The organism is Pseudooceanicola sp. NS-SX9, from assembly GCF_057380705.1.
Window position 1 is genome coordinate 173015 of sequence record NZ_JBXXRN010000004.1, and the last position, 57172, is coordinate 230186.

The following is a 57172-nucleotide window of genomic DNA, read 5'->3' on the forward strand; positions in this document are numbered from 1 at the left end:
CTACCGCACCGCCGGACCCCTGAACGACCGCCTGCCGCTGGTGCTGGTGCATGGCACCGCCGGATCCATCGACGGCCACTATGGCTACATCTTCCCGATGATGGCCTACCGGCAGCGTGTGATCGCGCTCGACTGGTCCGACACCGATGGCCCCACGCTGGAGCTGTCGGATCTGGTGGCCCAGGTCCGCGCCGTGATCGAGGCCGAGGTCCCCGAAGGCCCCGTCACCCTGATGGGCTATTCGCTGGGCGCGGTCGTCGCCGCCCAGACCGCGGCCGAGATGGGCGACAAGATCGCCAACCTGATCCTGGCCGCCGGCTGGCTGAAGACCGACAGCCACCAGAAGGTCCGCAACCATGTCTGGAAGGGCCTGCGCGATCAGGGGTCGGCCTCGATCACCGAATACATGACCTTCTGCGCCTTCTCGCCCGCCTTCATGAACTTCCGCACCCCCGAGGACATGATCGCCGCCGCGAAGATGCTGAAGATGAGCCCCTTCGTCGACCGCCAGATGGAGCTGAACACCCGTATCGACATTGCCGCGGCCTGCGCCACGATCACCGCCAAGACGCTGGTGATCGGCTGCACCCATGACGTGATGGTGCCGAAACACCATTCCAAGCTGCTGTTCGGCACCATCGACGATGCCCGCTATGCCGAGATCCCGACCGGCCATGCCGTCGTCCATGAACGCCCGGCCGAGCTGTTCCACTATGTCGACCGCTTCACCCGCAACCCCGGCGAATTCCCCGCCGGTGCCCTGATCCCCGCCCAGAAACCCTGAGGAGCCCAGAATGACGACCGAAACCCCCATCCTCATCATCGGCGCGGGCTTTGCCGGGCTTGGCATGGCGATCCGCCTGAAACGCCAGGGCCGCGACGATTTCCTGATCATCGAACGGGCCGGTGACGTCGGCGGCACCTGGCGCGACAACCACTATCCGGGCGTCGCCTGCGATGTCCCCAGCCACCTTTATTCCTACAGCTTCCTGCCAAATCCCGACTGGAGCCGCGTGTTCTCTCCCGGCCCCGAGATCCAGGGCTATATCCGCAAATGTGCCGAGGATGAGGGGATCTTGCCGCATATCCACTTCGGCACCGACATGCTGGAAAGCCGCTGGGACGCGGACCAGGGCCGCTGGATCGTCGAGACCGACAAGGGCACCTACAGCGCCAAGATCCTGATCACCGGCACGGGCCATCTGGCCGACAGCCGGATGCCCGAGGTCGAGGGGCTGGAAACCTTCACCGGCCAGGCCTTCCATTCCGCCGACTGGGACCATTCCGCCGATCTGGCGGGCAAGCGCATCGGCGTGGTGGGATCGGGCGCCTCGGCGATCCAGATCATCCCCGAGATGCAGAAGGTCGCGGGCGAACTGGTGGTCTTCCAGCGCTCGGCCCCCTACATGGTCCCCCGCTGGGACCGTGCCTTTACCGACGGCGAACGCCGGATGATGCGCCGCGATCCCTCGATCCTCGAGGAGATGCGCTCAGATATCTTCTGGTCGGGCGAGAACAACTTTGCGCAGCGCCGCAACATCCCCCGTTTCCTGAACGAGGCCAAGGCGATGGCCCTTGGCAACCTGGAAAGCAACATCACCGATCCCGAACTGCGCGCCAAGCTGACGCCTGATTACGAGATCGGCTGCAAGCGGCTGCTGATCTCGAACAGCTACTATCCGGCGATGTCGGCCAGCAACACCACGCTTGAGGCCTCGGCGCTGAAGCGTATCGAGGGCGACAAGGTGATCGGCGCCTCGGGCACGGCCTATGAACTGGACGTGCTGATCTTCGCCACCGGTTTCGAGGCCGTCCGCCCGCCCTTCGCCAAGCGGATCTTCGGCAGTGCCGGCGAAAGCCTGGATGCCCATTGGGCGCGGGGGATGCAGGCCTATGACAGCATCGCGGTGCATGGCTATCCGAACCTCTTCATCATCAACGGGCCGAACACCGGGCTGGGCCACAACTCGGTCGTCTACATCATCGAGGCCCAGGTCGATTACATCCTCGAGGCGCTGGCCCATATCGAGGCCGAAAACGCCCAGGTGATCGAGGTCACGACCACCGCCGAAGACGCCTACATGGAGAAGATCGACACCATGTCCCAGGGCACCGTCTGGCTGGCGGGCGGCTGCAAGAGCTGGTACGTCGACGACCGCTCGGGCCGCCTGACGCTGATCTGGCCCGATTTCGCGCATTCCTTCCGCGACGAGAACGGCCATTTCCACCCCGAGGGCTATGCCCTGCAGACCGCCCCCGTGGCCGCCGAGTAAGGACCTGAAATGCTGAATGACAAGACCCTCATCGTCACCGGCGTGGCCTCGGGCATCGGGGCCGAGACCGCGAAACAGCTGAAGGCCGCAGGCGCGAAGGTGATCGGCATCGACCGCAACGCCCCCGCGCTGGATCTGGACGGCTTCCACCAAGTCGACCTGATGGACGAAGCCGCTCTGAACGCCCTGATCGAGGCGCTGAAGCCGCTGAAGGCCGATGGCATCGCCAATATCGCGGGCGTGCCGCCCACCGCCCCGAAAGAGGTCGTGGTGACGGTGAACCTGGTGGCGCTGAAGGCGCTGACGCTGGGGCTGGTCGACAGCCTGGCCGATGGCGCCTCGATCGTGAACCTGGCCTCTCTGGCCGGGATCGGCTGGGAGGGCGAGGTCCCGAAAATCAAGGCGGCCGAGGGGCTGGGATATGCCGGTGTCGCGGATTTCTGCGCAGCCCACGGCATCACCGACCAGAACAGCTATTTCTTCACCAAGCAGGCGCTGGTCGCCTGGACCCACCAGAACCGCTGGAGCTGGCGTGATCGCGGGATCCGCATGAATGCCGTCAGCCCCGGCCCGGTGGACACGCCGATCCTGGGGGATTTCCTGGCAACCCTGGGCGCGCGGGCCGAGGAAGACGCCCGCATCATGGACCGTCCCGGCACGCCGCAGGACATCGCGCCGGTCGTGGCCTTCCTGCTGTCGGCGGGATCCGGCTGGCTCCGTGGCGTCAACATTGCCTGCGACGGCGGAATGCGCGCCCATATCGAGGCCACGAGCAACGGACTTTCCTGAGGAGGAGGACAGCATGTCCCTTGATTTCCTGATCGGCGGCCAGCCGGTCGCGGCCGAGGGTGGCCGCACCTATGACCGCCACGACCCCGTCACCGGGGCCGTCGCCACCCGCGCCGCCGCCGCCACCGTCGCCGATGCGCTGAAGGCCGTCGCCAGCGCCGAAGCCGCCCTTCCCGCCTGGTCGGCCATGGGCCCCGAGGCACGCCGCGCCATCCTGCTGCGCGCCGGCGACATCATGGAGGCCCGCGCCCCCGAATTCGTCGAGGCCATGGTCGAGGAAACCGGCGCCACCGCGATCTGGGCGGGCTTCAACGTGCATCTGGCGGCCGGCATCCTGCGCGAAGCCGGCGCCATGACCACCCAGATCGGCGGCGAGGTCATCCCCTCGAACAAGCCCGGCACCCTGGCGATGGCGGTGGCGAAACCCCGAGGCGTCTGCCTTGGCATCGCGCCCTGGAACGCGCCGGTGATCCTGGGCACCCGCGCCGTCGCCATGGCGCTGGCCTGCGGCAACACCACCGTGCTGAAGGCCTCCGAGCTGTGCCCGCGCACCCATCGCCTGATCGGCGACTGCCTGACCCAGGCCGGGCTGCCCGAAGGCGCCTGCAACGTCATCTTCAACGCCCCCGAGGACGCCGCCGCCGTCGTCCAGGCGCTGATCGAGGCCCCCGCGGTACGGCACGTCAACTTTACCGGCTCGACCGGGGTGGGGCGCATCATCGGCCGCCTGGCGGGCGAGAACCTGAAACCCGCGCTGCTGGAACTGGGCGGCAAGGCGCCCTTCATCGTGCTGGAAGACGCCGATCTGGAGGGCGCGGTCAACGCCGCGATCTTCGGCGCCTTCATGAACCAGGGCCAGATCTGCATGTCGACCGAGCGCATCATCGTGGTCGATGCGGTGGCCGATGCCTTCGTCGCGCGGCTGGCGGAACGGGCGGCGGCGCTGCCCCATGGCAATCCGCGCGACAAGGTGGTGCTGGGATCGCTGGTGACCGAGGCCGCGGCCCAGAAGATGGATGCGCTGATCGCCGATGCCACCGCCAGGGGCGCGCGCCTGGTCGCAGGCGGCACGCGCGCGGGCGCCATTCACGCGGCAACGCTGCTGGATGGCGTCACCCCCGAGATGCGCATCTATGCCGAGGAAAGCTTTGGCCCGGTGAAATCCATCATCCGCGTGCCCGATGCCGAGGCCGCGCTGCGGGTCGCCAACGACACCGAATACGGGCTGTCCTCGGCGATCTTCACCCAAGACATCACCCGCGCCTTCGACCTGGCGAACCGTCTGCAAAGCGGCATCTGCCACATCAACGGCCCCACCGTTTCGGACGAGGCGCAGATGCCCTTCGGCGGCGTCAAATCAAGCGGCTTCGGGCGCTTCGGCGGCAAGGCCGGCATGGCCGAATTCACCGAACTGCGCTGGATCACCGTCGAAGACCCAAAGCAGCCCTATCCTTTCTGAGCCCCGCCGCTCCCCGGCGTCAGGCCCCCCGAAAGGGGGGCCTTTTGCGTCATGCCGGTTCCGGGGTGGTGACCTTCGGCGCTCTCAGGAAACCGGCAAAGAAGGCCTCGACCTCGGCATGGGCGTCGAAGGGCAGCACATGGCCCACGTATTGATCGGGCCGCACCAGCACCAGACAGCCCCGGGCGCGGTCGATGCCGCGCAGATCGAAGATGTCGGCGGCGGGATCAGCGCAGAAGACCTTCTCGTAATCGCGCAGGCCCAGGGCGCCCTTGGCCGGGAACAGCATCTTCGGCAGCTTTTCCAGCGCGATGGCGCGACTGGGCTGCTGCAGCACGACACGCAGGTCGATCACCGCATCCACATCCTGCCCGGGCGCCAGATAGGCCGTCAGCGGAGACGAAGGCCCCTCCAGCCAGCGGCACAGGTCCCGCAGCGCGGCATCCCCGGCCATCGGATCGCCCTGCGGTGCGAAGGCGAACAGACGCCAGCGTCCATCGGCCTGAACCACATGGCCCAGATGGCCGGGCTTGGCATCGGCCAGGCGCACCACGGGGGCGGAATGGAAACGGGTGCCGATCTCGAACCCGGTGGCCAGGTCCTGATGGTCGCCCGTGCCGGTCAGCGCCGAGGGCTGGTAGGTCACCGACATGCCCGCCGTGTAGCGCCCATGCTGGATGAAATAGCGCTGGAAGCGCGGCGCACCGCCTTCCTCTTCCTCGGCCCTGGGGCGTTCGGTCATGATCCGGGACCATTCGCGGTCAAAGTCGATCAGGTCCTGCGCCACCGCCTGACGCTCGGCCGAGTAGCTGTGCAGCAGTTCGGGCGCCGAGAGGCCCCGCAGCACATTGGCCAGCTTCCAGCCCAGGTTGAACGCATCCCCCATCGACACGTTCATCCCCTGACCCGCCTTCGGGCTGTGGGTGTGGCAGGCATCGCCGCAGATGAAGACGCGGGGGGTGCGGCTGGCGTCCCCTTCGGCCACATCGTCGAAGCGGTCGGTCAGGCGCTGGCCGATTTCATAGACCGACCACCAGGCGACCTGCTTCACCTCGAAGGTGAAGGGGTTCAGAATGCGCTGCGCGGCGGCGATCAGGTGATCGACGCTCAGGTGGCGGTCGCGGACGCGCTCGCCCTCGGCCAGCTTGTCGATCTCGATGTAGAGGCGCACCAGATAGCCGCCTTCGCGCGGGATGATGATGATATTGCCTTCCGAGGCCGACTGGATCAGCGACTTGCAGCGAATGTCGGGGTAATCCGTCACCGGCAGCACATCCATCACGCCCCAGGCGGAATTGGCGCTGTCACCTATCAGCTCTCGGCCGATGGCGCGGCGCACGTTGCTGCGCGCGCCGTCGCAACCCACCACGTAGCGGGCGCGCAGGGTCAGCGTCTCGCCGGTGGGGGCCTCGTCCTGCAGGCGTTCCAGCGTCACCGTGACCGGGTAGTCGCCCGTGGGTGCAACGCTCAGGTCCAGCAGGGCAAGGTTATAGTCCGGCACCAGCCGCGAGGGAGATTTCGCCATGCTTTCCAGATACATGTCATGGACACGCGCCTGGTTCAGAATGACGTGGGGCATTTCCGACAGCCCCTCTTCGACATCGCGGATGCGGCCGTTGCGGGTGATCTGCGCGGGATCGGCCGGGTCGGGCTTCCAGAAGGTGGTTTCGTTCACCCAGCAGGATTGCTTCAGCACCTTCTCGGCAAAGCCGAAGGCATTGAACATCTCCATCGAGCGGCACGAGATCCCGTCAGCCTGACCCTTTTCCATGGGCCCGGACTTGCGTTCGACGATGCGGGTGGTGATGTCGGGAAAGGCCGCCAGCTGCGCGGCCAGCGTCAGCCCGGCGGGGCCGCAGCCGACGATCAGCACGTCGACGCAGTCGGGCAGGGGCGCGTCCAGCGCGCGGCCCGGGGCGGCGGGGGCCAGTTCCGGGTCGCCGGGGCGGAAGCCGTTCATGTGATACTGCATGGTCCAGTCCTTTCGTGAAAGTACACCCGGGCCATGGGGGCAGGCCCGCAAGGGGGCCTGCCCGAAGGGGTCAGACGCCCGGGATCATTTGCCCTGAAGGGCGTAAACGTAGGCCGTGGCCTCAAGGCCCTGCTTGTCGGCCTCGGCCAGGGCGGCCTTGACGGTGGTCGCGCTGATCGTGTCGAAGGCCTTGGCCTGATCGGGGGTGAGGGTGATCACCTCCTTGCCGGGCTGCGCGGCAAAGTCCTTCAGCGCGGCATCAGCCTTGGCGGCCCAGGCCGCATGGCCATCGGTTGCCGCCTGGCGACCGGCGGCCTCGATCACCTTCTGCTGGCTGGAGGTCAGGCCCTTGAAGCTGTCGTTGTTCATCACCAGGAAGAAGCTGGAGATCGTCGTCTGCATCCCCGTGGTGATGTACTTGGTCACCTCGGCCAGCTTGAAGGCCCCCAGCGTCGTCGCATCCGTCATCGCGCCATCCAGAACGCCGGTCTGCATGGCGTTGTAGATCTCGGGCGCGGGCATCGAGACCGGCGTGCCGCCCCAGGCCTGCACCACCAGCCCGGCATTGCGCGAGGGCACGCGGATCTTCAGGCCCTTCAGGTCCTCGGGGCTGTGCACCGGCTTGGAGGCGGTGAAGATCAGGTTCGGCGCATTGGTCCACAGCGCCAGCAGCTTGACCCGGCGGTATTCCTTGGCCAGCAGGTCCAGGTGGGCCATCTCGGCCTCTGTCCCGGTGTCAGGGTCCAGCACGCCCGGCAGTTCGGTCAGCAGGGTCTTGGGGAAATTCGACGCCGTATAGCCGGGCAGACCAAAGGCAATGTCGGTGATGCCGTCCAGGGCGCGGCTGTACTGTTCGGTCGGACCGGCGCCCAGTTCACCGCCCATATAGGTGCGGATCGTCACCTTGCCGTCGGTGCCGGTCTTCAGCGCCTCGGCCATCGGCGCATAGACCTGATCCACCACGAAATGCTTGGGCGGCTGGAAATCCGCCAGCTTCAGCTCTTCCGCGCGCAGCCCCACCGTGGCCGCGGCCCACAGGCCCGCGGCGATCATCGTCGTCTTCATCAACATGTCGTCTCCTCCCAAAGACGTCTGGAACGCCGCGCCTCAGCGGCGTTGCACCGTCACCAGGTGGTCCGTCGTGAACTCCTCGATGATCCAGTGCCCGTTGAACCGCCCGATGCCAGAGTTCTTCTCTCCTCCGAACATCACATGCGGGTAGTCATGCATCGTAATGTCATTGACGTGAGTCATGCCAGCCTCAACCTGCAGGGCAAAGGCCGTGGCGCGCCCCTCGTCCTGCGAGAACACCGCGCTGGACAGGCCGAATTCGGTGTCATTGGCAAATTCCAGCGCCTGGGCTTCGGTTTCGGCGCGGATCACCGGGGCGACGGGGCCGAAGATTTCCTGCGAGGCGAGGCGGGAGCGGTTCGCCACATCGAGGAAGACATGGGGCGGCACCAGCTGCCCCTCGATCGGGCCCGAGACCGGCAGAGCAAAGCCATCCGCCCGGCCGGCCTCGATCAGCGCCGAGACGCTGCGCACCTGGCCCATGTTGCAAAGCGGGCCGACCAGCGTGTCGGGAAGGTTCGGATCGCCGTATTTCACCGCCCGCGCGGCCGCGACGAAGGCTTCGGTGAAGGCGTCGTACAGGCCCGCCTCGACGATGATGCGGTTGGTGCTCATGCAGATCTGGCCCTGGTGCATGAAGCGGCCGATGACGGCGGCCTGCACGGCGGCCTCCAGATCGGCATCGTCCAGGATCACCAGCGGGGCATTGCCGCCCAGCTCCAGCCCCAGCCGTTTCAGCCGCGGCGCGCCGCCTGCGACCTGGGCAATGCGCATCCCCACCGCGGTCGAGCCGGTAAAGCTGATCAGCCGCGGCACATCATGCGAGACGAAGGCATCGCCGATCTCCGCTCCCGCGCCCACGACGACGTTCAGCAGCCCCTCGGGCAGGCCCGCAGCCTCGTAGATCCGGGCCAGCAGCAGGCCCCCCGTCACCGGAGTATCAGACGCGGGCTTGAGCACCACCGCATTGCCAAGCGCCAGCGCCGGCGCGACAGAGCGGTTCGACAGATGGAAGGGGAAATTCCACGGGCTGATGACGCCGATCACCCCCAGGGGCTTGCGGTAGACGCGGGCCTCCTTGCCGGGGCGGTCGACGGGCAGGATCATGCCGTGCATCTGATAGGGCAGGGTGGCGGCCTCCTGCATCCCCTGCAGCACGGCATCGACCTCGACCCCGGCCTTGATCCGGGTCGAGCCGCTTTCGCGCACCAGCCAGGTGATGATGCCCTCGCGGTTGTCCTCGACCAGGCGGGCGGCACGGTGAAAGACCGCGGCGCGGGTGCCGGGCAGGGCGCGGGCCCAGTCCTTCTGCGCCCGGGCCGCGGCCGCATAGGCGCGGTCCAGATCAGCCCTCGAGCCCTGCGAGACCTCGGTCAGCAGCGCGCCGTCATAGGGGTTCAGGTCCTTCAGCACGCTGCCCGCGCTGCCGTCGCACCAGCGCCCGGCGATGAACTGGCCGGTGAAGGGCCCTGCGGTGATGCTGTCGGAAACGCGCTGGTCCATGGTGTCCTCTCCTCCCCCCGATGGTGACGGCAGGGTCACAACAGGACAACCAAAACCGTTCATGATTCCTTAATACAGGAAATCATGACGTTCGCAAATCCATTTTTATCATTTAATGGTAATTTTCAGATTACAGCCGGATCACCCGGCCCGGCATCCTCGTCCATGAAACTGCCGATGACCTGGGCGGTGCTGGCCAGGCAGGTCAGGGCGCGGGCGCGGCGGTCCGGGGTCAGCAGTTGATCCTCGACGATGATGCTGAGCGAGGCGTTGATGCCGATGCGGTCGCGCCGGATCGGCGCCGCCAGCCCCGCCAGCCCCGGATCGACATCGCCACGGGTCTCGACCAGGCCGCGCTTGCGGATCACCGACAGCTCGGCCTCCAGTCCGGTGGCGGCTTCGGGGGGCAGGCCGCAATCCTTGCCCAGAAAGCTGCGCAGCTGGCGCGGCGGCAGCGTCGACAGCACCGCCTTCGACGTCGCCCCCCGCAGGATCGGCATCGGGCGGCCCAGCTCGTAAGAGGTTCGGAAGGTGGCATCGGCGTGGCGCCGTTCGGCCACGCACATCACCGAAGCCCCGTAGAGCCGCGCCAGCACCACCACGCAGGGCATGTCCAGCTGCATCAGCAGGGGCTCCAGGAAGGTCGCGCCCGAGCGGATCAGCGGGTCGTTCAGCCGGATCCGGCGGTAGAATTCGATGAAATAGGGCCCGAGGCGAAAGCGCGCCTCGACGGTGTTTTCCAGCATCCCCACCGCGACCATCTCTCGGACCTGGCGATAGAGGGTGCTGGGCGAGGTTTCCAGCCGCGCCGACAGGTCGGCGACGGTCCATTCGGGGCGGGCCTCGTCGAAAAGCGCCAGGATGCGGGCGTAGCGCTGAATGCCGTTCATGAGGATCCCTTCCGTCGTCTGCCCGCGCGTCCCGGCGGGGGTCCCCCCGGGTGGTGGCAAAGCCCGCGCCCGCCTGCAAGCCGAAACCGGCCCCGGCCGCGCCTGCGACCAAAGGCTAGGGCGACCCTGCTGTTCCTTGCAGCCGCCGGGTGGTACGCCTTCGGATCATCCCGGTACGACACTGTTCCGCAAACGGCATTTCCAGAGACCCATTTTCAGGCACAGGAGCGCCCCGTTGTTTCACCTCCCTTCCTGCCCGCCCGCGCTGATCGCCTGCCTGGCACTGGCGGTGCCCGCCACCGCCCTGGCACAGGACCGCAGCCCCGCCGATCGCCGTCAGGTGCTGGCCTGCACCATGCTGGGGGACCTCGCACAGGAGATCGCCTTCATGCACCAGAGCGGCTGGAAGCTGGCGGATGCCCAGGCGCTGGCGCTGTCGCGCGTGACCGATCTGCGCAGCATGTTCGGTGCCGATTACGGCGTGGCGCTGCAGGCGCTGAAGCTGCCACGCGCCCTGTTCGAAACCGCACAGCTGCCCGATGACCAGATCGACATGCAGGTGATGCAGGTCTTCGCCCGCACCTACCACGCCTGCATGCCCGATCCCGCCCGTTAACGGCGCAGACCGGCCGCCAGCTGCGGCAGGTAAAGCGCCTGTTCGGCCAGCGCCTGATGCGCGGCGGTGACGGCCGGCGGCAGAGGCGCCTCGGCCAGGCCGCGCAGCATCGCCTTGTAGCCCAGCAGGGCGGGGCGGGGCCCGCGGGCCATGGCCTGCACCAGCGCCGTGACGGGATCGGGATCGGCGGGGGCAAAGACCTGTTCCACCAGCCGCAGCGACAGGGCCGTGTCGGCATCGACCAGATCGCCCCCCAGCACGATCCGCGCCGCCGCCCCCGGACCGCAGAGCGCCTGCAGATGCGCCAGACTGCGGGGCGGATAGCTCATCCCAAGGCGGATCGCCGGAATGCCGAAACGCGCCGCCCCCGTGACCAGCCGCAGGTCGGCCGTCAGCGCCAGCGCCAGACCGGCGCCGACGCAGGCGCCGCGGATATCGGCCACGACTGGCACGGGGATCGCCTCGAAGGCCGCCAGCATCCGCTCCAGCCCGTCTTCCAGCGCCAGCACCTGCGCGCGCAGCCGTGCGGGGTCGTCGGGATCAAAGCCGGTCAGATCGCCGCCCGAACAGAAGGCCCGCTCGCCCGCGCCGCGCAGCACCACGACGCGGGTGGCCTCGTCGCAGGCCAGCGCCTGTGCCTGATCGGCCAGAGCCCCCAGCATGGCGGTGCTGAGCGCGTTGCGCTTTTCGGGATTGTCGAGGGTCAGGGTGACGATCCCCCCTGCACTGGTGCGTGAAATGCCGGCCATGATATCCCCCGTTGCCACGGGGGCAGGCAAGCATCCCCGGCCCGCGCTGGCAAGGGGCGTCAGGCAGAGGGCGGCCGCAGGCGCACCCGGATGCAGGCACCGCCCGCGCCGGGCACGACCCGGGCGCTGCCGCCATGGGCACGCGCCACGTCGCGCACGATCGCCAGCCCCAGCCCGCAGCCCCCGGTCAGATCGTCGTTGATGCGGTAGAAACGGTCAAAGACACGCTCGGCCAGCGCCTCCGGGATACCGGGGCCATCGTCCGAGACCTCGATCACCGTTTCGCCCGGCGCCTCGTGCAGCAGGACGCGGACATGGCCGTCGGGACCACCATAGAGCGCGGCATTCTCCAGCAGGTTGACCAGCATCTCGCGCAGCATCACCGGATCGGCGCAGACCGGCCCCGCCTGACCGTGACGTTCGAAGGTGACATCGGTTCCGGCGCTCAGCAGGCGGGCGGCCTCGTCGCGGACGACCTCGGCCACGACATCGCCCAGCTCGATGCGCTCGCGCAGGGCGCGCAGGTCGCGGCCGCGCATCCGCTCCATCGACAGAAGCTGGTTGACGAGGCGCCCCGCCTGCCGCGCGGCCTGCGCCAGACGCGCGACGCGGGGGCGCAGGGTGGCCTCGTCCCGGGCGGTCAGGCAGGCCTCGGCCTGGGCCTGGATGGCGGCAATGGGGGTGCGCACCTGATGGGCGGCATCCGACAGGAAGGCATCGCGCTGCGCAAAGGCCGCCGACAGCCGCGCAAACAGCGCATTCGTCGCCGCCACCAGCGTCGTCAGTTCCGTGGGCACCCGGCCTTCCAGCGGGCGCAGATCGCGCGGGCTGCGTTCCAGGATCGCCTCTTCCAGCCGGGTCAGCGGCTTCAGCCCCGAGGTGATCCCCAGCCAGCCCAGCAGCGCCGCCGACGCCACCAGCGTGGCGAAATACAGCAGCGACTGTTCCGCCAGATGCAGCGACAGCGCGTGGCGCTGGTTGACCGTGGTCCAGACCTCGACCGTGACGGTGCCGTCGGCGGGGCGGTCATAGACCTGTTCATGCAGCACCAGCGCCCGCACGGGCGTCGCGCCCACGTGGCTGTCGAAGACCAGCGGATGGCCGGGGGCGGGATCGGCGCTGCCGGGGGGGATGGCGGGGGCCTCGGAATAGCCGGTGACGAAGGCATCACCCGGGCCGCGGATCCGGTAGTAGATCGTGTCGCCCACCGCCCGTGTCAGATCCGACAAAAGCTGCGCCTTCAGCAGTTCGCCATCGCTGTAGATCACATCGCGCGAGATCGTCAGCGCCACGGTATAAAGCGTGTTGTCATAGACCTGCCGGGAAATCCGCGCGAACTGGTGATAGCGCACCACCGCCGAGGCCAGCGCGATCACCACCAGCGGCGCCAGGATCAGCACGAAAAGACGCAGGCGCAGGCTGCGGGGCAGGGCGATCATGCGGCGGTCTCGTCCAGCATGTAGCCCAGGCCGCGGGCGGTGCGGATCACCACGCCCGTCCCCTCCAGCCGCCGCCGCAACCGCGAGATCACCAGATCAAGGGCATTCGCCTCGACATCGGCGCCGGTGCCATAGAGCGTGTCGACGATGCGGTCGCGCGCCACGATCCGGCCCTTCTGCGCCAGCAGGCATTCGAACAGCGCCAGTTCCCGCCGCCGCAGCGCCAGCGTGCCCTCGGGGCCCGACAGCGCCCGGGCCTCGCGGTCGTAGGTCAGCGTGCCCAGCTGTTCGGTGGCCTGCGCCATGGCGCGGCCGCGCCGGCCCAGGGCACGCAGGCGGGCGATCAGTTCGGGCATGTCGAAGGGCTTGACCAGGTAGTCGTCGGCGCCCGCCTCCAGCCCCTCGACCCGCTCTGATGTCTTGCCGAGCGCGGTCAGGATCAGCACCGGCACCGGGTTGGCCTGGCGGCGCAGGCCGCGCAGCACCTCCAGCCCGCCCATGCCCGGCAGCTTCAGGTCCAGCACCACGACATCGCCGCAGTCGCCCGCCAGGAATTCGGCGGCGGCGGCGCCGTCGGACAGCCAGTCGACGCCAAAGCCGTGATCCTCCAGCGCGTCGCGGATGGCGGCGGCAAGGGTGGGGTTGTCCTCGACGATGGTGATGCGCATAAACTCCTCCTCGGACAGGTTCGGGACAGACAGCCGTGCTAGTCTGTCCGTCCGGCGTCGCGGGGAGGGGTCGAAATTGGGAGTTTCGCATCCGTTCTGAGCCGGTTTTCCGGCCGCGGCAAGGGCAAATCCGCCTGAGGGAGGGCATGATGACGGGGGAGGGGGTCTTGACCCGACGCCGGGCGCTGGCACTGTCGGCGTCCTTTCTTTCCATGGGGTTGCAGCCCGCGCGGGCGCAGGGGTTCAGCGGCGGACAGGTGCGCTGGACGGTGCCGTTCTCGCCCGGGGGCGGGTCGGGGACGATCGCGGGCTTCGAGGCCCCGATCCTGTCGCGCCACCTGTCCGGCAACCCGGTGATCACGCTTCAATACGAACCGGGGCTGGGCTCGATCCGGGGGGCGAACCAGTTCGCCCGAGAAGCCCGCCCCGACGGGCGTGACTGGCTGATCACCTCGGCCTCGACGCAGTTTCCGGCGCTGCTGGGCGATCCGAGGGTGCGCTACGACTATGCGCGCTGGCGGGTGCTGTCGGTGGCGGGCACAGGCGGCGTGGTGGTGGTGCGGCCGGGCTTCGGCGCGGCAGGCCCCGCCGATATCGCAGCCCTGCAGGGGCGCAAGCTGGTCTACGGCAGCCTTGGGGCGGCTTCGGCCGACCTGATCCCGCTGCTGGGGTTCCGGCTGCTGGGCCTTGATGTTGACCACCTGTTCGGCTTTCAGGCCCGGGCGGACGCCCGGATGGCCTTTGAACGGGGCGAGCTGTCGATCGACTACCAGACGACCTCGGCCTTCATCCGCAACGTCCAGCCGCAGGTGACGGATGGCAGCGCCGTGCCGCTGTTTGCCTGGGGGGTGATGGGGCCCGACGGGCAGTTGCGGCGCGATCCGAACTTTCCCGACCTGCCGCATTTCGCCGAGGCCTACCGCACCGTCCACGGCCACCCCCCCAAGGGGCCCGAATGGGAGGCGTTCCGCGCCTTCTTTGCCGCCGGATTTTCCGCCCAGAAGATGATCTTCGTCCCCGCCGACACCCCCGAGGCGACGGTGCAGATGCTGATCGCGGCCTTCCGCGCGATGTTCGGCGATCCCGATTACACCGCCCGCCGTGGCGAGGTTCTGGGCAATTACGCGCAGTTCGCAGGCGAGGATGCCGAGGCGCTCTATCGGTTGGGCACGCGGATCCCGGCGGCCTATGTGCAGACGGTGCTGGACCTGCTGCGCCGCGACTACGGCGTCAGGCTGGGAAACTGATCCCGGGACAGAAAGCGGACAGGTTGGCCCCTTAGGGTGGCGCCAGGTCGCCCCAAGGGCGGCCGACACCGGGTCGGAGGAACCCGTTCGCTGGCGCAGCCGGCCCGTCAAGTCACACGTGTTTCCCGGGAGGAGCCACCATGATCACCGCCATTCTGCGGCGCAGCCTCTGCGCCGCCACCCTGCTTGCGGCCTCTGTGTCGCTGGCCGCCGCCGCCGATGCCCCCGCCAAGCCGAAGAATTACCCGACCCGTCCGATCAGCTTTGTCGTGCCCTATCCTGCGGGCGGCGGCGTCGATCTGACGGCGCGCACGCTTGCCACCCAGATGACCCGCGTCACCGGCGTCGACATCCGCGTCGAGAACCGCGCCGGCGGCGGCTCGCTTGTGGGCAACACCTATGTCGCCAAGCAGGCGCGCCCCGACGGCTATACCGTGGGCGTGCTGTCGAACCCGACGCTGGCCATCGGCCTTGCGACGCAAGGCGGCGCCTTCGGCAAGGAAGACATGGTGCCGCTGGCGGGGATCACCTTTGCCCCCGCGGTCTGGCTGTCCAGCACCAAGAACCCCAAGACCAAGGGCATGGATTTCGCCCAGATCATCGACTACGCCAAGGCCCACCCGGGAGAGCTGAAGGTCGGCATCATCCCCAACGGCGCCTTCGACATCGCCACCCGCATCGTCGAACGCGAAACCGGCGCCAAGTTCACCCTGGTCCCCTTCCAGGGCGGCAAGCCCGCGGCCGTGGCCCTGCTGGGCGGCAATATCGACATCGCGGCCAACTACTATGACGAGGTGTCGCAATATGTCGACACCGGCGATCTGATGCCGCTGGCCATTGCCGACAACAGCCCGCTGTCGCTGGCGCCGAAAGTTCCGACGATGAAGGATCTGGGCATCAAGATGGAAGACGGCGTCTGGGGCGCCGACCGGCTGGTCGCCGTGTCCTCGAAGGTCCCGGCCGAGATCCGCGACTGGCTGTCGGCCGAGATCATGCGTACCCTCGCCGATCCCGAGGCCCAGGAGGCCTTCGAGAAGGTCGGGATCGAGCTGATCCCCCAGGATGCCGCCGCCGAGCAGGTCCGTTACGACACCGCCTTCGCGGCCGTGAAGACCTTCGTCGACAGCTCCAACAACTGATGGCCGGGGCCGCGCCGGGCCATGCCCCGGTGCGGTCCTGCCCACCCCAGGGTGCGTGCCGGCGCTGGCCGCCCGCCGCAGCCCCCTTCCCCCCATCGAAAGGACTTACCATGCTAGAGGGCTTCCTGAACGCCCTTGCGCCCTGGAGCATCGCCGTCGAGATCATGGGCGTGATCATCGGCATCATCTTCGGCGCGATCCCCGGCCTGACGGCGACGCTCGGCATCGCGCTTTTCGTGCCGGTGACCTTCCTGATGACCCCCGAACACGGCATGATCATGCTGGGCGGGATCTTTGCCGGCGGCATCTTCGGCGGCTCGGTCTCGGCCATCCTGCTGAACGTGCCGGGCACCCCCGCCTCGATCGTCACCAGCTGGGAAGGCCACGAGATGGCCAAGCAGGGCCGCGCGCCCTTCGCCCTCAGCCTGGCGGCGCTGGCCTCGGGGATCGGCGGCATCGTCTCGGCCATCGCGCTGCTGTTCCTGACGCCGCCGCTGTCGAAGCTGGCGCTGACCTTCGGGGCGCCGGAATATGTCGCGCTGGTGATCTTCAGCTTTACCATCGTCATCGTGATGCTGGAAACGCCGCTGCTGCGGAACCTGTTCGCCTGCCTGATCGGCCTGCTGATCACCACCATCGGGCTGGACCCGACCACCGGCATCCCGCGTTTCACCTTCGGCGTGATCGAGCTGATGTCGGGCTTCAACTTCGTCGCGGCGCTGATCGGCTTCTTCTGCATGACCCAGGCCGTCGTGCTGGGCCTTGAGGCGCTGCGCGAACACGGCGCCGCCAGGATCGACTTTTCCGGCGACAGCGACCGCGCCGCCCTGGCCCAAAGCCTGCTGACGCATCCCTTCACCTATATCCGCTCGGCGGTGCTGGGGGTCTTCCTGGGCATCCTGCCGGCGCTTGGCCCGGTGGAAACGCCCTTCATCTCCTACTCGGTCGAGAAGCGCTTCAACAAGCGCGACAAGACCTTCGGCAAGGGGTCGGTCGCGGGGCTGATCTCGTCCGAGGCGTCGATCAGTGCCAATGTGGGCGGATCGCTGATCCCGCTGATTTCGCTGGGGATTCCCGGCAGCGGCGCGGCGGCGGTCTTTATCGGGGCGCTGACGCTGCACGGGCTGCAGCCGGGCCCGATGCTGTTCGCCAACCAGAGCAGCCTGATCTACACCTTCTTCTGGGGCTTCCTGATCCTCAACGTCTTCATGCTGCTGTTCGGCCTCTTCGGGGTGAAATACTGCGCGGTGGTGCTGAAGGTGCCGAAGGCGGTGATCGCGACGCTGGTGGCGGTGTTCTCTCTGCTGGGCAGCTATGCGATCCAGAACTCGCTTTTCGATGTCTTCACCATGCTGGGGGCGACGGTCTTTGCGCTGTGGCTGCAGACGCTTCGGATCTCGATCCTGCCGGTGGTGATGGCGCTGATCCTGGGGCCGCTTCTGGAACAGCAGGCGGTGGTGCTGGGCACCTCCTATGACAGCATCGGCGCGGTGATCAGCCGTCCGATCACCGCGGTCTTCCTGGCCGTGTCGATCGCCATGGTGGCCTTCCGCCTGATCAAGGGCGCCCGAGACATAGCCCCCGAGGCCGAAGCCTCGGACGCATGAGGGAGAGACAGATGTTCCTTTTCAGACAGGTTTCCTACCTGGCCTTCGCCGGTTTCGCGGGCCTTCTGGCGGTCAAGTCGCTGGCCTTTCAGGGGGCCGCGCGGGATTATCCGCTGGCCCTCGCGCTGCTGGTGCTGGCGGGATCGCTGGCCAACATGGTGGGCGAATACCTGACCCGCGCCCATGCCGACGGCCCGGCGGGCGACATCAAGCGCATCCTGGCGGCCGTCGGCATCGAACGCCGGCAGGTGCTGGGCTTTTCGCTGCTGTGGCTGCTTTATCCGGTGGCGCTGCCCTGGCTGGGCTTTCTGGTGACGACGGCGGTCTGGCTGTCGCTGTCGCTGTGGATCCTGCAGTTCCGCCGCATGGCCTGGGGCATCGCGGGATCGGTGGTGCTGGTGCTGGCGCTGTCGGTGCTGTTCGCGACGGTCTTCTTCATCCCCGTCCCGCAGGCCGCCCCCGACGCCTGGCTGAACGCCACCGTCTACGCCCTGCAATGAAGATCGGGGGCGGCCCGCGCCGCCCCCTTTTTCGTCAGACCGCTTTCGTCAGATCAGGCCTTCGGCGCGCACGGCGGCGGCGACCTCGGTGATGGCCTCGCGCAGGATCTTCACCATCAGGTCGACCTGTTCGCGGGTGATGATCAGCGCCGGAGACATCACGCACATCGACCGGATCGGCCGCACGATCAGGCCCTTTTCATAGCACAGACGGTCGATCCGCGCGGTGATCTTGGCATCCAGATCGGTCGAGATCCCGGCCGCGGGGTCGGTGACGATCTCGACGCAGCCCAGCAGGCCCTTGCCGCGCACATCCCCCACCAGATCAAGGCCCCTCAGCGTCGCCAGCTGCGCCTGGAAATAGGGCGCGACCTCGCGGACATGATCCAGCAGGCCATCGCCTTCGATGATGTCCATGTTGGCCAGGCCCGCGGCACAGGCGACCGGATGGCCGCTGTAGGTGTATCCGTTGGAATAATAGCTGGATTTCGACTTTTCACCGGCGATGCGCTCCAGCACCGCATCCGAGATCGCGAAGCCCCCCAGCGGCACGTAGCCCGAAGTCACGCCCTTGGCGAAGGTGATGATGTCGGGGGTGATGCCAAAGACCTCCTCGGAGGCGAACCAGTGGCCCAGACGGCCAAAGCCCGTCACCACCTCGTCCGAGATATAGAGGATGTCGTGCTTGCGGCAGACCTCGAGCGTGCGCTGGTGATAGCCCGCCGGCGGCACCAGGATCCCGCCCGAGGCCAGCACCGGTTCCGCGATGAAGCAGCCGATGCGATCGGCGCCAAGGGTTTCGATGCGCTCTTCAAGCTCGGCCAGCAGGTGATCGCAGAAGGCGGCCTCGTCCATGCCGTCGGGCCGGGTGAACATGTTGGGCGCCGACAGGAAGGAAATCGTCTCCATCTCAAGGTCGAAATTCGGCCGGTTGCCCGCACGCCCCGAGGCCGCGGCGGTCAGGTGGGTCGAACCGTGATAGCCGTCGATCCGCGCCAGGATGGTCTTTTTCTGCGGCCGCCCCAGCACGTTGTTGAAGAACTGCATGAAGCGCAGCGCGGAATCCACCGCCGAGGACCCCCCGGTGGTGAAGAACACATGGTTCAGATCCCCGGGCGTGACGGCGGCGATGCGTTCGGCCAGTGCCGCAGAGGGCCCGTTCAGGAAATACCAGGGCGAGGAATAGCTGATCGTCATGGCCTGGGCGGCGATGGCTTCGGCGATCTCGGGGCGGGCATAGCCCACCTGGGTGCACCACATGCCGGCCGGGCCATCCAGCAGCTTGCGGCCTTCGGAATCGAACAGCCAGGCCCCTTCGCCCCGGGTCAGCAGCGTGCGTTCGGGCTTGCCGCCCAGCTTGGCCATTTCCTCGGCCGGGCTGATCAGGTGGGCGCGCGCGGCCTCAAGCTGCGCGGGGCCGTTCCAGTCGGCGATCGCCTGGGCGGCGGTCAGGGTTGCATCCTTCATGGTCGTTCCTTCCTGTTGTCCCGCCGCAGGGCCATGCCCGGGCGGGGTTCTTTGGCGCCCCTTCGGGGATCAGAGATCCTGCGGCAGGGGGGCGAAATCCTGCGGGAACACGGCCGCGAGGAAGGCCAGGCAGGTGGCCTCTCCGGCGCGGCGCGCGGCGGGGCCGTTGCGCCCCGAAACATGGTTCGACAGCCAGATGCCGTCGGTGATGGCATAAAGCTGGTCCGCCACCATCTGCGCATCGCAGGGCGTGGCGCGGCGCAGGGCCAGCTGATGCACCAGATCGGTCATCATGCGGCGCGCGCCCTCTTTCAGCTCGCTGCAGCGGCGGCGATAGGCGGGCACGCGACCGGTTTCCGCCCAGAAGGCCATCCAGACCGCCAGATGCCGCGTCTTGGCCACCCGCGCGTCGAAATCGACCGCGATCAGCATCCGCAGACGCTGGGCCGGATCCTCGCCCGCGGCCGCCATGGCCTGGGTACAGATGGCCTCGTACTGCTCGACCAGATGGTCGAGCACCGCCAGCAGCATCCGGTCCTTGTTCTGGAAATGAAAGGCGATGACGCCGTAGCTGACGTTCGCCTCGGCGGCGATGTCGTTGATGGTGATTCCGGTCAGCCCATGCTTGGCGATGGCCTTCAGGCCAGCCTCCAGCAGCTGCTGCCTGCGAATTTCGCTGCGCACAGTAATCTGCTTTTTTTCTTTGGACTTAACCGTCATTCGTCGCACAACTATCTGGCATCGTTTCGTAAATCAGTCACATGAATCTGCTTGATCGATCAGATTCTTATTGACCGATTAAATATGCGTTCCGATAGTTACCCCTGTCAAACGAGAAAGGACTCCCCCGGCCCAACCGCCGGACGGCGCCTGAAAATCAGCCAGACCAAGGCTTTGCCGGACCCGTCCGGCCCCCGAGGACGGATCCACCGTCCCGGACCAGACACGCATGTCGTGCCCCAACAGGATGAACCGATGACCCGACCGACCCTTTCCCCCGCCACGACCCGACGACAGATCCTGGGCGGCTTCGGCGCCATGGCGCTGGCCGCCGGGATGCTGACCCTGCCCGCCAGCCGCGCCCGCGCCGAGGCCAAGCAGGGCGGCCGCGCGCGCTTTGCCATCAACGACGGGGCGCAGACGGATTCCCTCGATCCCGCGACCTGGCAAAGCTCGTTCACGCAGGTCGCCTATGGCGGCACGCTGTGCAATACGCTGACGGAACTGGCGGTCGATGGATCCGCGGCGCCGGATCTGGCGGAAAGCTTTGCCCATTCCGACGATCTGGCGACCTGGACCTTCCGCCTGCGCGACGGGCTGACCTTCCATGACGGCCGCGCCGTCAAGGCCAGCGACGTGGTGGCCTCCTTCAGGCATCACATGGGGCCCGACAGCACCTCGGCCGCGAAGGCCACCGTCGACACCATCACCGATGTCGTGGCCGAGGATGACCGCACCGTCGTCTTCACCCTGCAGGGCGGCAATGCCGATTTTCCCTGGCTGGTGGCCGATGTCCATCTGTCGATCTTCCCCGCGCAGGACGACGGCAGCATCGACTGGGCCTCGGGCGTGGCGACGGGGCCTTACAAGCTGGACAAGAACGCGCCGGGGGAAAGCGTCAGCTACAGCCGCAACGCGGCCTATCACAAGCCCGGCCAGCCCTATTTCGATACGGTCGAGTTCATCAACATCATCGACGTGACCGCCCGCACCAATGCCCTGATGACGGGCGAGATCGACTATATGGTCGATGCCGACATGAAGACCCTGCCGATGCTGGCGCGCAAGACGGACCTGGAGATCTCCAAGGTCGCAGGGCTGCGCCATTTCACCTTCTCGATGAACACCGAAGCCGCGCCGTTTGACGATCCGAACGTGCGCCTGGCGCTGAAATACGCCATCGACCGCGACACCATCGTCAAGAAAGCCTTCCTGGGCAATGCCAAGGCCGCCAATGACGATCCGCTGGCCCCGCAGATCCCCTTCGCCATCAACCCCCAGCCCATCCATGCCTACGACCCCGACAAGGCCAAGGAATACCTGAAAAAATCGGGCCTTGAGACGCTGAAGGTCGACCTTTCGGTGGCCGAGACCGCCTTTCCCAATGCCATCGACGCGGCGCTTCTGTTCAAGGACAGCGCCGCCGCCGCGGGGATCGAGGTCAATGTCGTGCGCGAGCCCGACGACGGCTATTGGGACAATGTGTGGATGGTGAAGGATTTCGTCGGCGTCGACTGGCTGGGCAAGCCCACGGCGGATGCGCTGTTCACCACCGTCTATGCCAGCACCGGCCCCTGGAACGACACCCACTGGAAGAACGACCGCTTCGACCAGCTGCTGATCGAGGGCCGCGCCGAGGCCGATCCCGCCAAGCGCCAGACCATCTATGCCGAGATGCAGCAGCTGCTGCATGACGACGGCGGCGCCATCGTGCTGGCCTATGCCTATTTCATCGACGCGATCTCGAAACGGATCGCCCACGGGCCGATCGGCAACATGCTGCAATGCGACAACTTCCGCATGGCGGAACGCTGGTGGACCGCCTGAGGAGACCGCCATGGCAACGCCCCTGATGCGCGCGCTGACCTCCCGGCTGGTGTCGGGGGCGGTGACGCTGCTGATCGTGTCGGTCCTGATCTTCTCGGCGGTGGCAGCGCTGCCGGGGGATTACGCCAAGGCCGCGCTAGGCCGCTCGGCCACGCCGGAAACGGTGGCGGCGCTGCGGGTCAAGCTGGGCCTCGACGCGCCGGCGCCGGTGCGCTACGTCAAGTGGATCGACAGCGCGGTGCATGGCGATCTGGGGCTGTCGCTGTCCTCGGGCGCGGGACAGCCGCGCAGCGTCACCTCGATCATCGGGCCGAAGCTGCTGAACACGCTGCGGCTGGCGGGGCTGACGGCGCTCTTTGCGGTGCCGCTGGCGCTGATCGGCGGGCTGCTGGCGGCGATGTTCCGCAATTCCTGGATCGACAGGGGGCTGAACCTGATCAGCCTCAGCTCGATCTCCTTCCCGGAGTTCTTCACCGCCTATGTGCTGATGCTGCTGTTCGCGGTGAAGCTGCCGATCTTCTATTCGACAGCGCGGATCAGTGACGACATGACCTCGCTTCAGGTGCTGGCGCGGCTGGCGCTGCCGATCATCACGCTGTCCTTCGGCATCATCGCCCACATGATGCGGATGACCCGGGCGGCGCTGATCAACGTGCTTTCCAGACCCTACGTCGAGATGGCCCGGCTGAAGGGCGTCTCGATGCTGCGGCTGATGCTGATCCATGCGCTGCCCAACGCGCTGGCGCCGATCGCCACCGTGGTGGCCTTCAACCTGGCCTATCTGGTCGTCGGCGTCGTCGTGGTCGAGGTCGTCTTTGTCTATCCCGGCATCGGCCAGGCGATGATCGACGCGGTGCGCACCCGCGACATTCCCGTGGTGCAGGGCTGCGCGCTGATCTTTGCCGCCACCTACATCCTTCTGAACCTCGCGGCGGACGTGATCGGCATCCTGTCGAACCCGCGCCTGTCGCACAGCCGCTAGGCCCGCATGACAGACCCGACCCTGACCACCCCCGCATTGCCCGACACCGGCTGGTGGGCGCAGACCCGCCGCCGCACGCTGGAGGGGCGCCGCCTGTTCCGCGCCGCCCCCCTGACCGGCAAGATCGGCGTGCTGGTGATCCTGGCCTATGTGCTGGTGGCGCTCTTTGCCCCGCTCATCGCCCCCCATGGCGAGGCCGAGGTCGTCTCGGACACGCCCTTTGCGCCCTGGGGCGGGGGCTTTCCGCTGGGCACAGACCAGCTGGGGCGCGATGTCTTCAGCCGGATGATCTATGGCGCGCGCAATTCCATGGGGATCGCGCTGATCACCACGGTGCTGGCCTTCGTGGCGGGGGGGCTGCTGGGCATCCTGTCGTCCATCGCGCCCCGCTGGCTCGATGTGTCGCTGTCGACGCTGGCGGATGCGCTGATGTCGGTGCCCCAGCTGATCTGCGCGCTGATCATGCTGGCGGTCTTCGGATCCTCGATCCCGGCGATCATCGGCATCATCGCGGTGCTGAACGCCACCCAGATCTACCGGCTGGCGCGATCCTCGGCGCAGGGCGTGGCGGTGATGGAGTTCATCGAGGCCGCCCAGCTGCGCGGCGAGGGCCTGGCCTGGATCGTGCTGCGAGAACTTCTGCCCAACATCCTGCCGATGATGCTGGCGGAATTCGGGCTGCGCTTCTGCTTCGTCTTCCTGACGATCTCGGCGCTGTCGTTCCTGGGGCTGGGCATCCAGCCACCGGCGGCGGACTGGGGCTCGATGGTGCGCGACACCGCGTCCTTCATCACCTATGGCGACGTGACGCCGCTGATCCCGGCCGCGGCCATCGCGGTGCTGACGCTCAGCGTCAATTTCACCGTCGACTGGATCCTGGACGGGACGGAGGACCGCCATGACTGAGCCCCTGCTGCAGATCCGCGGCCTGACCCTTGCGGGCGGGTCGAACGTGCTTCTGAAGGGCATCGACCTGGATCTGAGGCGCGGCGAGGTGCTGGGCATCATCGGCGAATCCGGCGCCGGGAAATCGACGCTGGGGCTGGCGGCCATGGGCCATTGCCGCCCCGGCTGCGCGATCACCGCCGGATCCGTGCGCTTTGACGGGCAGGAGCTGACGACGCTGCGCCCCGCCGCCCTGCGCGCCCTGCACGGCACCCGCATCGCCTATGTCGCGCAAAGTGCCGCCGCCGCCTTCAACCCCGCCCACCGCCTGCTGCCCCAGACGATCGAGACCGGCCTCTTGCGTCACCGCTTCGACCGCAAGACCGGCGAGGCCGCGGCGGTCGACCTGTTCACCCGGATGCAGCTGCCGGATCCCGGCCATATCGGCGCGCGCTTCCCGCATCAGGTCTCGGGCGGGCAGCTGCAGCGGGCGATGACCGCGATGGCGATGACCTGCCGACCCGATCTGATCATCTTCGACGAACCCACCACCGCGCTTGACGTCACCACCCAGCTGGAGGTCCTGGCGACCATCCGGTCCATCGTCGAGGAATTCGGCACTGCGGCCCTCTACATCAGCCACGATCTGGCGGTGGTATCGCAGATGGCGCATCGGGTGATGGTGCTGAAATCAGGCGCGCTGGTGGAACAGGCCCCCACGCGGCAGATGCTGGAGGCGCCGCAGCAGCCCTATACGAAATCCCTCTGGTCGGTGCGCCATCTGGCCAAGACCCCGGTCGCGGAGCAGCCGCCGCTGGTCGAGATCGCAAACCTTTCCGCCGCCTATGGCAAGCTTCAGGTGCTGCATGACATCACCCTGTCGGTGCCCAAGGGGTCCATCGTGGCGCTGGTGGGGGAAAGCGGATCGGGCAAATCGACGCTGGCGCGGGTGCTGGCGGGGGTGCTGCCGCAGGCGGCCGGGCAGGTGCGCTTTGCCGGCCAGCCGCTGCCGCCCGAGCGCAAGGCGCGCGGACGCGACCTGCTGCGCCGCATCCAGCTGATCTACCAGTCCGCCGACACCGCGCTGAACCCCCGCCAAAGCCTTGCGACACTGGTGGGCCGCCCGCTGGCGCTGCATCAGGGGCTGCGCGGCCCGGCCCTACAGGCCCGCGTGGCCGAGCTGCTGGAGATGGTCGGCCTGCCGCCCGCCCGCGCCCATGTCCGCCCCGGCGCCCTGTCGGGCGGCCAGCGCCAGCGGGTGGCCATCGCCCGCGCCCTGGCCGCAGATCCCGACCTGCTGATCTGCGACGAGGTCACATCCGCCCTTGACCAGCTGGTGCAGAAGCAGATCCTGGAACTGCTGCTGTCGCTGCAGAAATCCCTTGGCAAGACCTTCCTGTTCATCACCCATGACATCGACACCGTGCGCGCCATTGCCGATCATGTCGTCGTCATGCACCATGGCCGGATCGTCGAACAGGGCCCCACCCCCGCCGTGCTGGCGGACCCGCAACATGACTATACCCGCCGTCTGCTGGCCTCGGTGCCGCAGATGGACGCGGGATGGCTGACACGCATGACCGCGCCCACCGCAACTGCAACCTTCTGAGAAGACCATGAACGCCCCGATCCCCCGCGACCCGCTGCTGCACCCCCTCCGGCTGGGCAAGCTGACGCTCAAGAACCGCATCATGAGCACAAGCCACGCCATTTCCTATGGCGTCGATGGCTTCCCGCAGGAGCGCTACCAGCGCTATCACGAGGAAAAGGCCAGGGGCGGGCTGGCGCTGACGATGTTCGGCGGCTCCTCCAACGTGTCAAAGGACAGCGGCTCGGTCTTCGGGCAGCTGTGGGTGGGCGATGATGCGGTGCTGCCGCATTTCCGCCGCTTTGCCGAGCGCATCCATGCCCATGACACGGCGCTGATGTGCCAGCTGACCCATCTGGGCGGGCGCAGCCACTGGCGCGCCGACCGCTGGCTGCCGACCATCGCGCCCTCGCGCTACCGCGAACCGGCGCACCGCGGTTTCACCCGCGCGATGGAGCGCGCCGACATCGACCGGGTGATCGCCGATTTCGCCGCCGCCGCCTGGCGCTGCCGCGAGGCGGGCCTGGACGGGATCGAGCTGCATGTGCACGGCCACCTGCTGGGCCAGTTCTGGTCGCCCGAGGTCAACCTGCGCACCGATGACTTCGGCGGATCGCTGGAAAACCGCGCCCGCTTCAGCCTGATGGTGCTGGAGGCGATCCGCGCCCGGGTGGGGGATGATTTCGCCGTTGGTCTGCGCATGGCCGTGGGCGAGGGGCATCAGGGCGGCATGTCGGCCGATGAATACCTGGCGATGGGGCAGATCCATGCGCGCTCTGGCATGATCGACTTCCTGAACCTGACCCATGGGCGCATCGACACCGAACTGGGACGCGCCGAATACATGCCCGGCATGGCCGTGGGCCTGGCGCCGCAGCTGGATGCCGTGGCGGCCTTTCGCAAGCATGTCGATCTGCCGGTCTTCCACGCCGCCCGCATCATGGATCTGCCGACCGCCCGCCACGCCATCCGCGAGGGGCTGATCGACATGGTGGGCATGACCCGCGCCCATATCGCCGATCCGAAGCTGGTGCAGAAGATGCAGGCCGGGCAAGAGGCGCAGATCCGCCCCTGCGTCGGCGCCACCTATTGCTCGTGGAAGCGCGCCTGCCTGCACAATGCCTCGACGGGCCGCGAAGACACCCTGCCGCAGGAGATCGCCCCGGCGGAAATCCCCCTGCGCGTCACCATCGTCGGCGCGGGCATCGCGGGGCTTGAGGCCGCGCGGATCTGCGGCGAGCGCGGCCATGCCGTCACCGTGCTGGAGGCCGCACCCAGGGCCGGGGGTCAGGTGCTGCTGGCACAGACGCTGGACACCCGGCGCGATCTGGGCGGGATCCTCGACTGGCGGCTGTCGGAACTGGACCGCCTGGGCGTGCAGATCCGCTACGACTGCTATGCCGAAGCGCCCGAGATCGCCGCCACCGCCCCCGACGTGGTGATCCTGGCGACCGGCGGCCTGCCCGATCCGATGGAGGAAATCCCCGGCGCCCATCTGGCCACCCCCCTGTGGGAGGTTCTGGAAACCCCCTGCGAGGTCACTGGAACGACCCTGTTCTACGACGGCACCGGCACCAATACCGGCGCCTTCGGGGCCCAGACCCTGGCGCGCCGGGCGCAAGAGGCGGGCGGCCAGTTCATCCTGACCACCCCCGATCCGCAATTCGGCGCCGAGGTCAGCTATCTGGAACGCCCCTTCGCCCTGCGCGCGCTTTATGCGGCGGGCGCCCAGATCCGGCCCGACCTGCGGCTGGTCTCGGTCGCGCGCGACGGCAACGGGCTGCGCGTGCGGCTGGCCAATGACCTGACCGGCACCGAGCAGGAGATCCCCTGCGACCGTATGGTGCTGGAACGCGGCACCCTGCCGATGGAGGAGCTGTATGACGATCTGGTGCCTGCCTCGCTGAACAAGGGGGCCGTGGATCTGGATGCGCTGGTCGAGGCCGCGCCGCAGATCCGTCCCACGCCGGGCAGCGGCGATTATGTGCTTTACCGCATCGGCGATGCGGTGGCGGCGCGCGACATCCATGCGGCGGTGCTGGATGCGGCGCGGCTGTGCTACAGGCTGTAGGCCGCGGGATCCGTCTGTGCGCCGCGGGTAAAGCGGCGCACGATGTCGAAAAAGTTCATCACCTGCGGCCGCCGGTTGTCGCGCCGCGCCTGGATCGTCAGCGAGGTGCCGGGGTTAAACCCCTCGTAGGGGCGAAAGAACACCCCCGGGCGCTGCACATGGGCGACGCTTTGTGGCACCAATGACAGGCCCACGCCCACCGACACCAGGCTGATCGCGGTCTGGTAATCCTGCGCAAAGACCTGGTCGCGGGGGGTGAAGCCCGCGCCCTCGCAGGTTTTCAGCACATGATCGGCAAAGCTGGGACGGGGGCGGCGCGGATAAAGGATGAAGGTCTCGGCCGCCAGATCGGCCAGCCGGATCGGCGCCTTCTGATGGGCCAGCGCGGCGGTGTCGGGCAGCGCCAGCACCAGCGGTTCCTCGATCAGCAGGGCCGCGCGGAAATCCTCGCCCTCCAGCCGGGGCCGGGCGATCGCCAGGTCGATGTCCTGACGGATCAGCGCGCTTTCCAGCTCGGCATTGTTCATCGCCTGCAGCGACAGGTCGACATTGGGATAATGCGCCCGGTAGGATTTGATCAGCACCGGCATCGGCCCGTGGGTGGCCGAGCCCACGAAGGCGATGCGCAGCCGCCCGGCGCCGCCCTGACCGATCAGCCGGACCTCTCTCCAGGTGCTGTCGAGGCGTTCCAGCAGGTCGCGGGCGCGTTCCAGTAGGACCTCTCCGGCGGGGGTCAGCCGGACCTGGCTGCGCGAGCGGTCGAACAGCTGCGCCCCCAGATCGGCCTCGAGCGCCGCGATCTGGCGCGACAATGGCGGCTGCGCCATGCCCAGACGTGCGGCGGCGCGGCCGAAGTGCAGTTCCTCGGCCACGGCGACAAAATAGCTCAGGCGTCTCAGTTCCAAGGTGGCTCCCCCCTTGCGGGGACCGTCAGGCCACCTTCGCCAGCGCGTCCAGGAAATGCGGGCGGAAGCGGGCGGGGTCCTCGCTCATGGGAAAATGGCCGATCCCGGGCATGACGGCAAGGGTGGCGCCGGGGATGGCGGCGGCGGTGCGCTGCGCGTCCTCGGGGGTGCAGGTCATGTCGTATTCGCCGACCATGATGTGCACCGGGGTCCGTGCCGTGTCGATGCCCCCCAGCCGCCCCACCAGACTGTCGTCGCGGGTGTAGAAGCTGAGGTCGCCGCGGAACACCCCCGGCCCCGATTGCATGAACATCCACTGGGTGTTCCAGCGCTCGGCCTCGGGCGCGCAGGGGGCGATATTGGCCGAAACCAGCGCCGCGCCCATCTCTCCGCCATGGGCATCGGGGCGATGGAACCAGTCGATGTCGTACCAGGCGGGCTGGAAATCGCTGGCCTCGATGGCGATGAAGCCCTTGAAGGGCGCGGGGTGGTGCAGCGCCAGTTGCAGCGCGATCCGCCCCCCCATGGAACAGCCCGCATAGACCGGATTTTCCAGCCCGAGCGCCGCGACCATCTTCAGCACCACTTCGATGTAGAAGGCGGTGGTCAGCAGGTATTCCTCGGTCTGCCAGCCCTCGGGGGGCAGGGATTTGCCGTGCCAGGGCATGTCGATGGCGATGATCCGGTGGTCCTTCGTGATCTCGGCATCATTCAGGATATGGCGCCACTGCCGGGTGTCGGCGCCGGCGGTGTGAAAGCAGATGACGGGCTGGCCCTGGCCTGCTTCCTCGAAGTAGATGCGGTGGGCGCGGCCTTCGATATCCAGCGTCAGATAGCGGCCGATGATCGGTTCGATGCTCATGCGGCCCTCCCCAGAGCCATGAATTCCTTGAAGAAACGCAGGTTCTTGACCAGCGTCAGGATGTCCCCCTCAATGCGCCCGCGACCGGTTTTGACAAAGCCGAAGATGTCGTGGAAACCGGGTTCGGGGATCTGCTCCCAGAATTTCTCCAGCGCCGCGCGATCCACCCGCAGCGCGAACCGCCAGGGGATCTTGCGCGAGGGGCCGGGGGTGATCGTTTCCAGCGCGCCGCGGTGGAAGGTCAGATACAGTTCCTCTCCGTCCACCTCGATCAGCACGGTTTCCGAGAAGAGCGCGCCCAGGCGTGCCAGATGCGGCCGGGTGGCCAGCCCCCGGCCCATCGCGGCAAAGCGGGGCAGCAGATCGCTGTCGGGCATGTCAGTCCTTTCTTTCACAGGCGGCGATCCGGTCGAAATCGGGCGTCACCCCCAGGCCCGGGCCCTGCGGCAGGTGGACCTGGAAATCGTGGTAACGCAGGGGGTCCTGCACCAGATCGTCGACCAGGATCTTGGGGCCGAAATGCTCGGTCCCCCATTCCAGTTTCGGCAGGGTGGCAAAGACATGCAGATGCCCCGCCGCCCCGAGAGAGCTTTCCAGCAGGCAGCCGCCGTACATCTGCACGCCGCGCGCCGCAGCAATCCCGGCCACCCGTTTCAGATTGTGGGCCGAGCCGTGCTTGCACAGTTTCAGCGACAGGACCGAGCCGGTGGCGGCGGTGCTTTCGCGCGCGGCCTCGGCCAGGGTCGAGACGCTTTCATCCATCATCACCGGGATCGCGGCGCGGGCGGCAATGCGGGCGCTGGCCTCGGTCTGGCCGGCGGCGATGGGCTGTTCGATCAGGCTGACGCCCAGATCCGCCAGCACGGGCAGATAGCGGATGCACTCGGCCTCGGACCAGGCCTGGTTGACATCGGCCACCAGCATCGTGCCCGTGGGCAGCGCCTTTTGCAGGGCCGCCAGACGCGCCAGATCGGTCGCCGGATCGGCAAAGCCCAGCTTGATCTTGAAGCGGTTGAACCAGCTGCGGTCGATCATCTTCTGCGCCTCGTCGACCTCTTGCGCGGCATCGCCCGAGGCCAGCGCCCAGATCGCGTCGAACCGCGTGCGCACGGCGCCGCCCAGCAGCACATGCGCGGGCACCCCCAGCGTCTTGCCCATCGCATCCAGCAGCGCCATGTCGATGGCGGACTTGGCGGTATAGTTCCGTTTGGCGGCACCATCCATCTTCAGCGTCGCGGCCTCGGGGCAGCAGGCGGGATGGCCCAGCAGCGCGGGCGCAAGATAGGCGTCGATATTGGCCTTCATCGCCTCGACGCTTTCCTCGGCCCAGCGGGGGCCGCCCAGGGTCGAGCCCTCGCCATAGCCGGTGACGCCGTTTTCCAGCGTGACCTCGACGAAGACATAGCCCTGATGGCTGACGGAGGTGTTCGACAGGCGGTGACGGCGGGTGGTGGGCGCCTGCAGGATGCGGGCACGGATCCGGCGGATCGCCGTGTCGCGCATCAGATCGGGCGTGGCGCCCGTGGCAAGGGGTTGGACAAGGGACATGGGGCGTTCTCCGGCGGGGGCGGCCCTTGCGGGGGCCGCCCGGGGGGGCCTTATTCCGCGGCCTGCGCCAGCAGCGCGTTGTTGCGGATGACGAAATCGAAGGTCATAACGAAATCAGTATCGGCACCTTCGGGGGCGGGCTTCAGCTCTCCGATCAGGTCCTCCTTGACGGCAAAGACCGAGTCATTGTCGAGGTAGTCGGTTTCGCTGTCGTAGATCTGGCTGATCAGCGTCTTGTAGCCGTCCTTCATCACCATGAAGTGGATATGGCCCGGCCGCATCGGGTGGTGGCCCATGTATTTCAGCAGCTCGCCCGCCGCGCCGTCATAGGGGATCGGATAGGGCACGGGGCGGATGCCGACGAAATCGTAGCGCCCGTCGGGGCCGGTTTCGAAGCGGCCGCGCAGATTATAGTCGGGCTGGTCGGGATCCTGCTGTTCGTAAAGGCCGTTCGGCGCGTCCTCCCAGACGTCGATGGTGACGCCCGGCACCGGATGGCCGTCGGTGTCGCGCACCTGACCGGTGACGCGGACGGTCTGCTGGCCGTCGAAATCCTTCTGGATGATCGAGGCGCCCATCGGCAGAACCGGCGGGTTTTCCCGGTAGAACGGCCCCAGCACGGTCGAGATCGTCTCGTTATGGGTGGGCTTCTTGTCCAGCATGTCGGCCAGAACCTCGACGCCCAGAATGTCCGAGATCAGGATGAATTCGTTGCGCGCATCATCCGAGATGTCGCCGGCGCGGCGCAGCCATTCGGTGGTGGCCATCCATTCGTCATAAGTGACGTTGGCCTCTTTCATGAAGGCATGGACATGCGCCAGGGCGCATTCCAGGATCTCGCGGTTGCGGGCGGGAATATCCGGCCCGAGCGAGGCGATGACGGCTTCGGTGATGTTTTCCAGGGTGATGTTGCGCATGACGTCTCCTCCCGATCAGTGCGGCTTGGGGGGAAGATGCGCGGACGGGCGCGGCCAGGCAATGCCCGCGCCGGTATCCTTTCATACCCAAAGGGTATCAGAATCCATAAGGGAATGCCCTGCAGGTATGGGTTTCCAATTTATTAACATAAGTTTCGTTATCAGGGCCGCAGCACTGGACGCGGCCGGTTACATTTTTTATCATCGTGACAAAAAACCATAACGGTTGAGAATGTGATGCTGAACGCCCTCTGGCTGCAGACCTTCGTTGCGCTGTGCGACACCGGCCATTTCACCCGCGCTGCCGCCCGGCTGAACATGACCCAGCCCGGGGTCAGCCAGCATCTGAAAAAGCTCGAGGCGCAGCTGGGCCAGACCCTGCTGGCCCGCGACGGCAAAAGCTTTACCCTGACCCCCGCGGGCGAGACCCTGCTGGCCATCGGCCGCCGCCGCCAGGCCGAGGAACAGGCGCTGAAGGCCAGCCTGCAGCACGACGATCCCGACCGCGGCCGGGTCGCGGTGGGCTGTTCGGGCTCGATGGCGCTGCTGCTTTACCCCCGGTTCATGACGCTGATGGCGGATGCCCCGGCCCTGAACCTGTCGCTGGAGGCCGCGCCCCAGCCCCGGGTGATCGAGGGCGTTCTGTCGGGCGCCTATGACCTGGGCATCGTCGATCACGCGCCAGGCCATCCCCGGCTGGAGGGCACCCGGATCGGCCAGGATGCGTTGTGCCTGCTGCTGCCTGCGGGGATGCAGGCCCCCGCGCGGCTGGCGGATCTGGACGCGCTCGGCTTCATCGCCCATCCCGACGGCTTTGCCCATGCGGACGAGCTGCTGGGGGCGAACTATCCGCAGGACTATGCCGGCGCCGACCGGCTGGTGCAGCGCAGTTTCATCAACCAGATCGGCCAGATCCCCGACCCCGTGGTGCGGGGCCTGGGCTACACGATCCTGCCGCAAAGCGGGGTCGATGCCTTTGCCGGGCGCGAGCGGCTGACCATCGCCCTGCTGCCGCATCCCGTGCGCCACGACCTGTGGCTGATCTGTCGCCGCAACCGGGTGCTGGCCGCCCGCATCCTGAAAGTTCGCGCCGATATCGAAGCCGCTCTGTCCAGAAAGACATGACATAGCTTTATCATTTTCAGGACAAATGATAATTTGAGCGCCTCTGGGCCCCGCGCCATATCAGCCTCGAACCACATGAGGCCGACATGACCCAGACACCCCCCCGCACCTTCTCGCACATCGGGCTTTCGGTGCCCGACCTTGACGCCGCCGTTGCCTTTTACCGCGACGTTATGGGCTTTTACGTCATCATGGAACCGACCCGGATCTCGGAAGATGACAGCGACATCGGCGTGATGTGCAACGACGTCTTCGGCCCCGGCTGGGGCAGCTTCCGCATCGCGCATCTGTCGACAGCCGACCGGATCGGCTTTGAACTGTTTGAATTCCCGCAGAATTACCAGCCCGAGGACAACCTGCCCCATCGCCAGGTGGGCCTGTTCCATTTCGCCATCCAGGACCCCGACCTGGAAGGCCTGCTGGCACGCATCATCGCCGCCGGTGGCCGCCAGCGGATGCCCGTGCGCGAATACTTCCCCGGCCAGAAACCCTATCGCATGGTCTATGTCGAGGACCCCTTCGGCATCGTCTTCGAGCTCTACTCTCACAGCTACGAACTGACCTATTCGGCTGGCGCCTACGCCTGAGCACGCCCCGCACCCGGCGGGAACCTGCCGGGCCTGCCCCCCGTCCCAAGCTTGACACAGCCTGCGTGCCGGATCAGAACTCATAAACGGTACCACATTGTACCAATGAATTCCGACGGCCCCGGGGGGCAGGACGCAAGGAGCAGCGCATGACCCATTTCTCCAGACGCAATTTCATGTCGGCCGGGATCGCCCTGGCCTCGGTCAGCGGGCTGGGCCTGCAGGCGGCGCGGGCGCAGAACGCCACCGGCTTCATGGCGGCGGCCAGCGCCATGCCGGGCGGCCCGAAGGCACCGATGAACCCCGGCCTGCAGGGCATCACCGCAGTTTGCGAAATCACCGGCGGCGGCGAGAAGGTCTATGCCGTCGCGGTCGAATACGACACCGAGATCGACCCCGAGAGCCTCTCGGTTGATACCTATGCGACGGGCGTGGTGCCCGCGGCCAAGGGGTATTTCCCCGGGATGCCCGACGGGCCCAGCAAGGACGACACCACTGCCACCGCACAGCCGCGGGCGGCCGTTGCGGTCTATACCAACGCCCAGGCCGCGCGGCTGGCCGAGCGCACCAGCGTCCCCGGCCGCTTCGTCATCGCCGAATTCGCCCATGACGAGGACCTGTCGATCCCCACCACCGACAGCGAGAAGGTCACCCTGACCCAGCTGAAGGACGTGCGCACCACCAAGGGCGCCACCTACGCCGCCGCCGACAAGGAATGGAGCAACGCCGGAGACCGCGGCAACAGCGTCAGCATCCGTGGCCTGGATGGCTGGGAGCAGAACCACTGGTGGTGGGACGACAGCCGCTCGGCCTGGCTGGAATACAGCATCTACCTGCCGAAATCCTTCCTTGAACCCGGCGGCGAGGAGAAATCCTATCCGCTGATCCTCGCCGTCACCCATTCCGGCACCAGCTATGACGGCACCTGCGAGGAAACCCTGACGGAAACCGTGATCGCCAGCATCTGGGGCACCGAAGAACAGCAGGCCCGCCAGGAGGCCGTCGTCATCACCCCGCGCTACGAACGCACGACGATGAACGATTACTGGGAACACACCGCCGACGTGGAAAACACCTACCGGCTGGTGGAAACCCTGCTGAAGAACACCTGGAATTACGGCAACCCGAACCTGGACGACCGCCGTGACAAGGTGCTGAAAATCGACCCCAAGCGGGTCTATTGCACCGGCTGGTCGATGGGGGCGATGACCTCGCTCTGGCTGATGGCCGAGCACCCCGAAACCTTCGCCGGCGGGCTGATCATCGCCGGCCAGCAACGCCCCGAGGACGTCAAGACGCTGGCGCAGCAGAACCTGCTGATCATCACCGGCTCGGACGACGGCAAGGCCACCCCCTGGAACGAGAAATGCGTGCCCGTCTGGGAACAGGGCGGCGGCAAGGTGACGCGGCCCGACAGGCTGCTGGACCCCGGGCTGATCTTCCCCGTCGATGACCAAAAGGACCTGACCAGCCAGGTCGACGGCTATCTGGATCAGGGCGGCAACATCACCTTCCTGACCTTCGACCGCGTCGATCACATGGCCTCGGCGCGCAAGTTCTTCTACATCCAGGCCGCGCGCGACTGGCTGATGAAACAGGTCAAGGCCTGACGCACCGGCGGGGTCCGGCGCCCCGCCCCGTTGCCCTCAATGCCCCAGCACCTGGGCCAGAAAGGTCCGGGTGCGCTCGTTTTGCGGCGCGGTGAAGAAGGTCTCGGGCGGGGCCTCCTCGACGATCTCGCCGCGGTCCATGAAGATCACCCGATCCGCCACCTGGCGGGCAAAGCCCATCTCGTGGGTGACGCAGATCATCGTCATCCCCTCGGCCGCCAGAGAGGTCATCACGTCCAGCACCTCGGCGATCATCTCGGGGTCGAGCGCCGAGGTCGGTTCGTCGAAAAGCAGCACCTCGGGCTTCATGCACAGCGCCCGGGCGATGGCGACGCGCTGCTGCTGGCCGCCCGACAACTGGCCCGGAAACTTGGCCGCCTGGTCGGGAATGCGCACCTTTTCCAGATAGCGCATGGCGGTGGCCTCAGCCTCGGCGCGGGGAATGCCGCGCGCCAGCATCGGCGCCAGGGTGCAGTTGTCCAGCACGCTCATGTGCGGGAACAGGTTGAAATGCTGGAACACCATGCCGACCTCCCGGCGGATCTCGTCGATGCGGTCCAGGTCGTCGCCCAGTTCGGTGCCCAGCACCCGGATGCTGCCACCGTCGTGTTCTTCCAGCCGGTTGATGCAGCGGATCATCGTCGACTTGCCGGACCCCGACGGGCCGCAGACCACCACCTTTTCGCCCCGCGCCACCTTCAGGTTGACCGAGCGCAGCGCATGGTAGCTGCCGTAGAATTTCTGCATGTCGCGGATTTCCACCGCGGGGGATCGGGGATCGGTCATGGGATACTCCTAGCGCGCGCCGGTCGACAGGCGGCGTTCCAGATAGGCGCCGTAGCGGGACAGTCCGAAGACGTAGACGAAATAGATGGCGGCGACGAAGACGTAGACCTCGACGAAGGCAAAGCTCCAGTCTGCGGTGCCATAGGCCGCATTCCCCGATGCCATCAGGTCGAAAAAGCCGATCACCACCACCAGAGAGGTCTCCATGAAGGTGATGACGAACTGGTTGATGGTGGCGGGCAGCGCATGGCGAAAGGCCTGCGGCAGCAGGATACGGGTGACGCGGTGGCGATAGGACAGGCCCAGGGCGCGGGCGGCTTCGTCCTGGCCAGTGGCCACGCCCTGCATGCCGCCGCGGATGATCTCGGCCTGGTAGACGGCAAAGAACAGCGTCGCCCCGGCGATCACCCGGTACAGCTTTTCGCCGATCAGCAGATCCGGCAGCATGAACGGCAGCACGATGGCGAAGGTGAACAGGATCGACACCAGCGGCAAGGAGCGCACCGCATCGATGACCAGCCCGGTGGTGCGGGCGATCCACGGCAGGCGGGCATTGCGCAGCAGCGCCAGGCAGATCGCCAGCGGCATCCCCAGCAGCGCGATCGAGGTGAAGATGAACAGCGTCAGCGCCAGCCCGCCCCATTGCTGTTCCTCGACCGGCACCAGCCCCAGGATGCCGCCCTTCATCAGCGTGAAGAAGACCGCATAGCCGGTGATCCACAGGCCCGCCAGGCGGCGGGCGGTCCAGGCGCGGGGCAGGCAGCTGGCCAGCATGGTCAGCGTCACCGCCCCGCAGGCCAGTCCCGAGCGCCATTGCTCGGCATAGGGATAAAGCCCGAAGAGGATCAGCCGCCAGCGGTTGGCGATCACCGACCAGCAGGCGCCGCCATGGGCGCGGCAGTCCGGCTGGCGCGCGGCGGGATCGAAGGTGGCATGCAGCAGCCCCCAGTCCAGCACCACCCAGCCGCCGCGCAGCAGCAGCAGCAGCGACAGCACCGTCACCAGCGCCGATCCCGGCGAGCCGAAGAAGGCGCGCCGCAGCCGGCGCCAGGGCACCCGGGCCATGGGGCGGGGAATATCGGCAGTCACGCGCATCGGTCAACTCCGCAATTGGGTGCCCTTCAGCGCCACCGCCCGGTTGAGACGGTTGAACAGCCGGGCGAAGGTCAGGTTGATCAGAAGGAAGCTGCCCATCAGGATCATGATGAATTGCAGCGTCTGGCCGGATTGCGTGATCGAGGTCGTCACCACCATGAAGATGTCCGAATAGCCCACCACGATGCCCAGCGTCGTGGCCTTCATCAGCCAGACATACTGGTTCGCCAGGATCGGCAGCATCGCCCGCAGCGCCAGCGGCAACTGGACCCGGGCAAAGACCTGCCCGGCGCGCAATCCCAGGGCCCGGGCGGCCTCGGTCTGGCCACGGCCAACGGATTTGAAGCCACCGCGGACGATCTCGGCGATATAGGCGCCGCCATAGACGGCAATGGCGAAGGTCAGGGTGTAGACCTCGGGCTGCAGGCGCAGGCCGCCCCGGATATTGAGGCCGCTGAGGGCGGGCCATGTCACCCAAGGGCTGCCCGGCGCATGACCCAGCACCGCCACCAGACCCGCCAGCAGCAGCCCCGCCAGCAGGACCGACAGGCGAAGGCTGCTGCGGCGGCGGGCCGGCAGACGGCGGAACCGGGCGCTGCACAGGCTGACGATCCAGGCCACCAGCAGGGCAGCCAGAAGCAGGCAGATCAGCGCCATCGCCCAGCCCGCCAGCGCCAGCCCCGGCAGGTAGACCCCCCGGTTGCTGATCAGCACCGGCCCCAGCGGCAGCGCCTGGCGCGGCCCCGGCAGGCCATTGGCCAGCGTCGCCCAGAAGAAGATCTGCACCACCAGGGGAATGTTGCGGAAGGTCTCGACGTAAAGGGTGCCGATCAGCCGCGCCATCGGATTCCCCGAGATCCGCGCCAGACCGACGACCCCGCCCACCAGCGTCGCGCAGACCAGGCCCGCCAGGCCCAGCACCAGCGTGTTCAAAAGCCCCATCAGCAGGTACCAGGCATAGGGATCGGACCGGTTGGTGGGCAGCATCGCCACGGTCATTTCCCAGCCGGTGGCCTTGTGCAGAAAGGCCCAGGACATGTCGATGCCCTGCCGGGCCAGGTTATCGCGTGCCTCAAGCACGCCGATCAGCACCAGCGCCAGCAGCGCCGCCACATAGGCCATCTGCAACCCGGCCCGCCGCAGCTTCTGGCTGCGCAGGATGGATCGGGGCAAAAGGGTCGGGATCATGGAGCGCCTCCCTCCGAAAAGGGGCCTTTCCGGGACGGGCCCGGAAAAGCCCGCAGCCTCAGTCGATCAGCAGCGGATAAAGCACACCGCCCTGGTTCCACAGCGCCGTCAGCTCGCGCTGCATCTTGTAGGGGCTGCCCTGGCCCAGGTCGCGATCGAAGATCTCGGCGTAGTTGCCGACCGTCTTGATGACATTGTAGGCCCAGTCATCCGACAGCCCCAGCGGCGCCCCAAAGCCCGGCGTCGCGCCCAGCATCTTGCCCACCTCGACCGTCGGCGGATCGGCCCGCATCTGGTCGACATTCTGTGCGGTGACGCCCTCCTGCTCGGCGAACAGCAGCACCGACAGCGTCCAGTTCGCAATATCAAGCCAGCGGTCGTCGCCCTGGCGCACGATCATCACCTCGGGTTCCACCGCCAGCACGTCGGGCAGCAGCACATGGGCCTCGGGGTCGGCGGATTGCGACCGTGCGATGGCCAGCACCGGGCCCCATTGCGCATAAAGATCGCACCGCCCCGAAAAATAGGCATCCTCCAGCTCTTCGGTCTTTTCGATGGCGACGGTCTGCAGATGGATCCCCAGCTTTTGCGCATAGGAGGCCACCTGCTTTTCCTGGCTGGAGCCCGCCGGAATGCAGATCGTACCGCCATCGGCATCCTTCAGGCTGGTCAGGCCCAGCTCTTTGTGGGCCATCACCTTGGTGGTGCCCAGATAGTAGGAATTCGAGAACTGCAGGCCCAGCTCGGTATCGCGCGAGAAGGTTCCGCCCGAGGCCTTGATGATGATATCGACATCGCCCGACTGCAGCGCCGGCCAGCGCTGTGCCCAGCTGAGCGGCACGATCTTCATGTGGCCCTCGGCAGTGCCGAAGATGGCGGCCGTCATCGCCTTGCACAGGTCAATGTCGAGGCCCTTCCAGTTGCCCTTGTCATCGACCTCGGCAAAGCCCAGGTACGAGCCGGTGTGACCGGGGCAGTTCAGCGTGCCGCGCGCCTTGACGGTCTCCAGCGTCGGGCTGGTCTCGGCCAGGGCCGGGGCAGCAAGGCTCAGTCCCAGGCCCGCGCTCAGCAGGCCTGCGGTCAGGATCTTCTTCATGTCGGATCTCCCGTTGGTCTTGTTTATTGGACGCAGTTGTCGGGACGCCCGGGAGACCCGGGCGCCGGTACCTTCCGTTCAGGGGGACGGAAATTCAGCTCAGGCGTAGATATAACCGCCTGAAACAATGATGTTTTCACCGGTCATATAGGTGTTTTTCGGCCCGCCGGCCATCAGCACCCATTCGGCCATCTCGCGCGGGGTGCCGCCCCGGCCCAGCGGGCTGGCGCGCGCAAGCTCCGGCAGGAAGCCAAGCGCGCGCGCCTTCTCGGTGGCCATGCCCGCGGGGGCGACGGAATTGACCAGAATGCCATCGGGGGCGACCTCATGCGCCATCGAGCGCGTCAGGCTGACCACGGCGGCCTTGGTGGCGGCATAATGGGCATTCTGCGGATGCGCCTTGAAGGCATCGACCGAGGTGATGTTGACGATGCGCCCGCGCACCGGATCCCCCGCCCCCTGGGCACGCATCTGGCGGATCGCCGCGACCATCATGTGATAGGTGCCCTTCACGTTCACCCCGTTCGAGGCATCCCAATCGGCATCCGTGATCTCAAGGATCGGCTTGCGCGGAAAGATCGCGGCCGAGTTGATCAGCGTGTCGACCCGGCCCAGTTCCGCCGCAATCTGCGCGAAGGCGGCATGGGCATCGGCGCCGATGCTGATATCGCAGGCGGCATGGGCCGCCTTCAGCCCGGCGGCGCGCGCGGTACCGGCCACCGCCGCCGCGCCTTCGGCGTTCAGGTCGATGATGCCGATGCCCGCAGCCCCGGCCTCGATGGCCATTTCCGCCAGCAGGGCGCCAAGCCCCGCGCCGCCGCCGACGATCACGACGTTCAGATCCTTCATGTCTTCGCTCCGGTAGAAAGACCCTGACGGGTCGGGACAATATCAAGGCGCGGCACGCTGGCATGGTCCGGCAGGGCCAGCACCGCCAACACCATGGCCGCCACATCCGCGGGCTGCACCGCCTGCCCGCCTTCGTACATCCGCGCGCGCACATCCTCTGGAAGGATCGCACGGTAGAGGTCGGTCTCGATCCGGCCGGCGACCAGTTCGCTGACCCGGACGCCATGCGGCGCCATGTCGAGGCGCAACGCCTGGGCAAAGCCGCTCAGCCCGGCCTTGGTGGCGCAATAGGCCGCCAGATTGGCAAAGGGCGCGTGGCCCGCGGTCGAACCGGTAAAGAAGATCTGGCCCCGGCCGCGTGCCACCATCCCCGGCACCACCAGCCGCGTCAGCGCGATCTGCGCCCCAAGGTTCACCGCCAGCGCCTGGTCCAGATCTGCCTGGTCGGCCTCGTGGAAGGGCCCCATCGGTGGCATGATGCCGGCATTGTTGACCAGCACGTCGATCTGCCGCCCCCCGACCGCCCGGGCCAGCCCGGCACGGTCGGTGATGTCGCAGGCCAGCGGCGTGATCCCCGGCGTCTCGGCCAGCGCCGCCAGTCGCCCGGCATCGCGGCCAAGCGCGATCACCTGATAACCTGCGCCCGCCAGACTGCGCGCAATGGCCTGCCCGACGCCACTGCTGGCGCCGGAAACGAAGGCGGTGTTCATCAGAACCTCTTTCTGTCGGAGATGAGCTTGCTTGCCCCCAGACTGCCGCATGGGTTCCCCCGGCCAAACCAAGAAAGAACGGGCATCGACAAGTTTTGCTTTGCCATGCCCCTCGAGCTTGCCGGGATCGACGGCTTTGCCCGGACCGGGGCCTCAGAGCGGCACGGCGGGGGCGTTCCAGTCTTCCGACGTGATCCAGTCGCAGAAGGTCGCAATGGTCTTCACGCGCCGGTGCGCCTTCGGCAACAGCAGGTAAAAGCCGGGGATGTCGCTTTCATCCATGTCGGTCAGGATCTCGGTGCCCAGCGGTGCCACCAGCCGGCCATCGCGCAGGTCCTTCAGCGCATCACTGCGCGAGATCAGCCCCACGCCGATGCCCGAAATCGCGCCCCGACGCATGGTCGCGGCATCCTGGAACTCTATTTCCCCTGCAATTTCCGGGCTTTCAATGCCCAGATGCCGCAGCACCCGCGTCCACAGCCTGCGCGCCAGAACGGGATGCAGCAAGGTCAGCTTGATCAGGTCCTCGGGGCGGCGGATCCGCTCGGCCAGCGCCGGAGAACAGCAGATCAGCTTGGGATCGCGCACCAGCAGCGTCTGCTCCAGCTCGTTCCATTTGCCAAAGCCCCACTGGATCGACACGTCGACCTCGTCTGCCGCGAAATCGGGCAGTTGGATCATCGTCGTCAGCCGCAGGTCGGCCCCGGGCAGCCGGTCGCGGAAACGCTCCAGCCGCTCCATCAGGAAATGCGTGGCGAAATAGGGGCTGACGTTGATGTTGATGCGGTTGCGATAGGTCGCATTGGTGACCCGGCGCAACCCTTCGGTGAATTCGTCAAAGCCCGCCTGGACGAAATGCGACAGCACGATGGCCTGTTCGGTGGGCTCGATCACCCTGCCCTTGCGATGGAACAACGGCACATCCAGGATGTCCTCCAGCAGCTTGATCTGCTGGCTGACCGCCTGCGGTGTCACCAGCAGCTCGTCCGAGGCGGCGCGGAAGCTGCCCTTGCGCATCACCACCCAGAAGACGCGCAGCGCATTGAGCGGCGGCAGGCGGACCGAAGAGGTGGACATGGGCAGTCTCCGTCAGGCACCGGCCCCCATGGCAAGGGGCCGGCCGAATTCAGATCACCGCCTTCTCAAGGAAGGGGCGACCGGCCGCGATACGCTCGTAGCCGACCGGCGAAAGGTCAAGGGTGCGGAAGCCGCCATAGGTGACCAGTTCCGAAATCGCCCGCCCCGCGGCCGGCCCCTGCTGCAATCCGTGACCGGAAAAGCCGTTGGCGAAAAAGAAGTTGGGCACATCGGGATGCGGCCCGACGACAAGGTTGTGATCCAGCGTGTTGAAGGCATAGTGCCCGGCCCACTGGTTGACGACCTTGATCGCCTCGAAGGCGGGCGAGCGTTCGGCCAGGGCGGGCCAGATGATTTCCTCGAACTCATCATAGCGGGGATCGAAATCGTCCCAGTCGACGGCCGGGTCCTCGACCGGGGCGCAGCCCGACAGAAAGAACTTGCCCTCGGGGCGGCAGAACACGCCCGTGGGGTCGATCATCAGCGGCAACCGGCCCTGGTTCAGCGTGGCGCTGCCTTCGGGGCTTTGCGCGCAGTCAAAGACGAAAAGCGTGCGCTTGCGCGGCTCGACGGGGATGTCCAGCCCCGCCATCCGCGCCGTCTTCGAGGCCCGAGGCCCCGAGGCATTGACGATGGCCCCCGCCTTGACCACCGCCCCCGAGGCCAGCGTGACCGAGGTCACCCGACCGCCGTCGCGGCCGATGCCCACGACCTCATCGCGGATGAACTCGGCGCCCTGGGCGCGGGCCTTGTTGCGAAAGCCGTACATCAGCCCGGTGTTGTTGAACCAGCCCTCGCCCTCGTGCCCGTAAGAGGCCAGCCGGATGTCGCCGGTGTTCAGATGCGGAAAGGCCTGTGCCAGGCGGTCACGGTCCCACAGTTCGACATTGGCGCCACAGGCGCGCTGCACGGCGTGGTTTTCCCGCAGCACCTGCGCCTGTGCATCGGTATTGGCCAGGAACAGATAGCCGCCCGAATGGAAGTTCAGGTCGGGCCGGTCGCCGTCGACCTCCATCATGGCGCCGAAATTGCGGATCACCTCAGAGCCGTACTGGCTGATCTGCACGTTGATCGGGTTCGAGAACTGCACCCGGATCGAAGAGGACGACAGCGCCGTCGAGGCGCGCAGATAGGTGGGATCACGTTCCACCACCAGCACCGAGCCGGTGAAATCGGGGTTCGCGGTCAGGTAATAGGCCACGGCCGAGCCGATCACGGCCCCGCCCACCACCACCACGTCATAGCGTTCCTTCATTGCGCGGCCTCGTCATCGGGATGGGGCAGATGCACGAACCAGCCGCCCAGGCAGGTGGTGGCGGCATCCTTCGGATCGGCGACCGGATGGGCGGCCTCGACCTTGGCGCGGAAACCTTCGGTATTGTCCTGCGGCTGATAGCCCAGGTGCCCGGCAGGCCCCATCTGCACCGGTTTCACCTTGTTGTCGGACATGCCCACGGTGATCGTGTGGCCCAGATGCGGCGCGGTCAGGCAGGCGCTGACCAGGCGGATGCAGTCTTCGAACGACAGCCATGACCACAGCATCCGGCGGTCCGCCGGTTCCGGGAACGAGGAAAAGATGCGGATGCAGGCGGTTTCGATGCCGAACTTGTCCCAGTAAAGCGACGACAGGCTTTCGACAAAGGCCTTCGACACGCCGTACAGGCTGTCGGGGCGTGGGGCCGCATCGCAATCGATGGCATCATGGATGCCGTGATAGCCGATGGCATGGACCGAAGAGGCATAGACGACGCGCCTGACCCCATGTTTCCGGGCGCCTTCGTAGATGTGGTAGCTGCCGCGGATATTGCTGTCGAGGACCTCTTGCCAGGGGCGTTCCATCGGGGCGCCGCCCATGTGGACAATGGCGTCGCAGCCTTCGGTGGCGGCGATGGTGGCGGCCTCGTCGGCCAGGTCGAAGACCAGCGCGGTCTCGTGCGGCTGGACGTTCTCGCAAGGGGTACGGTCGGCGATCACCAGATGGTCGGCCAAAGGCGCCAGGCCGCGGCGCAGCTGGGTACCCAGACGCCCCGCGGCGCCGGTGATCAGGATCTTCTTGAAAGGTTTGCTCATGGGATCAGCCTTTGGTCGAAAGCAGGGAAACCGCGCGCCCGATGCGGGCGATGGCCTCGGACAGGACCGCCTCGGAGGTCGCGGTCGAGATGCGGAAATAGGGCGACAGCCCATAGGCGCTGCCGGGCACCGAGGCGACATGCGCGCTTTGCAGCAGGTAATCGGCCACGGCCGCGTCATCGGCCAGCAGCCGGCCTTCGGGGGTGGTGGCGCCGATCAGCGCGGCACAGCCGATATAGGCGTAAAAGGCGCCCTCGGGCGGCGACAGGGTCAGGCCGGGGATCTGCGCGATGCCCGCTACCACCAGGTCGCGGCGGCGCTGAAAGGCGGCACGGAACTGCGCCACGCAGTCCTGCGGCCCCTCCAGCGCGGCCTGGGCGGCCCTCTGTGCGGGCGCCGAGACCGAGGTGCAGGACTGGCTTTGCAACGTCGCCATGGCGCCGATCAGATCACGCGGCCCGCCGGCATAGCCCACGCGCCAGCCGGTCATCGCATAGGCCTTCGAGACGCCATTGACGGTCAGCGTGCGCGCCTTCAGATCCGGGCAGGCGGCGGCAAAGGAGGTAAAGTCGCGCCCGTCAAAAAGAATGTGCTCATAGATCTCGTCCGACAGGATCATGACCTGCGGATGCTCGGCCAGAACGGCGCCAAGGGCCACCAGATCGGCACGCGCATAGGCCGCCCCCGAGGGGTTGCCGGGCATGTTCAGGAACAGCCAGCGGGTGCGGGGCGTCAGCGCGGCGCGCAGGATGTCGGGCGTCAGGCGAAAACCGGTCGCTTCGGGGCAGACGGGCGTCACCGGCACGCCGCCGAACAGCTTGGCCATCTCGGGGTAAGAGACGAAATAGGGCGCGGGCAGGATCAGCTCGTCCCCCGGCTCGACCGTGGCCATCAGCGCGTTGAAGATGATCTGCTTGGCCCCATTGGCGACCGCGATCTGGTCCCCGGCATAGTCGAGGGCATTTTCCCGGGCGAACTTGGCGGCGATGGCGCGGCGCAACGCCGGTGTGCCCAGCGAGGCGGTATAAAGCATCCTTTCCCCGCGGGCCGCGTTCAGCGCCGCTTCGGTGACATGGGACGGGGCGGCGAAATCGGGCTCTCCCAGGCCAAGGTCGATGACATCGACGCCGGTGGCCGCCAGTGCCTTCGCAGCCTGGCTGGCAGCCATCGAGGCCGAGGGTTTCACCTCCGACAGGCGGCTGGCAATGCGGGTCATTCGGGTTCGCCTTTCGTGACGTAGCCGCGCGACAGGTCCTGTGCCCGGGCCTCGGGGTCGCGGTCTTCGGGGGGGCCGTAGCCGCCGCCGCCGGGCAGCGTCAGCACCAGGCGGCGCCCGGCGGGGACGAATTGCCAGCCCTTCGGGCGCACCGGCGTGCCATCATCCAGCGCCGCCCCCCCGGGCGCCCCGCACCCCCCGCCATCTCGGCCCCGCGCCGGCGCGGTCATGCGGTCGAACATGGCAGAAAAGTCGAATTCGTGGCCCTCGGCCGGGGCGATCTCGATCACCTGGCCCAGACCGCCGCGATAGCGCCCTGGGCCGCCGGAATCCGGCCGCAGTTCCTTGCGCCAGACGACGACGGGGCCGGTGTGTTCCGTGGCCTCGATGGGCATGGTGTGCACCCCCGAGGGGAAGGCCGTGGCCGACAGCCCGTCCAGCCCCGGCCGCGCCCCCATGCCGCCCGAGTTGAACATCAGGATCTCGGCCCGGCGCCCCTCGGCCCCCGCCACCGGGCGGGCCGAGATATGCACGTTCCAAAGCGAGGCCGCCCCTTCCGCCAGCACCTGCCCCGGCAGCGCCTGCGCCAGCGCCCCCAGCACCAGATCGGGCACCATATGGCCCAGCACATGGCGCACCGACACCGGCGCCGGGCGCGGCGCGTTCAGGATGTTGACCGGAGAGGACACGTCGAACACCGCAAGCGAGGCCGCATTGTTGGGAATGTCCGGCGCCACCACGCATTTCAGCGCATAGCTGGCATAGGCCTTGGTGTAGATCATCGGCACGTTGATGCCCCAGCGGCTGATCGGATCGGTGCCGCTGAAATCGACATTGACCCCGGTGTCAGTGATCGAGACCTCGGCCTGCAGGCGCACCTGCGCATCATAGCCGTCGGTCAGCATGTCATTCGACCAGCGCCCCTTCGGCAGGGCGGCGATACGCTCCATCACCGCGCGGTGGGTGCGCGACAGGATGAAGGCGCCAAGGTCCTCCAGGTCCGGCAGGTTCACCTCGTCCAGCATCTCGCTCAGGCGGCGGTGGCCGACATCGTTGCACGAGGCCAGCGAATAGAAATCACCGATCACCTGGTTCGGCTCGCGCACGTTGGCGCGCAGGATGCGCAGCAGGTCGCGGTTGACCTCTCCGCGTTCGGCGAATTTCATGATCGGGATCTGGATGCCTTCCTCGTAGACCGATTTGCCGTCGGCGCCGAAGCCGCGCCCGCCCACATCGACCACATGCGCCGTGCAGGCGAAAAAGCCGATCAGCCGGTCGCCCCGGAAGCTGGGCGAGACCATGGTGATGTCGTGCAGATGCCCGGTGCCGGTCCAGGGATCGTTGGTGACATAGGTGTCGCCGGGGAACATCTGGTCGGCGGGGATCTCGTCGATGAAATGGCCGACGGCCTCGGCCATGGTGTTGACGTGGCCGGGCGTGCCGGTGACGGCCTGGGCCAGCATCTGGCCTTGCGCATTATAGACCCCGGCCGACAGGTCGCCCGCCTCGCGCACCGAGGTCGAGAAGGCCGTGCGCAGCAGCGTCAGCGCCTGTTCCTCGACCACCGAGACAAGGCGGTTCCACATCACCTGCAGGCGGATTTCGTCGATTTGGCTCATTTCGGACATGGATCAGAGACCTTTGCGCAGCAGCAGGATCGAGCCGTCGGACTGGATCACGGCATCGAAGGGAGAGGTGACGACGGTCGAGGTTTCGGCCTCGACGATGACGGCGGGGCCGGTGATGCGGTCGCCCGCGACCAGGCCCGCGCGCTCGACGATGGCGGTGGGTTCCAGGGCGCCCCGCGCCGGGTCGAAGACCGCCCGTTCGGGATGGCCGGTGACCACCTTTCCGTAGTCGGTCAGGGCATGGCGGGTGCCTTCGGGACGGCTGTCCTGCGCCTTGACCGAGAAGGTGACGAACTCGATCTCGGGTCCCTCGACGGGGCGGCCAAAGAACCGGGCGTAGCGGGTGCGGAACTCGGCGGCGATGGTGTCGGCATCGGCGGCGGTGAAGGCGCGGTCCGGCAGCGGCACCGGAATTTCCCAGCCCTGCCCGGCGTAGCGCATGAAGGCCGTGACCTCGCGGTGGATCGCCCCGCAGGTGCCCGCGCGCACGAAGCCCTCGGCGGTGGCCTTCAGATCATCCAGCAGCGCGTTCAGCGCCTCGGGATCAAAGCGCGACAGCCGCTGGATCTGAGAGGCGACGGCCTCGTAGCCGAAGGGCGCCTTCAGGAAACCGATGGCCGATCCCACGCCCGCGCCCTGCGGGATCAGGCAGCGGTCGATGTTCAGCTTTTCGCACAGCCGCGCCGCATGCAGGGGGGCGGCACCGCCAAAGGCGATCATCGTGGCATCGCTGATATGCTTGCCGTTCTCGACCGCATGGACGCGCGCGGCATTGGCCATGTTTTCATCCACCACGTCGCAGATGCCGAAGGCCGCAGGCAGCGCCCCGAGCCCCAGAGGCGCGCCGACGTCACGGGTGATCGCGGCGCCTGCGGCCTCGGGCGAAAGGCGGATCTTGCCGCCGGCGAAATTCTCGGGGTCGAGCTTGCCCAGCAGCAGATCGGCATCGGTGATCGCGGGACGGGTGCCGCCACGGCCATAGCAGGCGGGCCCGGGTTCGGAACCGGCACTTTCCGGCCCCGCCTGGATCCGGCCCATGGCATCGACCCAGGCGATGGATCCGCCGCCCGCGCCGATCTCGATCATCTCGATCACGGGAATGGAAATCGGCATCCCCGATCCCTTGGCAAAGCGGTAGGTCCGCGCCACCTCGAAGCTGCGGGCGGTCTGCGGCTGGAAATCGTCGATCATGCAGATCTTGGCGGTGGTGCCGCCCATGTCATAGCTGACGACCCGGGTCAGATCAAAGCGCCGGGCGATGTCGGCGGCAAAGATCGCGCCCCCCGCAGGCCCCGATTCCACCAGCCGCACCGGGAATTCGGCCGCCGTTTCCACTGACACCAGACCGCCGCCGGAATGGATCATGAAGACCGGGCATTGCGCGCCCATCTCCTTCAGGCGGTGCTGCAGCCGGGTCAGGTAGCTGGCCATCTGCGGCCGCACATAGGCATTGGCACAGACGGTGTTGAAACGCTCGAATTCGCGCATCTGCGGCGAGACCTCGGCCGAGATCGAGATCGGCAGATCCAGGTGGCGCTGCAAGATCTGCCGGGCGCGGCGTTCGTGGGTGGGGTTCATGTAGGAATGGATGAAGCCCACGGCGACGGCGCCGAAATCCTGCTCTGCGATCTGCCGGGCGATGCGCTCCAGCGCGGCTTCGTCCAGCGGCTGCAGCTGCTGGCCCTGGGCGCCGATGCGGCCTGCGACGGCAAAGCGGTCCTCGCGCGGGATCAGGGGCGTGGGCAGCTTCAGGTTCAGGTCGTATTGCTCAAAGCGGTTCTCGGTCCGCATTTCGATCACGTCGCGAAAGCCTTCGGTGGTGATCAGCGCGGTGCGTGCGCCGCGCCGTTCGATCAGCGCATTGGTGGCCAGCGTCGTGCCGTGGATGATCAGCTCGATCGCCGCGGGCGTGATCCCGGCCGCTTCGGTGACGATGGCGATGCCATCGAGGATCGCCTGTTCGGGGGCGGTGTAATTGGTCAGCACCTTGGTCGAGAACATCCGCCCCCGCAGGTCCAGCACGATGTCGGTGAAGGTGCCGCCGATGTCGGCGCCCAGGCGGATGTCCTGTCCGGGGTTCATGTCTTGTCCTTTGCGGCAAGGGCTGCGTCGCGCATCTGCGACAGTGTCTGGCGGGGCGTCAGCGCCTCGGGAGAGATGGTAAGATCCAGCAGCGCCCCACTGGGCGAGGCCAGCGCGCGTTCGAAGGCGGCGGCGAAATCGGCGGTCGCCCCGACCCGCTCGGCATGAAATCCGTAGGCCTTTGCAAGGGCCACGAAATCGGGGTTGGCGGTCATCGTGGTGCCCGACACTCGGGTCGGATAGTGGCGTTCCTGATGGGCGCGGATGGTGCCGTAGATGCCGTTGTTCAGCACCAGGATGATGGGCTGGGCGCCGGCCTGCAGCGCGGTCGCAAGCTCGGTACAGTTCATCTGGAAATCGCCGTCGCCGGCAAAGCAGACCACCGTCTTCGCGGGATCGGCCACCTTGGCCGCGATCGCCGCCGGCAGGCCGTATCCCATGGCGCCGGACTGCGGCGCCAGCAGCCGCGCCTGGGGCCCGTACCGAAAGAACTTGCCCGGCCAGACGGTAAAGTTGCCTGCACCGTTGGTCAGGATCATGTCGGGCGGCAGGCGGTCGCGCAGATAGGCGCAGACCTGGCCCATGTCGACGGGGCCCGGCAGCGGCGGCAGGTCAAACCCCGCCTCGTAGGCCGCTCGGGCGCGGGCGCGCCAGTCACCCCAACGGCCCTGCACCGGCGCCAGCGCGGCGGCAAAGGCATTGGGTCCGGCGTGGATCGCCAGATCGGGGCGATAGATCTTGCCCAGTTCCAGATCCGATCCGTGCACATGCACGATCCGCTGCTGCGGCTGCGGCACCTCCAGCAGCGTATAGCCCTCGGTCGAGTTCTCGCCGAAGCGCGCATTGACCGCCAGGATCACGTCGGCCTCGCGGATCAGCGCCTTGACCGAGGGCACCATGCCGACGCCCGCTTCGCCGCAGAAACAGGGCGAATGGTTGTCGAACTGGTCCTGGTAGCGAAAGACCGAGACGACGGGAATATCCGAGGCCTCGGCAAAGGCCTGCAGCGCCCGCGCCCCCGCGTCCTGCCAGTTGCAGCCGCCGTAGAAGATCAGCGGGCGTAGGGCCGCCTGCAGGATTGCGTGCAGCTTTGCCATGGCGGCAGGCGCGGGGGCCGGTTCATGCACCACCACCGGGCCCGCCAGCGGCAGGGCTGTGGTGGTATCGGTCAGCATGTCTTCGGGCAGGGCGATGACCACGGGGCCGGGACGGCCCGACACCGCCAGGGTCCAGGCGCGCGACAGGATCTCCGGCAGGCGGTCGATGTCGTCGATCTCGACCGCCCATTTCGCCATGGTGCCGAAGACGGCGCGATAGTCGAGTTCCTGAAAGGCTTCGCGGCCCTTCATGTCGGTGCCGACCTGGCCCACGAACAGCAGCATCGGCGCGCTGTCCTGCATCGCGGTATGCACGCCGATGGCAGCATTGGTGGCGCCGGGGCCACGGGTGACCATGCAGATCCCGGGCTGGCCGGTCAGCTTGCCCCAGGCCGCCGCCATGAAGGCCGCGCCGCCCTCGTTCCGGCACAGCACATAGTCCAGAACGCCGCCGGTGTCGTGCAGCGCATCCAGCACCGCGAGGTAACTTTCCCCGGGCACGCCGAAGGCCTTGCGCGCGCCGAGCGCGACCAGGCTTTCGACCAGCAATTGTCCACCGTTTCGCATGATGAGGTCCTTACGAGGCAAAGATCACTGGAAGGCGCCCGACACCGCCGCCACGGCGGGGCCACCGGCCCCCAGGCCGGGCAGCAGCGTGGCGGTGACGCGGGCATGGGGTTCGGGGCCGGGATCGCCGGGCGCCACATGGCCCCGCGGGCCCCGGCTGGGGCCGAAAGGCGGCGCACGAAGACCTGCGCGCCCCCCCACCACCGCCTGCAACGCCGGGGCGGGCCAGGGCCGGACGACGCGCACCATCGCCGAGCCATGCGCCAGCATGGCAGGCAGGGCCGCGGGGGTCAGATGAAGGATGGTGGACAGGTTGACCACGAGGGCCTTGTCGATCCCGGGCGCGCTCAGCCTGTCGAAGCGGGCAGGCGCGGGACGGCATGGAACAGGGCATCGGGGGCGACATCCGGCGCCCGGGGCGCGCAGGCCGTCGCGGTCGGTCAGGTCGATGGCGCAGGGCGGAATGCCGGCGCCGGCACGCAGCGCCTTCGGCGCGCGGGGGGCGCGACCGATGGCGCGCACCTCCCGGCCTGCCTGGGCGAGGGCCTTCGCCCGTCCCGCCCCCCGGGTCGCCCCGGTCATTCCCGCATGCGCCATGCACCTGTCCTCCGCGTGTTGCGGGAATGGTGCCCGGACGGGGCCTGCGGGGAAATCAAGAAAAGCCGCGTATCGACAAGTTCTGCTTGCCGAAAGGTCCGCTGGTCCGGGCCCGCGCGGCGGCGGGCGCGGGCGGCGCGCGATCAGCCGTTCAGCGCGGCAATCTCGTGCGGGAGCAGGAAAAAGCTGAACCGGCGGCGGCGCGTCAGGGTACGGGTGGCGCGGGTGTCGGTGTAAAGGGCAAGGTAGCTGAGCATGAAGGGGACTCCGATGGTTGCCCCCTTCATATCGTTAGCGCAAACAATCACGCAATATCGGTAAGTTGAACCCTGCCTTGCAGCTAGTGCATGGCATGGGGCCGCCGCCCCGCCCGCAGGTCGAAAATACCGTAGAGCGTGACCACGCCAAAGCACAGCCCCGGCACCACATAGGCCACCGCCGGGCCGTAGGCATCCAGCACCGCGCCATGGACCATCGGCATCACCGCGCCACCGGCGATCGCCATCACCAGGCCTGCGGCGCCGAACTTGGTGTCCTCGCCCAGCCCCTGCAGGGCGATGCCGTAGATTGTGGGGAACATCAGCGACAGGCAGGCCGACAGCGCCACCACCGCCCAGATCCCCGCCAGCCCCGGATGGCCCGCCGCAAAGAAGCACAGCGCCATGCCCAGCCCCGCCATCCCCGTCAGCAGACCCGAGGGCCGCAGAAAGGCCATCGCCCCCACCATGACGAAGCGCGCCACCAGAAAGATCATCAGGCTGGCCTGCAGATACCATCCGGCCTGGGCCTCGGTGCCGCCGATGGCGCCGATGACGTACTGGATGGTGAAGGTCCAGGTGCAGGTCTGGGCCGCGACGTTGAAGAACTGCGCCATCACGCCGAAGGCATAGTGACGGTTCAGCAGCAGCCGTTTCACCGTGGCACCGAAATGCACCTGGGCTGCGCCGGGCAGCGGGGCCTCGTTGCGGGCGGGCATCTTCTTGAAGGCGATCAGCAGCCAGATCACCAGAAGCAGCCCGGCAAAGCCCACATAGGGCCCCATCACCGCCGAAAGCTCGGACTGGCGGATCCGGTCCAGGACCTCGGGGGCCATCGCGGCGCGCTCGGCATCCGTGGCGGGGTTCAGATGCGGCAGGATCAGCGTGGCCGACAGCAGCACGCCGATATTGGTGCCCACCGGGTTGAAGGCCTGCGCCAGGTTCAGCCGCCGGGTGGCGTTTTCCTCGGGGCCCATCGAGATGACGAAGGGATTGGCCGAGGTCTCCAGGATCGACAGCCCCCCCGCCAGGCAGAACAGCGCCAGCAGGAAGAAGCTATAGGTCATCGCGATCGAGGCCGGGTAGAACAGGAAGGCCCCCAGCGTCGCCAGCCCCAGCCCGGTCAGCATCCCGGTCTTGTAGGTAAAGCGCCGGTTGATGAAGGCCGCCGGCAGCGCCAGCAGGAAATAGGCCCCGTAATAGGCGAACTGCACCAGCGAAGCCTGAAGGGTGCTCATCGAGAAGATGCGCGAGAAGACCTGGACCAGCGGGTCGGTCATGTTGGCAGCCACGCCCCAGGCGGCAAAGCAGCTGACCAGCAGGATGAACGGCAGCCCCATGCCGCGTTCAACGAACGGCGTCTTTCCGGTCATGAAAAACCTCTTGAAAACAATATCAGTCTGATCGGGCCGGGGCCTTGGGCCGCCGTATGGGCGCGACACGGAAGACCGCTGTCGCGCGGGGCTGCAGGGATACGAAGGCACGCCCCGCCCACCAGCCCGGTTGCGCCCCCCGGGCGCCCGTAGCCTTGCTGCGGTCTGCGATTCCATCCATGACAGGCCCTCCTTCCCGGCAGGGACCTTACAGGGGTCTTTTAATAAATCAAATCGAATTATTTATAGGGCGCCGTGACGGCATGCTATAGCCCGCTTGCGCTGCGCCAGCGCTGCAAAAAGTCCTGCATCTGCGCAGCACCATGGGCCTGCAGCCGGGCGATCTGCGCGGCATCGGTGCGCATCTTGGTCGCAAGGTCCAGCGTTTCGGCCAGATCCTCGTCCATGTCGATAAAACCGAAGGTGATCGCCCGGTAGTGCCGCTTGCCCCGTGTCATCCCGCCCATGCGGATCACATGGCCGATTTCCTGGGTCAGAGACAGGTTGCCGATCAGCTCGTTCTGGCGGTCCTCGATGGCGGCGGTCGAGGTGGGCATCCGGCGGATCCGGGTCGGGTTGATGCGGATCACCCAGATTTCCTCGGGGTCGAGGGCGGGATCGCCGTGCACGTCGGGCAGGTGGTAAATCGGCGGGTTGGTGGCATAAAGCCCGTCCCACAGCACCTGGCCGTCCAGTTCGACGGGGCGCATCGCCTCGGGGATGGCGGCGCTGGCGGTCAGGCAGCTGACCAGATCGTCCAGATGCGTGGCGCCGCGGAAGAGGCGCAGATTGGTGGCATCGGCGCGGTGATGGGGATGCGGCTCCAGGGCCAGGCCCTTGTCGCGCGCGCGGCGGACCTCGGGCGGGGCGTCGGGCCCGGGGACGGACGGGGGGCTTTGCGCCAGCATCGCATCGGTCGCCCCGATCAACAGGGCCGGGGCCTGCGGACCCTGCTCGGCCAGCGCCTGACGCAGCGCGGCGCGGGTCTCGGGGCCGAAATACTGCTCCAGCAGGTTGCGCAGCATGGTCTGCACATCGACCTCGCGCCGCGCCAGCGTCGGCAGGTCATCCCCCCGGACGCTGTGCGACGGCAGCACCGAGAGATCCAGAAGATCACCCCAGAGGCGGGCCAGAGGGGCACCCCCCGGCTGCTGCGCCAGCACCCCCAGCCCGGCCCGCAGCGGTGCCGTCAGCGCGGTCGCCGCATGGCCCGCAGGCGTGGCATCCAGCATCCCGAAAAGCTGCGGCCAGTAGGACGGCGTCGGACCCAGCCGGCCATGCAGCGGCAGCCCTTGCCAGGTCATGGCCTGCAACGCCGAAAGCCCCGCAGCCATGTCATTGCGCAGCCGCGCGGCCAGACGCTGACCGGGCAGCTGGCCGCGCAGCAGCGCCGCGATTTCCTCGGGCAGGACATCGGGCCAGCCGGGGGCGGCATTGCCTTCGGGATAGGCAGTGGACCAGAAGCGCTCGACCATCGGCACCTGCCCTGCCCCGCCGCGCCCCAGCAGCAGGTCATGCCAGACCATCGCGGCGCACAGCGCGCCCCCCGACGTCCCGCTGAGCGCCACGATGCGAAAGCCCGTCTGCGCCTCCGGCGCCGTGCGCAGCAGATGCGCCAGCGCCCCGGCGGTAAAGGCCGTCTGGGCGCCTCCTCCCTGACAGGCAATCGCCACCCTGATCGGTTCCCGTGCCATCGCCCACCTCCTCTGGCTGACGGGACCAGAGTGCACCCACCGCGCCCCGGACCGAAGCCCTTTTCCGGCCAGAAACCCTCCTGGCGGGACCTTTTTCCAACATGCACACCCCTGGAGAGGCTCAGCCCCCCCGAAAGACGACCCCGCGACCGTCACGGGCGGCATGGGTTCGACAGGGCGACCCGGCCCGTTTCTCTGCAGCCGGCGCAGTCAAACCGGCCCCAATGCCAGAGCATCAAAACGATGGATCTGGCCAGCCCACCGGTGTATCAGGCCCGGCCTGCCGGATGCGTCATGTGATCACATCCGTAAAACCCGTGTCTTGGCCATGAAGGACCCCGCCACGGCCCAGAGGTTCAGCCCCCCGACCCAGCCAAAGCGCTCGGGGCCGACCTCCAGATGTCCGGGGCAGAGGATGCGCGACGCCCGGCCCCGGTTGCTGCGCCCTTCGACGCCAAGGCCGTGCCGATCCCAGAGGGGCCAGTCTGGCCGGTGCACCCTGCGCAAGGCCCGCGAACCGGGCCGCCTGATGGCGCCGCAATCCCTGCCATGCGGATCCGACCGCCAAGGTGACGATCCGCGACAAGGTGCTGCGGCCGCCGAATTTCGATATCCGACCCCCGGACCGGTGGCGAAACGCACAGATCGCACGCAACCGCCGCCCCGGCAGGACCCGAAACCGGGCAAAGCGGCAACGGGGGCTGTACAATCCCCCTCTCACCGCGCGGTTCTGGCCCCGAGGCGCATCCGACGCGCCCCTGCCGCCCGGAGCCCCCATGCACGCCGAACTGATCCTGACCAATGCGGACATCGTCACGATGGACCCGCTGATGCCCCGCGCCCAGGCCCTTGCCCTGGCGCATGGCCGCGTCCTGGCCCTGGGCCCGACCGACCAGATCCTGCCCCTTGCCGGGCCCGCCACGCGCCGCATCGACGTGGGCGGGCGCATGGTGCTGCCCGGACTTCAGGATGCCCACAACCATCTGCAATCGGCGGGCTATTACACCGCCACCATGGCCGACCTGACGCCCGCCACCACGATCACCGGGCTGCAGCGGACGCTCGCGGCCTTTGCCGCCGCATCAGACGCGCCCTGGGTGATGGGGGTGGGCTACAATATCGGGCTTTTCAACGAGGAAAACCTGACCCGTGCCGATCTGGATGCGGCGATCCCGGACCGGCCCTGCTACATCTGGGCGGCTGACCTGCATTCCGCCTGCCTCAACAGCCGCGCCTGCGAGGGGCTGGGGCTGGATGCAACCGTTGCCGATCCCGCCAACGGCCGCTTCAGCCGCGATGCCGACGGACGGCCGACGGGGATGCTGCATGAAAAGGCCACCGACTGGGCCCGGGCGCGGATGCCGCAGGTATCGCCCCAGGACTATCGTGCCGGGGTCCTTCATGCCCAGGCGCTGGCGCATTCGCTGGGCCTGACCGGCATCATCGACCCCGCCGTCACCGCCGATCTGGCACAGGTCTATCACGCCATGGCCCAGGACGGCACGCTGAAGCTGCGGGTGGGCGGGGCGATCTATACCGATCCGCTCGCCTCGGTCGCGCAGGCGCTGGAAAACGCCCTGCAGCTGCGCGCCAGCTACAGCACCGGCCTGCTGCAGCTGCATTCCGCCAAGATCTTCGTCGATGGCGTGATGGAGAACCGCACCGCCGCGATGATCCGCGACTATGCCGATGCCCGCGGCGGCAATGCGCCGGTGATGTTCGCCCCCGACCATCTGAAGGCACTGTGCACCGCCTTCGACGCGGCGCGCTTCCAGATCCACATGCATGTGATCGGCGACCTTGCCGTGCGCAGCGGCCTTGACGGGATCGAGGCCGCCCGGCAGGCCAACGGCCCCTGGCCCGCGCTGCACCAGCTGACCCATGTGCAGTTCGTCGATCCCGCCGACATTCCCCGCTTTGCCGCGCTTGGGGTGATGGCCAACTGTCAGGCGCTCTGGGCGCGGCGGGCGCCTTCGGTCACGGATGTGGCGCTGCCGATGGCGGGCCCCGCACTGGCCGACTGGATCTATCCCTTCGGCGCGCTGATCAAAGCGGGGGCGGACTGGTGCCTGACCTCGGACTGGAACGTCACCCCGATGAACCCGTTCGAGATCATGGAGACCGCGGTCACCCGCCGCCCCGTCGGGGACGTGACAACGCCCGTGCTGACACCGCAGCACGCCCTCAGCCGGATGCAGGCGCTGCGGGGCTATACGCTGGGCGCCGCCGCCGCCTGCTGGCGCCCCGACACCGGCCGCCTGGCGCCGGGCTGCCGGGCCGATCTGATCGTCCTCGACCAGGATATCCTGGCCTGCCCGCCCCACCGCATCGGTGCCACCCGCGTCCTGATGACCCTGCTGGCCGGAGAGACGGTCTTTGCCGACCCGGCCTTCAGCGGCTGACCTGCAGATCCCTCTGGAACCGAGAGATCACCCGCACCAGCGGCCACAGCACCGCCAGATACATCGCCCCCGCCAGCACCAGCGGCGAGGAATTGTAGGTGACCGAGCGCGCCACATTGGCGTTGTTCAAAAGCTCGGCCAGCGACACGACCGAGGCAAGCGAGGTCAGCTTCACCACCTCGACCACGTTCGACAGCAGGTCGGGCAGCACGTTGCGGATGGCCTGCGGCAGGATCACCAGCACCATGCCCTGCGCCGGGCCAAGGCCGGTGGCGCGGGCGGCCTCGGACTGGCCGCGCGGCACCGAACGGATGCCGGCGCGGAACACCTCGGCGAAATAGGCCGAGTTGTTCAGCAGGAACGAGATCACAA

The 57172-nt window shown here is 67.5% G+C and carries 49 protein-coding genes (2 of these 49 cut by a window edge); 18 read left to right on the forward strand and 31 right to left on the reverse strand.

Annotated elements, in window-relative coordinates; genetic code table 11:
- The 4 genes in view from AC2ITM_RS20600 to AC2ITM_RS20615 are tightly spaced (at most 13 nt apart) and all read left to right on the forward strand, a layout consistent with a single transcriptional unit that may run on beyond the window.
- On the forward strand, positions 1-784 hold the 3' portion of the coding sequence (locus tag AC2ITM_RS20600; protein ID WP_486470080.1) for an alpha/beta fold hydrolase. Its footprint begins 59 nt before the window's first position; 784 of the gene's 843 nt are visible here — the last part of the coding sequence; its start codon lies beyond the left edge, outside the window; its stop codon occupies positions 782-784.
- Between the two features lie 10 nt (positions 785-794).
- Entirely contained in the window at positions 795-2273 is a 1479-nt protein-coding gene (locus AC2ITM_RS20605) for a flavin-containing monooxygenase (protein WP_486470081.1), read from the forward strand.
- 9 nt (positions 2274-2282) lie between these two features.
- On the forward strand, positions 2283-3062 hold the full coding sequence (locus AC2ITM_RS20610) for a coniferyl-alcohol dehydrogenase (protein ID WP_486470082.1): 780 nt from the start codon (positions 2283-2285) through the stop codon (positions 3060-3062).
- Between the two features lie 13 nt (positions 3063-3075).
- Positions 3076-4521 carry an aldehyde dehydrogenase gene (locus AC2ITM_RS20615; protein WP_486470083.1) on the forward strand — a complete coding sequence of 482 codons (1446 nt, stop codon included), beginning with the start codon at positions 3076-3078 and terminating at the stop codon, positions 4519-4521.
- 49 nt (positions 4522-4570) lie between these two features.
- Here the strand turns inward: AC2ITM_RS20615 and AC2ITM_RS20620 are convergent, their stop codons facing one another.
- The 4 genes from AC2ITM_RS20620 to AC2ITM_RS20635 all read right to left on the reverse strand — a co-directional run bounded on the left by AC2ITM_RS20620 (position 4571) and on the right by AC2ITM_RS20635 (position 9957).
- Positions 4571-6493: an FAD-binding monooxygenase gene (locus tag AC2ITM_RS20620; protein ID WP_486470084.1), complete on the reverse strand. Its 1923-nt coding sequence runs from the start codon at positions 6491-6493 to the stop codon at positions 4571-4573.
- An 84-nt stretch (positions 6494-6577) separates the two neighbouring features.
- Entirely contained in the window at positions 6578-7564 is a 987-nt protein-coding gene (locus AC2ITM_RS20625; protein WP_486470085.1) for a TRAP transporter substrate-binding protein, read from the reverse strand.
- 36 nt (positions 7565-7600) lie between these two features.
- Positions 7601-9067 carry an aldehyde dehydrogenase family protein gene (locus AC2ITM_RS20630; RefSeq protein ID WP_486470086.1) on the reverse strand — a complete coding sequence of 489 codons (1467 nt, stop codon included), beginning with the start codon at positions 9065-9067 and terminating at the stop codon, positions 7601-7603.
- A gap of 125 nt (positions 9068-9192) precedes the next feature.
- The gene (locus AC2ITM_RS20635) at positions 9193-9957 is read right to left on the reverse strand and encodes an IclR family transcriptional regulator (protein ID WP_486470087.1); all 765 of its coding nucleotides are present in this window, start codon (positions 9955-9957) and stop codon (positions 9193-9195) included.
- A gap of 235 nt (positions 9958-10192) precedes the next feature.
- Between AC2ITM_RS20635 and AC2ITM_RS20640 the strand changes: the two genes are divergently transcribed.
- Positions 10193-10573 carry a hypothetical protein gene (locus tag AC2ITM_RS20640; RefSeq protein ID WP_486470088.1) on the forward strand — a complete coding sequence of 127 codons (381 nt, stop codon included), beginning with the start codon at positions 10193-10195 and terminating at the stop codon, positions 10571-10573.
- Here the strand turns inward: AC2ITM_RS20640 and AC2ITM_RS20645 are convergent.
- Genes AC2ITM_RS20645 through AC2ITM_RS20655 form a run of 3 tightly spaced genes read right to left on the reverse strand, consistent with a single transcriptional unit; the run spans position 10570 to position 13429 of the window.
- Positions 10570-11322, reverse strand: coding sequence for an enoyl-CoA hydratase/isomerase family protein (locus AC2ITM_RS20645; protein WP_486470089.1), 753 nt, complete (start codon positions 11320-11322; stop codon positions 10570-10572). The two genes, AC2ITM_RS20640 and AC2ITM_RS20645, sit on opposite strands and share 4 nt — an antisense overlap.
- A 59-nt stretch (positions 11323-11381) precedes the next feature.
- Positions 11382-12761 (reverse strand): sensor histidine kinase, encoded by a 1380-nt coding sequence (locus AC2ITM_RS20650; RefSeq protein WP_486470090.1) that lies wholly within the window; start codon positions 12759-12761, stop codon positions 11382-11384.
- Entirely contained in the window at positions 12758-13429 is a 672-nt protein-coding gene (locus AC2ITM_RS20655; RefSeq protein WP_486470091.1) for a response regulator transcription factor, read from the reverse strand. The genes AC2ITM_RS20650 and AC2ITM_RS20655 overlap by 4 nt, the downstream gene beginning before the upstream one ends.
- Before the next feature lie 167 nt (positions 13430-13596).
- Between AC2ITM_RS20655 and AC2ITM_RS20660 the strand changes: the two genes are divergently transcribed.
- From AC2ITM_RS20660 to AC2ITM_RS20675, 4 genes are all read left to right on the forward strand, one after another.
- A complete protein-coding gene (locus tag AC2ITM_RS20660) occupies positions 13597-14676 on the forward strand; it encodes a tricarboxylate transporter (RefSeq protein WP_486470092.1) in 1080 nt (359 codons plus the stop codon).
- A 140-nt stretch (positions 14677-14816) separates the two neighbouring features.
- A complete protein-coding gene (locus AC2ITM_RS20665) occupies positions 14817-15815 on the forward strand; it encodes a tripartite tricarboxylate transporter substrate binding protein (RefSeq protein ID WP_486470093.1) in 999 nt (332 codons plus the stop codon).
- Positions 15816-15925: 110 nt separating this feature from the next.
- Positions 15926-17422 (forward strand): tripartite tricarboxylate transporter permease, encoded by a 1497-nt coding sequence (locus AC2ITM_RS20670; protein ID WP_486470094.1) that lies wholly within the window; start codon positions 15926-15928, stop codon positions 17420-17422.
- An 11-nt stretch (positions 17423-17433) separates the two neighbouring features.
- Complete coding sequence (locus tag AC2ITM_RS20675) at positions 17434-17922, forward strand: tripartite tricarboxylate transporter TctB family protein (protein ID WP_486470095.1); 489 nt, start codon at positions 17434-17436, stop codon at positions 17920-17922.
- Positions 17923-17970: 48 nt separating this feature from the next.
- On the opposite strand, the gene AC2ITM_RS20680 is transcribed toward AC2ITM_RS20675, so the two are convergent.
- A complete protein-coding gene (locus AC2ITM_RS20680) occupies positions 17971-19389 on the reverse strand; it encodes an aminotransferase (protein WP_486470096.1) in 1419 nt (472 codons plus the stop codon).
- A gap of 69 nt (positions 19390-19458) precedes the next feature.
- On the reverse strand, positions 19459-20073 hold the full coding sequence (gene betI / locus AC2ITM_RS20685) for a transcriptional regulator BetI (protein ID WP_486470097.1): 615 nt from the start codon (positions 20071-20073) through the stop codon (positions 19459-19461).
- 291 nt (positions 20074-20364) lie between these two features.
- On the opposite strand from betI, the gene AC2ITM_RS20690 reads away from it, so the two are divergent.
- The 5 genes from AC2ITM_RS20690 to AC2ITM_RS20710 are packed head-to-tail and all read left to right on the forward strand — an operon-like array spanning position 20365 to position 27462.
- Positions 20365-21936 carry an ABC transporter substrate-binding protein gene (locus AC2ITM_RS20690; RefSeq protein WP_486470098.1) on the forward strand — a complete coding sequence of 524 codons (1572 nt, stop codon included), beginning with the start codon at positions 20365-20367 and terminating at the stop codon, positions 21934-21936.
- A 10-nt stretch (positions 21937-21946) separates the two neighbouring features.
- Positions 21947-22918, forward strand: a complete 972-nt coding sequence (locus AC2ITM_RS20695; protein WP_486470099.1) for an ABC transporter permease — start codon at positions 21947-21949, stop codon at positions 22916-22918.
- 6 nt (positions 22919-22924) lie between these two features.
- Complete coding sequence (locus AC2ITM_RS20700) at positions 22925-23824, forward strand: ABC transporter permease (protein WP_486470100.1); 900 nt, start codon at positions 22925-22927, stop codon at positions 23822-23824.
- Positions 23817-25412 (forward strand): ABC transporter ATP-binding protein, encoded by a 1596-nt coding sequence (locus AC2ITM_RS20705; protein ID WP_486470101.1) that lies wholly within the window; start codon positions 23817-23819, stop codon positions 25410-25412. The genes AC2ITM_RS20700 and AC2ITM_RS20705 overlap by 8 nt, the downstream gene beginning before the upstream one ends.
- 7 nt (positions 25413-25419) lie before the next feature.
- Positions 25420-27462 (forward strand): oxidoreductase, encoded by a 2043-nt coding sequence (locus tag AC2ITM_RS20710; protein WP_486470102.1) that lies wholly within the window; start codon positions 25420-25422, stop codon positions 27460-27462.
- Here the strand turns inward: AC2ITM_RS20710 and AC2ITM_RS20715 are convergent.
- The 5 genes from AC2ITM_RS20715 to AC2ITM_RS20735 are packed head-to-tail and all read right to left on the reverse strand — an operon-like array spanning position 27450 to position 31694.
- Entirely contained in the window at positions 27450-28367 is a 918-nt protein-coding gene (locus tag AC2ITM_RS20715; protein WP_486470103.1) for a LysR substrate-binding domain-containing protein, read from the reverse strand. The genes AC2ITM_RS20710 and AC2ITM_RS20715 overlap by 13 nt on opposite strands.
- 25 nt (positions 28368-28392) lie before the next feature.
- The gene (locus AC2ITM_RS20720) at positions 28393-29229 is read right to left on the reverse strand and encodes an alpha/beta fold hydrolase (protein ID WP_486470104.1); all 837 of its coding nucleotides are present in this window, start codon (positions 29227-29229) and stop codon (positions 28393-28395) included.
- On the reverse strand, positions 29226-29606 hold the full coding sequence (locus AC2ITM_RS20725) for a hypothetical protein (RefSeq protein ID WP_486470105.1): 381 nt from the start codon (positions 29604-29606) through the stop codon (positions 29226-29228). Before AC2ITM_RS20725 ends, AC2ITM_RS20720 begins: the two co-directional genes overlap by 4 nt.
- 1 nt (position 29607) lies before the next feature.
- The gene (locus AC2ITM_RS20730) at positions 29608-30777 is read right to left on the reverse strand and encodes a muconate/chloromuconate family cycloisomerase (protein WP_486470106.1); all 1170 of its coding nucleotides are present in this window, start codon (positions 30775-30777) and stop codon (positions 29608-29610) included.
- A gap of 50 nt (positions 30778-30827) precedes the next feature.
- Positions 30828-31694, reverse strand: coding sequence for a dioxygenase family protein (locus AC2ITM_RS20735; RefSeq protein WP_486470107.1), 867 nt, complete (start codon positions 31692-31694; stop codon positions 30828-30830).
- Positions 31695-31931: 237 nt separating this feature from the next.
- On the opposite strand from AC2ITM_RS20735, the gene AC2ITM_RS20740 reads away from it, so the two are divergent.
- The 3 genes from AC2ITM_RS20740 to AC2ITM_RS20750 all read left to right on the forward strand — a co-directional run bounded on the left by AC2ITM_RS20740 (position 31932) and on the right by AC2ITM_RS20750 (position 35016).
- On the forward strand, positions 31932-32819 hold the full coding sequence (locus AC2ITM_RS20740) for a LysR family transcriptional regulator (protein ID WP_486470108.1): 888 nt from the start codon (positions 31932-31934) through the stop codon (positions 32817-32819).
- Between the two features lie 86 nt (positions 32820-32905).
- The gene (locus AC2ITM_RS20745; RefSeq protein ID WP_486470109.1) at positions 32906-33406 is read left to right on the forward strand and encodes a lactoylglutathione lyase family protein; all 501 of its coding nucleotides are present in this window, start codon (positions 32906-32908) and stop codon (positions 33404-33406) included.
- Between the two features lie 149 nt (positions 33407-33555).
- Positions 33556-35016: an alpha/beta hydrolase-fold protein gene (locus tag AC2ITM_RS20750; protein WP_486470110.1), complete on the forward strand. Its 1461-nt coding sequence runs from the start codon at positions 33556-33558 to the stop codon at positions 35014-35016.
- A 36-nt stretch (positions 35017-35052) separates the two neighbouring features.
- Here the strand turns inward: AC2ITM_RS20750 and AC2ITM_RS20755 are convergent, their stop codons facing one another.
- The 16 genes from AC2ITM_RS20755 to AC2ITM_RS20830 all read right to left on the reverse strand — a co-directional run bounded on the left by AC2ITM_RS20755 (position 35053) and on the right by AC2ITM_RS20830 (position 54398).
- Positions 35053-35802, reverse strand: a complete 750-nt coding sequence (locus AC2ITM_RS20755; RefSeq protein ID WP_486470111.1) for an amino acid ABC transporter ATP-binding protein — start codon at positions 35800-35802, stop codon at positions 35053-35055.
- Positions 35803-35811: 9 nt separating this feature from the next.
- Entirely contained in the window at positions 35812-36897 is a 1086-nt protein-coding gene (locus tag AC2ITM_RS20760; RefSeq protein ID WP_486470112.1) for an amino acid ABC transporter permease, read from the reverse strand.
- A gap of 3 nt (positions 36898-36900) precedes the next feature.
- Positions 36901-38085, reverse strand: coding sequence for an ABC transporter permease subunit (locus AC2ITM_RS20765; RefSeq protein ID WP_486470113.1), 1185 nt, complete (start codon positions 38083-38085; stop codon positions 36901-36903).
- 58 nt (positions 38086-38143) lie between these two features.
- Positions 38144-39181: an amino acid ABC transporter substrate-binding protein gene (locus tag AC2ITM_RS20770; protein WP_486470114.1), complete on the reverse strand. Its 1038-nt coding sequence runs from the start codon at positions 39179-39181 to the stop codon at positions 38144-38146.
- Positions 39182-39280: 99 nt separating this feature from the next.
- A complete protein-coding gene (locus AC2ITM_RS20775) occupies positions 39281-40030 on the reverse strand; it encodes an SDR family NAD(P)-dependent oxidoreductase (protein ID WP_486470115.1) in 750 nt (249 codons plus the stop codon).
- Positions 40027-40740 carry an SDR family oxidoreductase gene (locus AC2ITM_RS20780; RefSeq protein ID WP_486470116.1) on the reverse strand — a complete coding sequence of 238 codons (714 nt, stop codon included), beginning with the start codon at positions 40738-40740 and terminating at the stop codon, positions 40027-40029. The genes AC2ITM_RS20775 and AC2ITM_RS20780 overlap by 4 nt, the downstream gene beginning before the upstream one ends.
- Positions 40741-40893: 153 nt before the next feature.
- A complete protein-coding gene (locus AC2ITM_RS20785) occupies positions 40894-41817 on the reverse strand; it encodes a LysR substrate-binding domain-containing protein (RefSeq protein WP_486470117.1) in 924 nt (307 codons plus the stop codon).
- Between the two features lie 49 nt (positions 41818-41866).
- A complete protein-coding gene (locus tag AC2ITM_RS20790) occupies positions 41867-43072 on the reverse strand; it encodes an NAD(P)/FAD-dependent oxidoreductase (RefSeq protein WP_486470118.1) in 1206 nt (401 codons plus the stop codon).
- On the reverse strand, positions 43069-43887 hold the full coding sequence (locus AC2ITM_RS20795) for an NAD-dependent epimerase/dehydratase family protein (protein ID WP_486470119.1): 819 nt from the start codon (positions 43885-43887) through the stop codon (positions 43069-43071). The genes AC2ITM_RS20790 and AC2ITM_RS20795 overlap by 4 nt, the downstream gene beginning before the upstream one ends.
- Before the next feature lie 4 nt (positions 43888-43891).
- Positions 43892-45103, reverse strand: a complete 1212-nt coding sequence (locus AC2ITM_RS20800; RefSeq protein WP_486470120.1) for a pyridoxal phosphate-dependent aminotransferase — start codon at positions 45101-45103, stop codon at positions 43892-43894.
- On the reverse strand, positions 45100-46722 hold the full coding sequence (locus AC2ITM_RS20805; protein WP_486470121.1) for a hydantoinase B/oxoprolinase family protein: 1623 nt from the start codon (positions 46720-46722) through the stop codon (positions 45100-45102). Before AC2ITM_RS20805 ends, AC2ITM_RS20800 begins: the two co-directional genes overlap by 4 nt.
- 12 nt (positions 46723-46734) lie before the next feature.
- Positions 46735-48813 (reverse strand): hydantoinase/oxoprolinase family protein, encoded by a 2079-nt coding sequence (locus tag AC2ITM_RS20810; RefSeq protein WP_486470122.1) that lies wholly within the window; start codon positions 48811-48813, stop codon positions 46735-46737.
- Positions 48810-50477 (reverse strand): thiamine pyrophosphate-binding protein, encoded by a 1668-nt coding sequence (locus tag AC2ITM_RS20815; protein ID WP_486470123.1) that lies wholly within the window; start codon positions 50475-50477, stop codon positions 48810-48812. Before AC2ITM_RS20815 ends, AC2ITM_RS20810 begins: the two co-directional genes overlap by 4 nt.
- A 24-nt stretch (positions 50478-50501) precedes the next feature.
- Positions 50502-51074: an SDR family oxidoreductase gene (locus AC2ITM_RS20820; protein WP_486470124.1), complete on the reverse strand. Its 573-nt coding sequence runs from the start codon at positions 51072-51074 to the stop codon at positions 50502-50504.
- 340 nt (positions 51075-51414) lie between these two features.
- The gene (gene fucP / locus AC2ITM_RS20825; protein WP_486470125.1) at positions 51415-52704 is read right to left on the reverse strand and encodes an L-fucose:H+ symporter permease; all 1290 of its coding nucleotides are present in this window, start codon (positions 52702-52704) and stop codon (positions 51415-51417) included.
- Positions 52705-52970: 266 nt separating this feature from the next.
- Entirely contained in the window at positions 52971-54398 is a 1428-nt protein-coding gene (locus AC2ITM_RS20830; RefSeq protein WP_486470126.1) for a patatin-like phospholipase family protein, read from the reverse strand.
- Between the two features lie 776 nt (positions 54399-55174).
- Between AC2ITM_RS20830 and AC2ITM_RS20835 the strand changes: the two genes are divergently transcribed.
- The gene (locus AC2ITM_RS20835; RefSeq protein ID WP_486470127.1) at positions 55175-56800 is read left to right on the forward strand and encodes an amidohydrolase; all 1626 of its coding nucleotides are present in this window, start codon (positions 55175-55177) and stop codon (positions 56798-56800) included.
- Here AC2ITM_RS20835 and AC2ITM_RS20840 read toward each other — a convergent pair.
- Positions 56790-57172 carry the 3' portion of an amino acid ABC transporter permease gene (locus AC2ITM_RS20840; RefSeq protein WP_486470128.1) on the reverse strand. It continues 289 nt past the right edge of the window, so the window shows 383 of its 672 coding nt (coding positions 290-672); its start codon lies off the right edge, out of view; the stop codon is at positions 56790-56792. The two genes, AC2ITM_RS20835 and AC2ITM_RS20840, sit on opposite strands and share 11 nt — an antisense overlap.

Coding starts and splice junctions, on each gene's coding strand:
- AC2ITM_RS20605 (WP_486470081.1), top strand. CDS start 795: ATGACGACCGAAACCCCCATCCTCATCATCGGCGCGGGCTTTGCCGGG.
- AC2ITM_RS20610 (WP_486470082.1), top strand. CDS start 2,283: ATGCTGAATGACAAGACCCTCATCGTCACCGGCGTGGCCTCGGGCATC.
- AC2ITM_RS20615 (WP_486470083.1), top strand. CDS start 3,076: ATGTCCCTTGATTTCCTGATCGGCGGCCAGCCGGTCGCGGCCGAGGGT.
- AC2ITM_RS20620 (WP_486470084.1), bottom strand. CDS start 6,493: ATGCAGTATCACATGAACGGCTTCCGCCCCGGCGACCCGGAACTGGCC.
- AC2ITM_RS20625 (WP_486470085.1), bottom strand. CDS start 7,564: ATGTTGATGAAGACGACGATGATCGCCGCGGGCCTGTGGGCCGCGGCC.
- AC2ITM_RS20630 (WP_486470086.1), bottom strand. CDS start 9,067: ATGGACCAGCGCGTTTCCGACAGCATCACCGCAGGGCCCTTCACCGGC.
- AC2ITM_RS20635 (WP_486470087.1), bottom strand. CDS start 9,957: ATGAACGGCATTCAGCGCTACGCCCGCATCCTGGCGCTTTTCGACGAG.
- AC2ITM_RS20645 (WP_486470089.1), bottom strand. CDS start 11,322: ATGGCCGGCATTTCACGCACCAGTGCAGGGGGGATCGTCACCCTGACC.
- AC2ITM_RS20650 (WP_486470090.1), bottom strand. CDS start 12,761: ATGATCGCCCTGCCCCGCAGCCTGCGCCTGCGTCTTTTCGTGCTGATC.
- AC2ITM_RS20655 (WP_486470091.1), bottom strand. CDS start 13,429: ATGCGCATCACCATCGTCGAGGACAACCCCACCCTTGCCGCCGCCATC.
- AC2ITM_RS20665 (WP_486470093.1), top strand. CDS start 14,817: ATGATCACCGCCATTCTGCGGCGCAGCCTCTGCGCCGCCACCCTGCTT.
- AC2ITM_RS20670 (WP_486470094.1), top strand. CDS start 15,926: ATGCTAGAGGGCTTCCTGAACGCCCTTGCGCCCTGGAGCATCGCCGTC.
- AC2ITM_RS20675 (WP_486470095.1), top strand. CDS start 17,434: ATGTTCCTTTTCAGACAGGTTTCCTACCTGGCCTTCGCCGGTTTCGCG.
- AC2ITM_RS20680 (WP_486470096.1), bottom strand. CDS start 19,389: ATGAAGGATGCAACCCTGACCGCCGCCCAGGCGATCGCCGACTGGAAC.
- AC2ITM_RS20690 (WP_486470098.1), top strand. CDS start 20,365: ATGACCCGACCGACCCTTTCCCCCGCCACGACCCGACGACAGATCCTG.
- AC2ITM_RS20695 (WP_486470099.1), top strand. CDS start 21,947: ATGGCAACGCCCCTGATGCGCGCGCTGACCTCCCGGCTGGTGTCGGGG.
- AC2ITM_RS20700 (WP_486470100.1), top strand. CDS start 22,925: ATGACAGACCCGACCCTGACCACCCCCGCATTGCCCGACACCGGCTGG.
- AC2ITM_RS20705 (WP_486470101.1), top strand. CDS start 23,817: ATGACTGAGCCCCTGCTGCAGATCCGCGGCCTGACCCTTGCGGGCGGG.
- AC2ITM_RS20710 (WP_486470102.1), top strand. CDS start 25,420: ATGAACGCCCCGATCCCCCGCGACCCGCTGCTGCACCCCCTCCGGCTG.
- AC2ITM_RS20720 (WP_486470104.1), bottom strand. CDS start 29,229: ATGAGCATCGAACCGATCATCGGCCGCTATCTGACGCTGGATATCGAA.
- AC2ITM_RS20725 (WP_486470105.1), bottom strand. CDS start 29,606: ATGCCCGACAGCGATCTGCTGCCCCGCTTTGCCGCGATGGGCCGGGGG.
- AC2ITM_RS20730 (WP_486470106.1), bottom strand. CDS start 30,777: ATGTCCCTTGTCCAACCCCTTGCCACGGGCGCCACGCCCGATCTGATG.
- AC2ITM_RS20735 (WP_486470107.1), bottom strand. CDS start 31,694: ATGCGCAACATCACCCTGGAAAACATCACCGAAGCCGTCATCGCCTCG.
- AC2ITM_RS20740 (WP_486470108.1), top strand. CDS start 31,932: ATGCTGAACGCCCTCTGGCTGCAGACCTTCGTTGCGCTGTGCGACACC.
- AC2ITM_RS20745 (WP_486470109.1), top strand. CDS start 32,906: ATGACCCAGACACCCCCCCGCACCTTCTCGCACATCGGGCTTTCGGTG.
- AC2ITM_RS20750 (WP_486470110.1), top strand. CDS start 33,556: ATGACCCATTTCTCCAGACGCAATTTCATGTCGGCCGGGATCGCCCTG.
- AC2ITM_RS20755 (WP_486470111.1), bottom strand. CDS start 35,802: ATGACCGATCCCCGATCCCCCGCGGTGGAAATCCGCGACATGCAGAAA.
- AC2ITM_RS20760 (WP_486470112.1), bottom strand. CDS start 36,897: ATGCGCGTGACTGCCGATATTCCCCGCCCCATGGCCCGGGTGCCCTGG.
- AC2ITM_RS20765 (WP_486470113.1), bottom strand. CDS start 38,085: ATGATCCCGACCCTTTTGCCCCGATCCATCCTGCGCAGCCAGAAGCTG.
- AC2ITM_RS20770 (WP_486470114.1), bottom strand. CDS start 39,181: ATGAAGAAGATCCTGACCGCAGGCCTGCTGAGCGCGGGCCTGGGACTG.
- AC2ITM_RS20775 (WP_486470115.1), bottom strand. CDS start 40,030: ATGAAGGATCTGAACGTCGTGATCGTCGGCGGCGGCGCGGGGCTTGGC.
- AC2ITM_RS20780 (WP_486470116.1), bottom strand. CDS start 40,740: ATGAACACCGCCTTCGTTTCCGGCGCCAGCAGTGGCGTCGGGCAGGCC.
- AC2ITM_RS20785 (WP_486470117.1), bottom strand. CDS start 41,817: ATGTCCACCTCTTCGGTCCGCCTGCCGCCGCTCAATGCGCTGCGCGTC.
- AC2ITM_RS20790 (WP_486470118.1), bottom strand. CDS start 43,072: ATGAAGGAACGCTATGACGTGGTGGTGGTGGGCGGGGCCGTGATCGGC.
- AC2ITM_RS20795 (WP_486470119.1), bottom strand. CDS start 43,887: ATGAGCAAACCTTTCAAGAAGATCCTGATCACCGGCGCCGCGGGGCGT.
- AC2ITM_RS20800 (WP_486470120.1), bottom strand. CDS start 45,103: ATGACCCGCATTGCCAGCCGCCTGTCGGAGGTGAAACCCTCGGCCTCG.
- AC2ITM_RS20805 (WP_486470121.1), bottom strand. CDS start 46,722: ATGAGCCAAATCGACGAAATCCGCCTGCAGGTGATGTGGAACCGCCTT.
- AC2ITM_RS20810 (WP_486470122.1), bottom strand. CDS start 48,813: ATGAACCCCGGACAGGACATCCGCCTGGGCGCCGACATCGGCGGCACC.
- AC2ITM_RS20815 (WP_486470123.1), bottom strand. CDS start 50,477: ATGCGAAACGGTGGACAATTGCTGGTCGAAAGCCTGGTCGCGCTCGGC.
- AC2ITM_RS20820 (WP_486470124.1), bottom strand. CDS start 51,074: ATGGCGCATGCGGGAATGACCGGGGCGACCCGGGGGGCGGGACGGGCG.
- fucP (WP_486470125.1), bottom strand. CDS start 52,704: ATGACCGGAAAGACGCCGTTCGTTGAACGCGGCATGGGGCTGCCGTTC.
- AC2ITM_RS20830 (WP_486470126.1), bottom strand. CDS start 54,398: ATGGCACGGGAACCGATCAGGGTGGCGATTGCCTGTCAGGGAGGAGGC.
- AC2ITM_RS20835 (WP_486470127.1), top strand. CDS start 55,175: ATGCACGCCGAACTGATCCTGACCAATGCGGACATCGTCACGATGGAC.